This window comes from Mesorhizobium sp. L-2-11 (assembly GCF_016756595.1).
Classification (GTDB): domain Bacteria; phylum Pseudomonadota; class Alphaproteobacteria; order Rhizobiales; family Rhizobiaceae; genus Mesorhizobium.
In genome coordinates this window covers 3,966,448-4,023,105 of the sequence record NZ_AP023257.1, presented here as the reverse complement: position 1 = coordinate 4,023,105, position 56,658 = coordinate 3,966,448, and the positions used below count along the sequence as shown (strand labels likewise).

Sequence of the window (56,658 nt, the reverse complement as noted above, 5' to 3'; positions counted from 1 at the left end):
CGTCGCCGCGCTGCACCTTCTCGACCTTGTCCATGAAGCGCTGTTCGAGCGCCTTCTTGGAATCGTCGTACTGGCCACGCAGGGCTTCCAGCTCGCTCTGGAGCTTTTCGTTCTCCACCGCAAACTGCCACCACTGCGAACGCGGATACTCGTCGAGCGTATCCTTCGACAGCTTCGAGCCTTTCTTGAAACCCTTCGGCCCGGCAATCGCATCCTTGCCGACGAGAACGTCGGACAGGCGCGAATAGACGTTGCGGTCGAGGATCGCCTGCTCGTCGTCGCGGTCCTTGGCGAGGCGTTCGATCTCCTCGCGCTCGATCGCCATGGCGCGCTCGTCCTTCTCCACGCCGTGGCGGTTGAAGACGCGCACTTCGACGACGGTGCCAAAAGTTCCGGGCGGCATGCGCATCGAGGTGTCACGCACGTCCGATGCCTTTTCGCCGAAGATGGCGCGCAGAAGCTTTTCTTCCGGCGTCATCGGGCTTTCGCCCTTCGGCGTGATCTTGCCGACCAGGATGTCGCCAGGCTGCACTTCGGCACCGATATAGACGATGCCGGCCTCGTCGAGGTTCTTCAGCGCTTCTTCCGAGACGTTGGGAATGTCGCGGGTGATTTCCTCCGGCCCGAGCTTGGTGTCGCGCGCCATGACCTCGAACTCCTCGATGTGGATCGAGGTGAAGACGTCGTCGGCGACGATGCGCTCGGACAAGAGGATCGAGTCCTCGTAGTTGTAGCCGTTCCACGGCATGAACGCGACCAGCACGTTGCGGCCAAGCGCCAGATCGCCGAGCTCGGTCGACGGGCCGTCGGCGATGATGTCGCCCTTGTTGACCAGGTCGCCCATGCGCACCAGCGGACGCTGGTTGATGCAGGTGTTCTGGTTCGAACGCTGGAACTTCATCAGCCGGTAGATGTCGACGCCCGATTTGCCGGGATCGAGATCTTCGGTGGCGCGGATGACGATACGCGTCGCGTCGACCTGGTCGACGACGCCGCCGCGGCGGGCGCCGATGGCGGCGCCGGAGTCACGGGCGACGATCGGCTCCATGCCGGTGCCGACGAACGGCGCTTCGGCGCGCACCAGCGGCACGGCCTGACGCTGCATGTTCGAGCCCATCAGCGCGCGGTTGGCGTCGTCGTTCTCGAGGAACGGGATCAGCGCCGCGGCCACCGACACCATCTGCTTGGGCGACACGTCCATCAGATCGACGTTTTCGCGCGGCGCCATCATCACTTCGCCGGCGTTGCGGCAAATGACGAATTCGTCGACGAAACGACCATCCTTGTCGAGCTCGGCATTGGCCTGCGCGACGTGGTGCTTGGCCTCTTCCATCGCCGAGAGATAGACGACCTCATTGGTCAGCTTGCCGTTGACGATCTTGCGGTACGGGCTCTCGATGAAGCCATACTTGTTGACGCGCGCAAAGGTGGCCAGCGAGTTGATCAGACCGATGTTCGGGCCTTCCGGCGTCTCGATCGGGCAGATGCGGCCGTAATGCGTCGGGTGCACGTCGCGCACCTCGAAGCCGGCGCGCTCGCGGGTCAGACCACCGGGTCCAAGCGCCGAGAGACGGCGCTTGTGGGTGATCTCCGACAGCGGGTTGGTCTGGTCCATGAACTGCGACAGCTGCGAGGAACCGAAGAACTCGCGCACGGCGGCAGCCGCCGGCTTGGCGTTGATCAGGTCCTGCGGCATCACCGTATCGATCTCGATCGAGGACATGCGTTCCTTGATCGCGCGCTCCATGCGCAAGAGGCCGACGCGGTACTGGTTCTCCATCAGCTCGCCGACCGAGCGCACGCGGCGATTGCCGAGATTGTCGATGTCGTCGATCTCGCCCTTGCCGTCGCGCAGTTCGACCAGCGTCTTGACCACGGCCAGGATGTCGTCCTTGCGCAGCACGCGCACGGTGTCCTCGGCCTTGAGCTCGAGGCGCATGTTCATCTTGACGCGGCCGACGGCCGACAGATCATAGCGCTCGCTGTCGAAGAACAGCGAGTTGAACATGGCTTCGGCGGTTTCCAGCGTCGGCGGCTCGCCGGGGCGCATGACGCGGTAGATGTCGAACAGCGCGTCCTGGCGGCTTTCGTTCTTGTCGACGTTGAGCGTGTTGCGGATATAGGCGCCGACATTGACGTGGTCGATGTCGAGAACCTTGATCTCGTCGTCGCCGGCGGCGAGAAGTACTTTTAGCGTCTTTTCGTCGATCTCGTCGCCCGCCTCGAGGAAAATCTCGCCGGTCGCATAGTTGACGATGTCCTCGGCAAGGTAGTTGCCGAGCAGATCCTCGTCGGTCGCCTTGATCGCCTTGAGACCCTTTTCGCCGAGCTGACGGGCCTGGCGTGCGGTGATCTTCTTGCCGGCCTCGACGACGACCTCGTTGGTGTCCGCATCGATCAGGTCGCCGACGGCCTTGAGGCCGCGGAAACGCTCGACGTTGAACGGGATGCGCCAGTGGTCGCCGGCGCGCTTGTAGGTGATCTTGTTGTAGAAGGTCGACAGGATCTCCTCGGCGTCCATGCCGAGCGCCATCAGCAGCGACGTCACCGGAATCTTGCGGCGACGGTCGATGCGGGCGTGCACGACGTCCTTCGAGTCGAACTCGATGTCGAGCCACGAACCACGATAGGGGATGACGCGCGCGGCAAACAGCAGCTTGCCCGACGAGTGCGACTTGCCCTTGTCATGGTCGAAGAAGACGCCCGGCGAGCGGTGCATCTGCGAGACGATGACGCGCTCGGTGCCATTGACGATGAAGGTGCCGTTCAAGGTCATGAGCGGCATGTCGCCCATATAGACGTCCTGCTCCTTGATGTCCTTGATCGACTTGGCGCCGGTATCCTCGTCAATATCGAACACGATGAGGCGCAGCGTCACCTTGAGTGGCGCGGCATAGGTCAGGTCGCGCTGCCGGCATTCGTCAACGTCGAATTTCGGCGCTTCGAACTCGTACTTCACGAATTCCAGCATCGAGGAGCCGGAAAAGTCGGAGATCGGGAACACCGATTTGAAAACCGCCTGCAGTCCCTCGTCAGGACGCCCGCCCTTGGGCTCCTCGACCATCAGGAACTGGTCATAGGATGCCTTCTGAACCTCGATCAGGTTCGGCATCTCCGCAACTTCCGGAATCTTTCCGAAGAATTTGCGTACGCGTCTGCGGCCATTGAAAGTCTGTGTCTGGGCCATCGTCGCTCCTTAGCTCGATTCTCGGGGCGAGCCTCGCCGCGGCTCGCCTTGCATTCTCGGCCACCGTCGGCGGCGGCCCTTTATTTGTTCACCCGCCACCTGTCGGTGGCTGGCCAAAACGGGAGAAAACCCGTTTCCTGAAGGCCGCTTTACGGCCCTCAGGAAAGAGGTTTTCGTACTCTTCGCGTTACGCAGCCTCCCTTCGCGCCAAGGGAGTGGCGGACGGCGCGAAGCCGCCCGCCGATATCAAACGCTTACTTCAGTTCGACCTTGGCGCCGGCTGCTTCCAGCTGGGCCTTGAACTTGTCCGCGTCGGCCTTGGAAACAGCTTCCTTGACCGGCTTCGGAGCCGCCTCGACCAGGTCCTTGGCTTCCTTGAGGCCAAGACCGGTGATGGCGCGAACTTCCTTGATGACGTTGATCTTCTGAGCGCCCGCCTCGGTGAGGACGACGTCGAATTCCGTCTTTTCCTCGACCGGAGCAGCAGCAGCCGCAGCACCGCCTGCGGCAGCAACCGCCACCGGAGCAGCAGCGGAAACGCCCCACTTTTCTTCCAGAAGCTTCGACAGCTCGGCCGCCTCGAGGACGGTCAGCTTCGAAAGGTCGTCTACGATCTTTGCCAGATCAGCCATTGCAATATTCCTTCATAAGGTTCGAACGTGTGTTTGTGATAGCGAGGAACGGCCTCATGCCGCCTCGTCCTTCCGGGCGTAAGCGCCGATGACGCGCGCGACCGAAGCCGCAGGCGCATTGACGATCTGGGCGATCCGGGTTGCCGGTGTGGCGATCATGCCAACCAGCCTGCCGCGCAGCTCATCGAGCGACGGAAGTGTGGCGAGTGCCTTCACACCGTCGGCGTTGAGCGAGGTGGTGCCCATTGCGCCGCCGAGAATGACGAGCTTGTCATTTCCCTTGGCGAAATCGGACGCGACCTTCGGCGCCGCAATCGGATCCTCCGAATAGGCGATCAGCGTCTGTCCCTTGAACAGGTCGATGATCGATGCGGAGTCCGTGCCCTGAAGAGCGATTTTGGCGAGACGGTTCTTCGCGACTTTGACGGTGCCACCGGCGACACGCATTTTCGACCGAAGGTCGTTCATTTGTGCGACGGTAATACCGGCGTAGTGGGCCACGACGACTGAACCAGCGCCCGAAAACGCTTCATTCAGGCCCGTGACGAGTTCGCGTTTTTCCGCTCTGTCCACTGCCTATCTCCAGTTGACCCCAATCCTGTTAACGGGAACATTCCCATTACGAGGACAGGCGTCGGGTTGCCTTTTGCCGGCCGGGCCATCCAGTAACGGATCTCCCGAACGACGCTCGAGGATCCTGCCCCCTTTCGCCACACCAGCCGGCAAGCCGAATGGTGCGCAGACAAAAGGCAAACACGGTTCGAACCTTTCATTGGAGCAGTCGCTCCGTTGTCCGGTCTTCACCCGTCTCATGCAGGCCCACATGAATTAAGGCCCCCCTTGAACCAAGGCCTGGGGCCGCCCGCAATCTCGGACAGGATGTCCGGAAGCCTTTCGACTTCCGGTACCGGGCCGCCGAGATAAATCGGAGGCCCGGAATTCAGTTTGCGGATCAGCCCTTTAGCGGCAGATCAAAATGGTTCGTATCAGGACGCTGCCAGCGTCGAGACGTCGAGCTTGAGGCCCGGGCCCATCGTGGAGGTGACCGACACCTTCTTGACATAGTTGCCCTTGGCGCCAGCCGGCTTCGCCCTGTTCACCGCGTCGGCGAAGGCGCGAACGTTCTCTTCCAGCGCCTTGACGTCGAACGAGATCTTGCCGACGCCGCCATGCACGATGCCGGCCTTCTCGACGCGGAACTCGACCGCGCCGCCCTTCGACGCCTTGACGGCGGCGGTAACGTCAGTGGTAACGGTGCCGACCTTGGGGTTCGGCATCATGCCACGCGGGCCGAGCACCTTGCCCAGACGGCCGACCAGCGGCATCATGTCCGGCGTGGCGATGCAGCGATCGAAGTCGATCGTGCCCTTCTGGACGATGTCGACCAGATCCTCAGCGCCAACGATATCGGCGCCGGCCGCCTTGGCTTCCTCGGCCTTGTCGCCACGCGCGAAAACCGCGACGCGGACGGTACGGCCGGTGCCGTTCGGCAGGTTGACCACGCCACGGACCATCTGGTCGGCATGGCGCGGGTCGACACCCAGGTTCATCGCGATTTCAACGGTCTCGTCGAACTTCACCGACGACCGGTCCTTGAGCAGCTTCAGCGCATCACCCAAGGCATAGGCCCTGTTGGGATCGATGCCTTCGCGGCTCTTCGCTACGCGCTTTGCAATCTTTGCCATGATCTCAGCCCACCACTTCCAGGCCCATCGAGCGGGCGGAGCCCTCGACCATGCGCATGGCTCCCTCGATATCGGTTGCGTTCAGATCCTTCATCTTCTGCTCGGCGATGGCGCGCACCTTGTCGCGGCCGATCGTGCCGGCCTTGACCTTGCCCGGCTCCTTCGAGCCCGACTTCAGGTTTGCGGCCTTCTTCAGGAAGTAGCTCACCGGCGGCGTCTTCATGACGAAGGTGAACGACTTGTCCTGGTAATAGGTGATCACGACCGGAACCGGCGATCCCTTTTCCATTTCCTGGGTCTGCGCGTTGAACGCCTTGCAGAACTCCATGATGTTGATGCCGCGCTGACCAAGCGCCGGTCCGATCGGGGGCGACGGCGTCGCCGAGCCCGCGGAAACCTGGAGCTTGAGCTGGCCTGCAATTTTCTTAGCCATCTCTTTCCTGCCTTTGTCTCATGCCGGCCCCAAATCTGGGCAACACCGGCGGTTGCAGTCTGGTGGTGCGGATCCTGCGGCCGGCTAAAGCTGCATTTGCCTCCCACCCCGTTTTGGCGGCGACCTCCACGCCGCCTCCCTCACCGCCGAATTGGCGACAAGGATTTCGGATCAGCCCTTTTCGACCTGTCCGAATTCGAGATCGACCGGCACGGCGCGCCCGAAGATCGAAACTTCCACCTTGAGCCGCGCCCGCTCCTCGTCCACTTCCTGGACGAAACCGTTGAACGAGGCGAACGGACCGTCCGAGACGCGGATCGCCTCGCCGATCTCGAAAGTGACCGAGGGCTTTGGCCGCTCGACGCCTTCCTGCACCTGGTTCAGGATGCGCTGGGCCTCGGCCTCGGTGATCGGCACCGGCTTCGAATCGCCCAGAAAGCCGGTGACCTTCGGCGTGTTCTTCACCAGCGAGAACACCGCATCGGTCAGGTTGGCCTTCAGCAGCACGTAGCCCGGGAAGAACTTGCGCTCGGCATCGACCTTGCGGCCGCGGCGGATCTCGACGACCTTCTCGGTCGGCACCACGATCTGCTCGATGTCAGCGGACAGGCCTTTCTGCTTGGCCTTGTTCTCGATGTCCTCAGCGACCTTTTTTTCAAAGTTCGAATAGGCGTGGACGATGTACCACCGCGCAGTCATTTCAAGGCTTCTCCGTAATCGCCGGACTTAGCGTCCGATGCCCAGGATCTGCTCGACCGCGAGGCCCATGAGCTGATCGGCAGTAAAGAAAAAGATCATCGCGATCACAGCGAAAGCCAGAACCATCACCGTCGAGATCATCGTTTCGCGACGCGACGGCCAAGTCACCTTGGCGGTCTCCGCGCGAACCTGCTGGAGAAAGACGAAAGGATTTGTGGTTTTCGAAGCCATGTGCCGCTCTGTCTGCAAGACCCGTTGACCGGATCTCCTGGATGATCCCGCTGGCCGGGATGTGCCGCCTGAGCCTGTGTTCGCGCCGAATCAGCGCAATCATTTCGCCCATGCAAATCGGACGCGTAAAGCCGGCTTCCCAGCTCCACGCGTCGCGTGTCTGTTTCGTCTACATAAAACCGATTCTTGATCCACGCAAGTGGCAAGTGTCCGCTTTATGCCAAACGCCGCCTCGGAACCATCCAGTCGTCCCGTCCCGGCTATGGCGCTCTTATGCCTCAATAAAGCCTATATGGCAAGCCGCGCGATGTTCAAAAGGGACGATGCCTGGAAGACCAGACATTTTTTTGAATTGGCCATTTCGAAAAATGGCACGGGCAGCAGGGCTCGAACCTACGACCTGCGGTTTTGGAGACCGCCGCTCTACCAACTGAGCTATGCCCGTATCGCGCGCTGCTATTTCATAAAGCGGACAAGAACTCAAGTCGAGTTTTTAGGCGTGGCCGCGCGGGACTGCGTTGGTCGAATTCCGAGGGCCAGCGCCCAGGTACATATGAGAAGTTCGAGAGCAAAAGTCCAATGCAACAGGAAGCTCATGACCCAGTTGCGATATGTGGCCGGAACCGTGACGAGTTCGAGCGCACGCCGGTCGAACGGCATCAGCCACATGATAGGCGACGCCACACTGTCCAGGATCATGTGTATCATTGCGGCGGCAAAGAAGACGCCTACTGAGGCCAGATATCGCGGATCACGCCATCTCGCGACCGACAGTGCCACAAGGCCAACCGCTGCCCAGAAGAGCGGCCAGTGCGTGACGTAGGCGTGGTGATGGGTTCGTCCGCCATCGACAAAATGGAAGTAGACCATGTCGAGATCCGGGACGACGCTGCCAAGCAAAGCCGCCGCCATCGATCTGCCGGGCCAACGGTTTCGTGCGAAAGTACCGAGTATGTAGCCAGCCGGAAGATGAGCGATCAGCATCGCCAAACCTTTGTTCATTGCCGAGTCGGTTGAACGTCACGGCGGATTGTGGCGCATTCAGGAAGGACTACCCCGCTTCGCCCCCAAGCGAGCTAACAAGCGAGCTAAAAGACGGCTATCCCGCTCGGCTGGGGCGTGCGTTGTGCCTTACAGCTTGACCGGCGCCTCGGCCTGAACCTCGGACGTCGACACCACGCGGCAATTCCCCGGCATTGGCTGCGACTTGCAGATGGTCGGACCGGTAAATTCATCGACCGATTCAAGCCCGGTCGTCAGCCCGACTTTCAGCATCATCTCGGGTTCGAGCTGCCGATGGCGCGGGGCCGGCACCGACCGCATCGCCGCCAGCAGACCGGGTCCGACCGCCATGTCCCTAAGATAGGTTTTGACCCGCTGCTCCAATCCCATCGAATGAACGGTCAACTGCGCGCGGGGACCGACAAGGCGCCTGATACCGCCGGCAAGCATGATCGGGCAGGCCGCGCCACACGCACCGCTTGCATCGATCGTCAGCCCGACGTAGACGCCATCCCTGGCGGCGCAATCCGCGTTGCCCGGCTCGCATCCAATGAAGTCCGTCCGCGCAACCGCCACGTCGAGCTTGCGTTCTCGGATCAACCTTCCGGCGGCCAGAGCGCCGAGCACGTCGCCTCCCGGCGAGTTGATCACCACCGGCAGTCGCCGATCACCGATCGTGTCCAGCAGTTGGCGCAGCCGTTCCGGCGTTTGAGCGCTGATCGTCCCTTCCGCCGAGATCCATTCGGGACAGTTGGGATCGCAGAGAAAACTTCTGCCGCGAACCAGGACGAAGCGCATATCTCCAACATCGGTCCGCTGCGCGGTTTGGGGTTCGACCGGCGTGGCGGGAGCTGGCTTGGCGTACGCTACCACGTCGCCGGCCGGCGCCGGTATTTCCCTGCAGTTCGCGGCCACCGGATCGGTGTTGCATAGGGTTGGCGCGGTCAGCAGGTCGACGGCATCCAGGCTGGTCACCAGCTTCGCCTGCAGCATGTCGTAGGGAGCCAACTGCTGGATGCTGCTGGCCGGGGTGTTCTTCATCGTCTTGAGCACGGCCAGGCCGACGCCCATTTCGTTCAGATAGGCAGCCAGTCTTTTCTCCACCGACTTGCTCATCTCGTAGGTCTTGTAGCTGCCGGCGTTCTTGCGGCCGACGATCTTCTTGCTGAGGATCTTCTTCTTGCCTCCGACCACGCGATAGGTGGTCCGGTACTGCAACTTCGTCTTGATGTAGGTCGTGGTGATCTGATGCACGCCGAGAAAGGCCCATTGCCCGACGACGCGCCTGATGCCGCCGGCAAGCATCAGCGGACAGGCGGAATTGCAGATGGCGCCGCTGGCATAGGCATTGCCGAAATAGCGAGCCCCCTTGCCGTCGTTTTCCTTGCAGTCCTCGGCATCGGGCTGGCAACCGGTGAACCGGGTTTTGCCGACCGCGATATCGAGCTTGTTCTTGCGCAGCAGCCGGCCAAGCGCCAGCGCCGCTTCGACGTTGCCGCCGGGAGAATCCACGACAACAGGCAGTTTGCGGCCACCGAGCGCCTTGAGCGTGCGTTTGAACAGGGCCGGCGTGGCGGCCACTATCGAGCCTTCAGCCGATATCCATTCCGGGCAGGTCGGTTCGCAACCAGGCGCGCTGCTGCGGACGACGACAAACCGCATCGTCGGACCAAGATCCGGCGCGGATTTTTTGGTGTTCGCCGCGAAGGCAGCGTGTTCCATGACCAGGAACGACGCCAAGCAGATCAGCCCAAGCATCCACCATGCCTGGCCATTCAGACGGTGCCATAAAACCTTCGGGCAAGCCCCCGCAATGCGATCTATACTAGGCCAGCTTTGCCGGCTTGCAACAGCGTTTTGCGACGATGGCGCAAGCGCCGGCCATACCTAATAAGGCAAGTCGGGTGTACGCAAATAAGCAAAAAGGGCAGCCCGAGGACCGCCCTTCGCATCCAATCTCGACGACAAGCCGGCGGTCGATTACTCCAACCAAACACCGGCTACTAGAGCGGGATGAGATTTATGGGAGTCGTGGGATTCCCAAATCAGCGATGATCTGATTCAACCTTGCTGCTGGGCAGGAGGCCAGCATTGATGGTTGGATATTCAATGGACCTGCGCGAACGGGTTGTTGCGGCGGTCAAGGTTGAAGGGCTTTCGCGGCGCGCGGCGGCTGCTCGATTTGGCGTCAGCTACAGCGCGGCGATCGAGTGGCTGAAGCGGGTGGAACAGACGGGGAGCGTGGCGCCCCGCCAAGTGGGCGGCTACAAGCCGAAGAAGATATCGGGAGCGTGGCGCGACTGGCTTGTCGAGCGCTGCCGGGAGAAGGACTTCACCTTGCGCGGGCTTGTGGCCGAACTTGGCGAGCGTGGCCTGAAGGTTGACTACCGCTCGGTGTGGGAGTTCGTGCACGCCGAGAAGCTGTCTCACAAAAAAAGACGCTGATCGCCGCCGAGCAAGATCGTCCCGATGTTGCGCGCCGACGGAGGCAATGGGTTCTGTATCAGGACCGGATCGACCCCGCCCGCCTGGTGTTCATCGACGAGACCTGGACCAAGACCAACATGGCCCCGCTCAGGGGTTGGGCACCGGTCGGACAGCGGATCAAGGCCAAAGTTCCCAATGGCCACTGGAAGACAATGACCTTTCTGGCTGCGCTGCGTCATGATCGCGTCGAAGCGCCCTGGCTCATCGACGGGCCGATCAACGGCGAGAGGTTCCTCCTCTATGTCGAGAAGGTTCTCGTGCCCACTCTCCAGCCGGGCGACATCGTTGTGATGGACAATCTCGGCAGCCACAAAGGCAAGGCCGTGCGTCGCGCCATCCGAAAGGCCGGCGCGAGGCTCTTCTTCCTGCCGAAATACTCGCCTGACCTCAATCCGATCGAACAGCTCTTCGCCAAGCTCAAGCACTGGCTGCGAAAGGCCGCAAAGCGCACCGTTGAAACGGTCTGCAACGCCATCGGCCAGATTCTCAACCGCGTCACACCGCTCGAGTGCTCAAATTACTTCGCAAACTCAGGCTATGACCGCAGGTAATCTCATCCCGCTCTAATTGCCCTGTCGTCGAGGTAGGCTTTGGTATTTCAAGGCTACGGCTTTGGTGGGAATTGTGCGTCAACCTTGAGCGCCGATGCCGCCGGACAATTTTGCGGCCTCGGTTCGGTTTTACAAACAGTTGGCCCCACCAGACGGTTCGCCGATTCAGGTCCCATCGTCAACATTGTGCCGGGTTCGAGCCGGAGCCGGTTACGCTTATAATCGAAGCGGTTGAGTGGCATCGGCGGAAACATAGCGTTGAAACGACCGCGCAAAATTGTTCTGCCTGGAGCCGGTAACCTAAAAAGGGCGGCCCGAAGACCGCCCTTTTCCTGTCGATCCGGCGGATGCCGGCATCGATTACTCTTTGATGGTGACGACGATGCCGGCACCGACGGTGCGGCCGCCTTCACGGATGGCGAAGCGCAGCTTCTCTTCCATGGCGATCGGCACGATCAGCTCGACATCGACGGTGATGTTGTCGCCCGGCATCACCATCTCGGTGCCTTCCGGCAGCGACACGATGCCGGTCACGTCGGTGGTGCGGAAATAGAACTGCGGCCGGTAGTTGGTGAAGAACGGCGTGTGACGGCCGCCCTCGTCCTTGGTCAGGATGTAGGCTTCGGCGACGAACTTCTTGTGCGGCTTGACCGTGCCCGGCTTGGCCAGAACCTGGCCGCGCTCGACACCTTCACGGTCGACACCGCGCAGCAGCGCGCCGATGTTGTCGCCGGCCTGGCCCTGGTCGAGCAGCTTGCGGAACATCTCGACGCCGGTGCAGGTCGTCTTGGTGGTCGGACGGATGCCGACGATCTCGAGCTCCTCGCCGACCTTGACCACGCCGCGCTCGACGCGGCCGGTCACCACCGTGCCGCGGCCAGAGATCGAGAACACGTCCTCGATCGGCATCAGGAACGGCTTGTCGAGCGGACGAACCGGCGTCGGGATGTAGTCGTCGACCGCCGCCATCAGCTCGCGGATCGAATCCTCGCCGATCTTCTTGTCGGAATCTTCCAAAGCCGCAAGCGCCGAACCCTTGACGATCGGAATGTCGTCGCCGGGGAACTCGTTCTTGGTCAACAGCTCGCGCACCTCGAGCTCGACCAGCTCGAGCAGCTCGGCGTCGTCGACCTGGTCGACCTTGTTCAAAAACACCACGATCGACGGCACGCCGACCTGACGGGCCAGCAGGATGTGCTCGCGGGTCTGCGGCATCGGGCCGTCGGCGGCCGACACGACCAGGATCGCGCCGTCCATCTGCGCAGCACCGGTGATCATGTTCTTGACATAGTCGGCGTGGCCGGGGCAGTCGACATGGGCGTAGTGGCGGTTGGCCGTCTCATATTCGACATGCGCCGTCGAGATGGTGATGCCGCGCGCCTTCTCCTCGGGCGCCGCATCGATCTGGTCGTAGCGCTTGTATTCGCCAAAATACTTGGTGATCGCCGCCGTCAGCGACGTCTTGCCATGATCGACATGGCCAATCGTGCCGATGTTCACATGAGGCTTTGTACGCTCGAATTTACCTTTTGCCATAGTCTCTTTCCTTGGACGGCCGGGACCTTCAGTTCAGTCGAATGCGGGGGCGATTAGCGACTGCGGCCGAAAAACACAAGTGTCTTGTGGCCGGGCGCTTTTCTCACCCGTCTGAACCCATGATCCGATTTCGGGGGTGTGGCGCGGATATAGGAACGAACAAGAACAAATGGAATGGGCTAAGATAGGTTCCGCGGGCACCGGCAATCAACGGGTAGATAGCGCCGCTGCCGCCTGTCTGCCTTGCCGGATTTACAGCTGGATCTGGCCCATTGCCGGTGCGGCGCCGGTCTGATTTCCTGATCCGATGCATTTTATTCCGATCGCCATCCGCGGCCCGCTGTTCATGATCCTGTCGACCGGGTCCTATGTCGCCAACGACACGATGTTGAAGCTGGCGACCGTCGGGCTGCCGCCCTATGAAGTGCTGTTTTTGCGCGGGACGGCGGCAACCCTGTGGGGTATCCCGTTGCTGTTTGCGCTGGGCTACGCCAGGCAGATCCCGCTGATCCTCGACAGGAGAGTGCTGCAAAGAAATCTATTCGAGCTGGCGGCAATCCTTTGCTACGTGGTGGCGCTCGCCAATATGCAGATCGCCGATTCGACCGCCTTGGGACAGATCACGCCGCTGCTCATGTTGATTGGCTCCTCTGTCCTGTTCGGCGAGCGCATCGGCGGCTTGCGCATGGCGCTGATCGGGCTCGGCTTCATCGGCGCGGTGATGGTGGCGCAGCCGACGATGCAGGGAATCTCGGTCTACGCCCTGCTGGCGCTCGGCAACGCGGCGTTCGCCGCCGCGCGCGATCTCGCCGGGCGGCGGGTCGCCGCCGACGTGCCTGGCATGATCGTCGCAATTTCTGCGGTGGTGGTGGTGCTGGTCGGATCAGGCGTCGCGCATCTGATGTCGGAGCGTTGGGTGATGCCCGAGGCGCATCATTTGCTGCTGATGGCCGGGGCCGGATTGTTCCTGATCTTTGGCCATTTCTTCATCTTCATGGCCTATCGCGTCGGGCCAACCGGGGTGGTGGCGCCGTTCTACTACTGCTTCACCGTCTGGGCGGTCATTTCCGGCCTGGTGGTGTTCCAGCAACTCCCGAATGCGCTGGCGATCGGCGGCATCCTGCTGGTGGTGGCCAGCGGATTGACTATCGTGTCGCTCGACGAGCGCAGGCGCCGACTGACCGTCGTCGCATAATTTGGGCAGCGGTGACCAAACAACGGTTACACCACAGATTTCAACTTGGCCGCTGCCCGCAAAAAAATGGAGAAACCTGTGACAAGCCAGGAGAACGTCGGCAACCGCATGCTTGCCGGAAAATGCCTGTGCGGCGCCGTGCAATACGCGGTGGCCGACGAGTTCATCTACGCCGCCAACTGCCACTGCTCGAACTGCAGACGCACCACCGGTTCGGCCTTCAAGCCGTTTGCCGGTATCGAGCGTGAGAGACTGAGCCTGACCAAGGGCGAGGACAACCTCCTGATCTTTGGCGAGGAGACCGGCCACGACGTGCACTGCAAGTCCTGCGGCGCATTGCTCTATTCGGTCGTCCGCGACGGCGCCTTCGTCCACGTCGCCATGGGAACCCTCGTCGACGAGCCGGCCATCCGCGCGACGCAGCACATCTTTGTCGGCTCCAAGGCGAAGTGGTTCACGATCGCCGACGACCTGCCTCAGTATGAAGAGCATGTCGCCGGAGATGCCGACTGAAGACCTGGCGATGTGGACGACGGCATTGCCGGTCAGGCACTACAGAACCGGCACAGACAGTGACACGCCGTGACACGCGCATTTTCAAGGAAGCTATTTTCGATAATGGCTTCAACAGCATGCTTGGAGCGGGTAGCGGGAATCGAACCCGCATATTCAGCTTGGAAGGCTGCTGCTCTACCACTGAGCTATACCCGCGCCTTTCACCCGAAAACCGCGATACGCTTTCGGTCCGATGCTTTGCGTTTCAGGGCTTCCGGGCCGGCAGTGGTGGAGAGGGTTGGATTTGAACCAACGTAGGCATAGCCAACGGATTTACAGTCCGTCCCCTTTAACCACTCGGGCACCTCTCCAGTCTGCCGCCGGAGCCATGCAACGAGGCATCGACGCGTCGCGACCGCGTGAGCAGCCCGTCGCGAAGCGCCTTATGGCGGCAGCGCCCAAAACTGTCAACCGCAACGTCCCGGCAAAACGCGCTGAATTTGATACCTCGCCCGACAAGGAGGTTCTGCGGCTGTATCCATTGGCGGACGACACGGCTATAGAACCGGCCATGAGCAACGACAACAAGCCCAAAACCCCAAAAGACACCCACTACGCCAAGCTGCGCCGCGCGCATCGCGACGAGAAAAGCAGCAGCGCGCCGGCGTTCAGGCGGCGCCAGCCGGTGCCGCCAGGAGAAACAGCGGCGGACGGCCTAGTGCGGCTTTACGGCCTGCACACGGTGCGAGCGGCACTCGACAATCCGCGCCGGCGGATCAGGAAGATGCTGGTGACGCGCAACGCCGCCGAGCGGCTGGCGATCGCCGACCTCACCGCCCTGCCCTTTGAGACAGAGATGGTCGAGCCGAAAGTCCTCGACAAAGTGACCGGCTCCGACGCCGTGCATCAGGGCGTGCTGATCGAAGCCGAGCCGCTAAAACCGAAGCGGCTCGATGCGCTCGGCGATACAGCGCTGGTGCTGGTCCTCGACCAGGTTACCGATCCGCACAATGTCGGCGCGATCCTGCGCTCGGCGGTCGCCTTCGGCGCCGGCGCGCTGATCACCACGGCGCGCCACAGCCCGCATGAATCCGGCGTGCTGGCAAAATCGGCCTCCGGCGCGCTGGAGCATATCGACCAGATCGAGGTGAAGAACCTCGCCGACGCGCTCGGCCAGCTGCACGAGGCCGGCTTCCAGACCATCGGCCTCGATTCGGACGGGCCGGCGGAACTCGAAAAGAGTTTTTCGGGAGAAAAGATCGCATTGGTGCTGGGCGCCGAGGGCAAGGGCCTGCGCCAGAAGACGCGCGAAACGGTGACGACGCTGGCCCGGCTCGACATGCCCGGCGCCATCCGTTCGCTCAACGTGTCGAATGCCGCAGCGGTGAGCCTTTATGCGGCGAGGAAATTTCTAGCGAGTAGCGAATAGCGAATAGCGAAAGTCGGATCACTGCACCGGTGGGCTAGCAACCCTGCTCGCTATTCCCTACTCCCTGCTCGCTATTCCCTACTCGCTATTCGCTTCTACCCACCTCATGTCCCGCCATTCGCTCCAGCGCCCTGACCAGCGCCGAGTGATCCTCCTTGGCGCCGCCGTTGGCCGCGCAGGCGTTGAACAATTGCTGTGTCGTCGAGGTGTTGGGCAGCGCGACGCCGAGCGCTTTTGCCCCTTCCAGAGCGAGATTAAGATCCTTCTGGTGCAGCTCGATGCGAAAGCCCGGCGAAAAACTGCGCTTGATCATGCGCTCGCCATGCACTTCGAGAATGCGCGAGGCCGCCAGCCCGCCCATCAGCGCTTGTCGCACCTTGGCCGGATCAGCGCCGGCTTTCGAAGCAAAAACAAGCGCTTCCGCGACTGCTTCAATGGTCAGCGCGACGACGATCTGGTTGGCGACCTTGGTGGTCTGGCCGACGCCGTTCGGTCCGACCAGCGTGATGTTCTTGCCCATTTTCTCGAACACCGGCCTGGCGCGCTCGAAAACCTTTTCCTCGCCGCCGACCATGATGGTCAGCGACGCCGCCTTGGCGCCGACCTCGCCGCCCGACACCGGCGCATCGAGGTAGTCGCAGCCGAGGTCGTTGACCTTCTTGGCAAAAACCTTGGTCTCGATCGGCGAGATCGAGCTCATGTCGATGACCAGCTTGCCCGCGGTCAAACCTGAGGCGACGCCGTTGTCGCCGAACAGCACGTCGGCCACCTCAGGCGTGTCGGGAACCATGGTGATGATGATGTCGGCCGTCTTTGCCACGGCGTCATGGCCGGAGACGGTTTTTAGACCCCTGGCGACGAGATCGGTCGGCGGTTTCGAGCGGTGGTCGCTGGCGACGACCGTGTAGCCGGCGTCGAGAAGATGCCCCGCCATCGGCGCGCCCATAATGCCGAGACCGATGAAGCCGATGGTGTCCATTGATGTTCTCCCTGGTGTCTTCCTTGTTGAGGCCGAGTTCCGTGGCGCCCCCCCTCTGGCCTGCCGGCCATCTTCCCCACAGGTGGGGAGATCGGCAGTTCCGGCGCCGGCTTTACTTTTTCAACCTCGAAAATTGGCGAAAGCGCCGGTGACATCCAATCTCCCTCCTTGTGGGGAGATGGCCGGCAGGCCAGAGGGGGGCGCGAAGGAACTCGATTTCAATAATACTTCACACTACGCCGCCTGCCCGGCAAACTGCCGGAACCAGCCCAGCCCGGCTTCCGTCAAAACCTTCGGCTTGTACTCCGCCCCGATCCAACCGGCATAGCCGATGCGGTCGATGTGACTGTACAGGAAAGGAAAATTGATCTCGCCCGTTCCCGGCTCATGACGCCCGGGATTATCCGCCAACTGGATATGAGCAATGCGGTCGAGGTTTGCCTCGATGGTGCGGGCGAGATCGCCCTCCATGATCTGCATGTGATAAATATCGTATTGCAGGAACAGGTTTTTCGAGCCGACGCGGTCGATGAGCGCCAGGGCATGGTCCGAATAGTTGAGGAAGAAGCCGGGAATATCGCGGGTGTTGATCGGCTCGATCAGCAGCCTGATGCCGGCCTGCTCCAACTTCTGGGCCGCGAAAGCCAGGTTTTCGGCGAAGACATCTTCCAGCACTGAACGCTCGACGCCTTGCGGCGCGATGCCGGCGAGGCAGTTGACCTGTTCGCAACCCAGCGCCTGCGCATAGGTAATCGCCTTGGCCACGCCTTGCCGGAATTCGGGAACGCGGTCCGGCAGCACGGCGATGCCGCGCTCGCCCTTGGCCCAGTCGCCGGCCGGCAGGTTGAAAAGTACCTGGGTCAGGCCTTTCTTCTTCAACCTCGCCGCAACCACCTCAGGCGCATGGTCATAAGGGCTGATATATTCGACACCCCTGAAACCGGCGTGGGCGGCGGCATCGAAGCGGTCGAGGAAATCGTGTTCGCCAAAGAGCATCGAAAGATTGGCTGAAAACCGTGGCATTCTTTTTCTCCGTTCAGTCCAGCATGACGATTGCCGTCGGCGCGTCTTCGTGATGTTCGGCAAGCTCCTCGAATTCAGTAATCTTGTCGATCTCGGTGCCCATCGAAACATTGGTGACGCGCTCGAGGATGAATTCGAGCACGACTGGAACCTGGTGCTCCTTCATCAGGCGCTGCGCCTGCCTGAAGGCGCCGGCGAATTCCTCCGGCCCTCGCACCCGGACTGCCTTGCAGCCCATGGCCTCTGCGACAGCAATGTGGTCGACGCCATAGCCAGCCTCGGGATCGTCCTTCCGGTTGACGTTCTCGAACGCGAGGCTGACCTCGAAATCCATCGAAAAGCCGCGCTGCGCCTGGCGGATCAGGCCAAGATAGGCATTGTTCACGACGACATGGATATAGGGCAATTTGTGCTGCGCCCCGACCGCCAGTTCCTCGATCATGAACTGGAAATCATAGTCGCCGGACAGCGCGACGATGTTGCGCTGCGGATCGGCGGCGCGAACGCCAAGTGCTGCCGGCAGCGTCCAGCCGAGCGGGCCGGCCTGGCCGCAATTGATCCAGTTGCGCGGCTTGTAGACATGCAGGAACTGCGCACCGGCAATCTGCGAAAGGCCGATCGTGGTGACATAGGTGGTGTCGCGGCCAAACGCCTTGTTCATCTCCTCGTAAACGCGCTGCGGCTTCAGCGGCACCTGGTCGAAATGCGTCTTGCGCTTCATCGTCTTCTTGCGCTGCCGGCATTCGCCGGCCCAGCCCGACCAGTCGCGCAGTTTCCCCGCCGTCCTCCACTCGGTGGCGACGTCGAGCAGCATTTTGAGCGCTGCACCGGCGTCCGAGACGACACCGAGATCCGGCGCGAAGACACGGCCGATCTGCGTCGGCTCGATGTCGACATGGATGAACTTTTTGCCCCTGGTGTAGACCTCGACCGAGCCGGTGTGGCGGTTGGCCCAGCGGTTGCCGATGCCGAAGACGAAATCGGCCTCGAGCATCGTCGCGTTGCCGTAGCGATGCGATGTCTGCAGCCCGCACATCCCGGCCATCAGCCGGTGGTCGTCGGGAATCGCGCCCCAGCCCATCAGCGTCGGGATCACCGGCGCCCCGGTGATTTCGGCGAACTCGATCAGCAGATCCGAAGCATCGGCATTGATGATGCCGCCGCCGGCGACGATGACCGGCTTTTCCGCCGCGTTGAGCATTTTCAGCGCCTTCTCGGCCTGGCTGCGCGACATTGCCGGCTTGAACGGCACCAACGGCTCATAGGCATCGATGTCGAACTCGATCTCGGCCAGTTGCACGTCGACCGGCAGATCGATGAGAACCGGCCCCGGCCGCGACGAGCGCATCAGGTGGAACGCCTTCTGCAGCGCCATCGGCACCAGATAGGATTCCATGACGGTGACCGCCCATTTGGCGACCGGGGCGGCGATAGCGGCGATGTCGACGGCCTGGAAATCCTCCTTGTTGAGACGCGCCCGCGGCGCCTGGCCGGTGATGCAGAGGATCGGGATGGAATCGGCCGCTGCCGAATAGAGGCCGGTGATCATGTCGGTGCCGGCTGGACCGGAAGTGCCGATGCACAGGCCGATATTGCCTGATCTGGCACGGGTATAGCCTTCAGCCATGTGCGAGGCCGCCTCGACATGGCGCGCCAGGATGTGGCGGATGGTGCCCCTCGCCTTCAGCGCCGAATAGAACGGGTTTATCGCAGCACCCGGCACACCAAAGGCGCAGGAGATGCCTTCCTTTTCCAAAACGAGAACCGCTGCGTCGACTGCGCGCATCCTGGCCATGTCAGCCTCCGGAAATTGTTGATGGCCGAGAATGGCAGCGCGCCTATTATTTTTCAATTTTTTCAGAATATTTTTTCATTTATAAGAAATGGCTGCTATCTGCTGATTTCATTCGGTTTTCTGTTTTCCACGAAATTCGATTGGCAAATAAGTGAAAAACTTTTTCATTGCGCATTTGACGAAATCGGCGAGAATGCCACTATGGAAACCGCCGAAAAGCGCCAGCGCGGGCGGCCGCGCGCCTTCCACGCTCCGGCCGAGGCCGCTTCGGTGCAGTCGCTCGACCGGGCGCTGCGCATCCTGGCCATCGTCGCCGAAGGCAGCGGCCTGTCGCTGAGCGAGATCGCCGCGCAGAGCAGCCTTCCCGCCTCCACCGCCTACCGCATGCTGACGACGCTGGAAAACCACGGCATGGTCGAGTTCGACAGCAGCGACCAGCTGTGGTCGATCGGCGTCGAGACCTATCGCATGGGCGCGGCGTTCCTGCGCCGCCGCAAGCTGGTCGACCGCGCCCGCATCGTCATGCAGGAACTGATGGAGAAGACCGGCGAGACCGCCAATCTCGGCGTCGCCGAGGACGATTGCGTCGTCTTCGTCAGCCAGGTCGAGACGCATCAGGCGATCCGCGCCTTCTTCCGCCCGGGTACGCGCAGTTCCTTCCATGCCTCCGGTATCGGCAAGGCGGTGCTGGCGCATCTCGAGCCGCAGCGCGTCGGCGCCGTCCTGCGCCGGACCGGGCTGGAGCGCTTCACCGAAAAGACGCTTTCCGACATCTCGGCGCTGGCCCGTGATCTGGCGACGATCAAGCTGCGCGGCTGGTCGGTCGACGACGAGGAACGGCACCCCGGCATGCGCTGCGTTGCCGCCGCCATCTTTAACGAGTTCGGCGAGCCGATCGGCGGCGTGTCGGTTTCGGGACCGACAGTGCGGGTGACGCCGGAGCGGCTGGCCGAGATCGGCCCGCTGGTGCACGATGCAGCAGCGGCGGTGACGAAGATGATCGGCGGCAGGACACCCCAAGGCCTGACGCCGTAAGCGCGAGCGGGGCAACCCCTCCAGACAAAAAAAGGGGCCGTGGGGTTCCCCTTCTTCCGGTTGCCAGAAACGGTCCTCTCAAAGCCGGCAGCGGTGACGATAGCCGTCGTAGCCGACATAGGTGTCGGAGTACGGATCGTAGGTCCGATAACGATCGAGGCAGCGCCGGACGTGCCATGAACCGCCATTTTCCTCGATGTAGACGGTGCGCGGCTGGGCGAGCGCGGTGCCGAGCAGGAAGCCACCGACGCCGGCGGCGATGCCGATGCCAAGATGCTTGTTGTGATGGTGCTTGTGATGGGCGGCCGAAGGCTGGACGGAACCGGCTAGCACGGCGGCGGCGACAGTGGTGGCGACGAGGCCGGAAACGATGGTGCGCTTGAACATGACGATCTCCTTGCTGGAGAGGCGATCCATCCGCCTCTTGACCGTCTGTCGTGGCAGCAAGGAAAAAGGTTCGACGGTTTTTTTGGATTTTTTTTGAAAGCGCCAAAGCGCCCGGTCCGGACAGGGTATGCAGTCTGGCGCGCAATTACCAACCGCGAAATGCGCCGGCCGACAGTTCAGCGGCGGGAGGCCTCAGCCCATGCCGGTGATATGACGCAGCCAGAAGGCGAGCGCAATGAAGCCGATGATGGTGGCGATGCCGGTCCAGTCGATGTTGGCGCTCTTCACTTGCCTGATGAGCTTCACCAGGAGAAACCACGCCACGACGACGATCAGGGCAATGACGACAAGTCTGATCATGCGACACCCTCGCCCATGCGATTGCACCTTCGAACGATATAGGAAGCGAATTGGCCGTTTGCAGGATACCCGCGCCGGCAGCCCCGGCCGGCAAAACAGAGTTTTGTCTTTACTGGCGCAACAAATATGCTAACCGGAGCGCCGTGCCCTTGTAGCTCAGCTGGTAGAGCAGCGGTTTTGTAAACCGAAGGTCGGCGGTTCGATTCCGTCCGGGGGCACCAAAGCCTGTCTTCTTGAATGAGGCCGGCCTTCGGATTTTGCCGCGCAGCACGGGGGGACGAGGGCTAATCGAGACCTCTAGATCCCATACATCATGGCAATGAAGAATACCGGTGCAAAGATCAGGAAGATCGCCATTACTATAATCACGGCGAGGGCCAGGCGCTCTGTTCGCCTGACGATTGCAACGACGTCGTCGTCGCTCGACGAAACAAGATCAACCGCCGAGAAATCTGTTGGGTCAGGAGTTTGATTGTCATTGGCGGGTCGGCTTGCGACCTCATCGACATTCTGTCTGCTCTGGATAAGGGTCACAGTTCTTTCCACCGTTAGGGTGCCACTTCGGGTGCCTGCCGCTGCGTATACAGCGAGGCACCCGGAACCACCGATGAAGGGACTTTGCTCGGCGGCCAAATACCAATCCTTTGCCAAGATCTTGGTTGCCAGCCTCAGGCCTCTGTCTTTAACGCACGGACTTCAGTCTTACTGCCTCTTGGACCATAGCCCGGCGCCGGAACTAAGCGCCCGCCGGTCCCGTTGCCGACCAGTGATAAATGAGAAAAGGAGATAGTCATGGCTGACGGTCCCACCGTTGTTAACTCAGGCGGAAATGGCGCCGGCACCGCTGTCGCCATCCTTCTCGCAGTTATCGCAATCGTGATCCTGCTGTTGTTCACCGGCGTTATCAACATCAACGGCGGGGGCACCGGAAAGGACGTCGACGTAAAGGTTGAAGCGCCCAGGGTTGAAGCGCCTACGGGCGGAGCGCCCAACGTCGAAGCGCCAGCCGCACCTGCCCCAGCCGCGCCCGCTCCGGCAGAGCCGACCGCACCTGCCCCAGCCGCACCCGCTCCGGCAGCACCTGCTAACGGCGGCTGATTGTGACACGGATATCGGGCCCGGCGGATGCGCTTCCGGGCTTGATGAAAACGTTGACGGCCCTCCACATTCTGCAGCGGCCCACGCAACAGAAAGCCGTTCGACGGAGTTTCACAACATACTCGTCATGGCAGAATGCGGGAACGTGCGCTACTGCCGTTCCGCCGATCTGTAGGCCCGGGGCACCAGCAAGCAGCTTCTTGTGATAACCTGCCAGGGTCGGTCGAACTCTGCTCATCCCCGATTTCCACAGGCCGGGCCCGTAGCACATCAGGCTCAACGCATATATTCGCTAGCGGACCACAGGTGTTGCCCTTGTGGAACCACAGGTATTCCGTAGTGGAAACCAGAGGTATTCCGTAGTGGAAACCAGAGGAGTTGCCGTTGGAGCAGAAGCGCACAATCGCCCCTTTTATCGGTGGCATGTATGGCAGCCTTGCTGCCCTCGCGTTGGCGTGCGGTTTTCGCTTCCTGATGATTGGCGACCCCGATCCGACCTCGCAAGCGACGATAGCCTTTGCGGGAGTGGCCTTTTCGATCTGTTTCAGCCTGGCCTTCCTTCGCGAGCATCGACGCCAGATTGCTGCCGCCAGAGAATTTCTAAGCCGCCCAAGATCGTATCAGGACTAATCCCCCGCGTTTCGCAACGCAAAGCGCCCATACCTCCAGTCCGGGGCATCAGAACCAACGGATGCAACAGGGATGCGGACCGGCATCTCCCGCTCCGGCTATTTAATGCCATTCGATTAAAATACCCCTGTGTATATTAGCAATCGCTCAATTTAGCGCGCCGACAATGTCCGGGCGGTGGGCTGAACAACGGGTGGTGTCATGCGAAGCGACTTCGCTGCAGCGCGCGAGCTCTTGGAGTGCGCCCAAAACCGGCTCTGCGGCATGGACGAAACCAGCCAACGCGTCAGCGAGGCATTAGACTCGCTGATTGAAGAAATAGCCATCGCGGAATTCCGTAAGGCGCCACTGACCATCGTGCCGTTTCCGCGTGCGCGGCCACCCAGGCATCCCCGGTAGAACACCGATCATGCCGGCGTAATCGACAGCGGAAGCGCTCCACGCGCCACCAGCGGAATTGATTTGCGCGATTGCAGCTTGGCGGCTCCGGGCCGCCAGAAATCCCATCGGGAGATCGCCCTCATACTGCGATCGCCGCCACCAGAATCCGGTTCTGCCTTCGTATCGCGGCGCGCAATTCGGCAATTCTGGCCTCATCGCGCTTCACGAACTCGATGAACATCATGTTCATGTTGTTGAACACCAGTTCGCCGAGCGCCTGCCCGTCGATATCCCCGCGGACCAGGCCGATCGCCTGCAGCCGGGCAATCAGCGCGCGGATCTGTTCGGTCAGCGCCCGGTCGAGCGCGGTATAGGCCTGGCCGAACGGGCTGTCGGGCAGTTGCGTGGAGATCGCCATCGCCTGCCGCCACATCTCCTTGCTGAGATAATGCAGCGAATGCTCTATATAGATGCCAAGCAGCGTGTCGAGCGCATCGTCGACATTGGCCGGCGGATTGGCGACCACGCCGCGCCCGGCATTGAGCACCTCGTGGACCTCCATCGAGACGATGGCGCCGAGGATGTCGCCCTTGTTCTGGTAATAATTGTAGATCGTGCCGACCGAGACTTCCGCCTGCGCCGCGATCGTCTCGATCTTGGCGCCTTCATAGCCGGTGTCGCGAAAAAGTGCCGCCGCCGCTTCGATGATGCGGCGATGCCGATCCGCCTTTTGCCTTGCCCGCAATCCGCTCATGACAGCTATCTGCCATAAAAACGGAATTGACTCAATTTTAGAATTGGTTCAATTTTTGCCAGAAGCCAGAAAGGCAAGGGAGAACACTCGATGACCATCAATCCAAACACCCCGAATCCAACCACCAGGAAGCCGCTTTCCGTTCTGAAGAGGTATCTTCACGCCGCGTGTGCTGCGACAGCGCTGCTGCTGGCGACGGGCAGCCTCGCTCAGGCTGCGGATCTCAACGCTCTGATCTGGTGCGATCACGCCGATCCGGCGCTGCTGCAGCCCTTCGAGGAGGCCAATGGCGTCAAGGTCAATGTCAAGGAATTCGAAGGCACAGGCGCCGGCATGGCGATCGTCGAGCAGTCGCAGCCCGGCGACTGGGACGTGATGGTGATCGACAGCATCGACATACCGCGCGGCGTCGAAAAGGGCCTGTTCGAACCACTGCCGGAGGACAAGCTGCCGCTGGCCGACCTGTTTCCTCAGGTGAAGCTGGACAATTACACCGTGGTCGACGGCAAGCGCTACGGCATCACCGAAAAATTCGGCTACAACACGATCGGCTACAACAAGACCAAGGTCGATCCGGCCGACATGCAGTCGCTGGCCGCGCTGACCGGCGACAAATACAAGGGCAAGATCGCCATCTACGACTATTACCTGCCGGTCATCGGCATGGCAGCACTGGCGATCGGCAGGAAGACCACTGAGCTGACCGAAGCCGACCTTCCGGCCATCAAGCAAGAGCTGCTCAGGATGAAGGCCAATGCCAAGCTGGTCGGCGAGGTGACCGCCAGCCAGACCGCGCTGGCGACCGGCGAGGTCGACATTCTCGTCGGCGGCGGCGAATGGGTGACGGCCGGGCTGGCCAAGGAGAACCCTGCCCTCGATTTTTCGATCCCCAAAGAAGGTGCTGTGCTGTGGTCGCAGTCGCTGGCCATGTTCAAGGATTCCAAAAACAAGGACACGGCGCTGAAGTTCATCCAGTACATTATGAGCCCTGAAGGCCAGGCGCGGCTTGCTACCTCTGCCTGCTATTGGGGCATGCCGGCGAATACCAAGGCGACTCTGAGCGACGAACAGAAGAAGATCCTGCGCTTCGACGAACAGCCGGATTTCCTCGCCCGCGCCCAGCCCTACCCGGCGCCGGATGCCGATCTCGACAAGAAGATGCAGGACGTCTGGACCGAAATGCTACAGGCGCAGTGACCGGTCGCCGGTCGTGAACTCTGCCACGAATAGCGGGCGTGCCCTGCCCCGGGCGGGCCGCGCCCTGCCCTGGGCGCTGGTCACGCCGGCGCTCGGCTGGACACTGCTGTTCTTCGTGCTGCCGTTCGTCGCCATGGCGTTTTCCAGCCTGACGCCGCATGGCGGCGGCGGCTTTACGCTCGCCAACTACAGCCAGTTCTTCACCAATCCGGCCTATTGGCAGGCGATGGTGAACTCGCTCCAGGTCACCGCCATCGTCACAGCAGTTTCGGTGCTGCTCGCCTATCCCTTCGCCTGGATCCTGGCCGAACAGGTGCCGGAGCGCTGGCAGCGGCTGGCGCTGATGCTGGCGGTGCTGCCGTTCTGGACCTCCTATGTCGTGCGCTCCTATTCCTGGCTGCTGGTGCTGGCGCAGAACGGCGTGATCAACCGAGCGCTGACCGGTTCCGGCCTGTTCAACGAGCCGCTGCAGCTCGCCAATACGCGGCTGGCCACGATCATCGGCTTCGTGCATTTCTTCGTCATGCTTTTGACGCTGACGATCTTCGCCAATCTCAAGCAGCTCAGCCCGAGCTACCGCAAGGCAGCCGCCGATCTCGGCGCCGGCCCGGTTCGCACGTTCCTGCATGTCGTCCTGCCGCTGACCTTGCCGGGCATCATGGTCGGCGCCTTCCTCACCTTCGTGCTGTGCATCGGCGACTACATCACGCCGCAGATCCTCGGCGGCAACAACGAGCTTTTGATGCCGCAGCTGGTGATGATGCAGATCGGCCGGCGCGGCGATTTTCCGCTCGCCTCGGCGCTGTCGATCATCCTGATGGCGGTCGTCACCATTGCCTATCTCGCCTGCGCCCGCTGGCTCAAGATTGAGCGGGCCTGAGATGCGCGCGCTTGTCCGCATCCTCTCCTGGGTCTACGCCGTCGCCATCTTCGGCTTCATCTTCCTGCCGGTGGTCGTGCTGGTGCTGTTTTCGCTGCAGGCGACGTCGTTTCCGATCCCGCCGTTCACCGGGCCGTCGCTGCGCTGGTACGACGCGGTGCTCGCCGACACGCGGCTGACGTCGGCGTTGGTCAATTCACTTCTGGTCGCGGCCCTCTCCTCGGCTGCCGCCGTCACGCTGGGCTTCCTCTCCGCCTGGGGTTTTGCCCGTTTCGCCCTGCCCGGCTCGGCCCTGATGCGCGGGCTGATCACGCTGCCGCTGACCGTGAGCTATCTCATCATCGGCATGGGGCTGCTGGTGCTGTTCAACTGGGCCGGCGTGCCGAAATCGCTGCTTGCTGCCGGCATCGGCCATGTGGTGATCAACCTGCCGCTGTGCTTTGCCATCATCTACAGCCAGATGGGTGACCACCAGATCAACATCGAGCGTGCCGCCCGCGACCTCGGCGCGCCCGAATGGAAGGTGCTGCTGCTGATCACCGTGCCCGTCATGGCGCCGGCGATCTTTGCCGGTTTCTTCCTGTCGATGACCTTCTCCTGGGACGAATTCGTGATCTCGTTCCTACTGACGCGCTTCGACACGACGCTGCCAGTCGAGATCTGGAACCTGCTGCGCTCCGGCCTCAATCCCAAGACCAACGCCGTCGGCTCGCTGGTCTTCGCCGTCTCCATCGTGCTGGTGGTGTTTTTTGAGCTGATGTTGTTGCGGAGGAAGCCGGCATGACCGCGCCACTGGTCGATATAAGCTCTGTCTCGCACCGCTTCGGCCAGCACACCGTGCTGAGGAACGTGTCGCTGCAAATCGAGCCGGGCAGCTACACCATCCTGCTCGGCCCGTCGGGCTCCGGCAAGACGACGCTTTTGTCCATTCTCGGCGGCTTCGTCACGCCGAGCCAAGGCAAGGTGCTGATCCGCGGCGAGGACTGCACCGCCGTGCCGCCGGCGAAGCGGCCGACGACGACGGTGTTCCAGGACTATGCGCTGTTTCCGCATATGAGCGTCGGCAGCAATGTCGGCTTCGGCCTGCGCATGCAAGGCGTCGATGCCGCGACACGGACCGCGCGGGCGCGGGACGCGCTGGCGCTGGTCGGGCTCGCCACCGCCTTCGACAAGAAGCCGCACCAGCTTTCCGGCGGCCAGCGGCAGCGCGTCGCGCTGGCCCGCGCGCTTGTCATCGAACCTGCGGTGCTGCTGCTCGACGAACCGCTCGGCGCGCTCGACCTAAAACTGCGCCGGCAGATGCAGGACGAGTTGAAAGCGATCCAGAAACGCGTCGGCACCGCCTTCATCCATGTCACCCACGACCAGGAAGAAGCGATGGCGCTGGCCGACCATTGCGTGGTGATGAATGACGGGCGCATCGAGGACGAAGGTCCGCCGGAGCGCGTCTATGCGCGGCCGGCGACGCGCTTTTCTGCAACCTTCATGGGTGAGAGCACGCTGATATCGGGAACGGTGACGGCGGCGAAGCATGGAGCGATCACGGTTTCGACCCAGGTCGGAGCGCTTTCGCTACCCGGAACAGCGCCTGCTGGCGCTTCTGTCGCCCTCGCCGTCCGTCCGGAGCACCTTGTCCTCGGCGCGACCGGCGGCTCGGTAAGCCTCGGCACGGCCAAGGTGAGCGACGTGGTGTTTCAAGGCAGCTTCAAGCGCGTGCTGGCTGTCTCCGAGAAGGACCCGGCGCTGCACTTCATCGCCAGGGCTCCCGCAGCAGCGGCCGTCCAGCCGGGCGACATCTCTGCGGTTTCGTGCGAGGCTGGCGACATCATCCTTCTGGCGGGCTGAGCCATGGACACGCTTCCGATCATCGACGCTGCGAATTGGTATGAAGCCATCCGTATGGGCGATGGCGTGACGCTGATCCACGAGCCGTGGATCAAGCCGTTCTTCCGCTGCAACATCTGGCATGTGCGCGGCCGCGAACGCGATCTTCTGTTCGACACCGGCCTCGGCCATTTCAGCCTGCGGCGCCACGTGCCGCTGGTGACGGAGCGAAAACTGCTTTGCGTGGCCAGCCACACGCATTTCGATCATATCGGCTGCCATCACGAATTTCCGGACCGTTGCGTGCATGCGGCCGAAGCAGAAATCCTCGCCGACCCGCGCAATGAATGGACGGTCGCCGACCGCTACGCGACCGACGCAATGTTCGACGGAATGCCGCAGGGCTGGGATGCCACGCGCTACCGGATCCGACCGGCGCCGGCCGATCGTTTGCTTGGAGAAGGCGATTTCGTCGATCTCGGCGACCGTGCCTTCGAGGTGATCCACACGCCGGGCCATTCACCCGGTGGCATCGCGCTCTACGAGAGGAAGACCGGCATCCTGCTTTCCGGCGACATCGTCTATGACGGCCCGCTGATCGACGATATCTATCATTCCGCTGTCGACGATTATGTCGAGACGCTGCTGCGGATGCGCGAGTTCGATGTTGCGGTCGTGCATGGCGGACACTTCCCGAGCTTCGGCAAGGTGCGCTATCGCCAGCTTATCGATGAGTATCTCGCACAAAAGCGGCAGGCCGGCTGCCATCTGCTGCAGGCGCGCTGAGCGCGGTCCTTAGTATCGGCGGAAGTGCTTGGCGAATTCACAACGCCCGTTGCGGGCACGGCGTGCCGGCGGCATCGCCGCAGCGTGAAACCGTGGGTTGGGGTCTCAAACTCGTCTCTTCCGACTGGCGCACCAGTTGGGCAAAGGCAAGCGCAAAACTTCCCAGCATCAAGACGATGACGATCAGGCGTGTTACCGGCAATAAATCGGTCCGACTAGCTGGCCCCCACGCCGCCCATCCACTGCCGGCTAACATGGTCGATCCGGCTTTACGAGAGTTTAATCCCCGTCTTAACCATCACATTCGCTTGTCACGCGACACGATGCGCGAGCAGCAGACCGGTTCCTCCCGGCGCTGTGTCAAGCGGCGCCACTGGGGGCGCCACATGTCTCGCTTTGCAGATCTGCCCGCCCATGCTAACCCGGCGCTGGCGCGGCCCTAGCAACCGGTCGCCACCACCGGTCGCCATCAACCATCGCCATTGGGAGCCATGAACAAAGCCGCCAGCCGCTTCGCCTTCGTCTCGTCCGACACCGCCGACGCCAAGGCGGCGCTGGAGAGCCTTTCGGCGCGCTATGGCCAGGCCTCTATCGAGGATGCTGAGATCGTCGTCGCGCTGGGCGGCGACGGCTTCCTGTTGCAGACCTTGCGCGACACGATGAGCACGGGAAAAAAAATCTACGGCATGAACCGTGGCACCATCGGCTTCCTGATGAACGAATACCGTGCCAGCGGTTTGACCGGGCGCATCGCGGCGGCCGTTGCCGAAACGATCCGCCCGCTGGAGATGCAGGCGGTCACCGCACAGGGCGAAACGATCTCGGCGTTGGCGATCAACGAGGTTGCGCTGTGGCGCCAGTCCTACCAGACGGCCAAGATCCGCATCACCGTGGACGGGCAAGTGCGGCTGGAGGAATTGAACTGCGACGGTGTGATGGTCGCGACGCCGGCCGGCTCGACCGCCTACAACCTATCCGCGCATGGACCGATCCTGCCGCTCGACGCGCCGCTGCTGGCGCTGACCCCGGTCAGTCCGTTCCGCCCGCGCCGCTGGCGCGGCGCGCTGCTCTCCAACAAGGCGACCGTTCGTTTCGACATTCTGGAGCCGGAAAAGCGGCCGGTGAACGCCGCCGCCGACCACACCGAGGTGAAGGCCGTAACCTCGGTTACGGTGCAAGAATCGCCAACGGTGACAGCGACGCTGCTGTTCGATCCGAGCCATTCGTGGAACGAGCGCATTCTCGCCGAACAGTTCCGCTATTGAGCCGGCGCAGCGACAGACACCTGAATTAAGCATCGCGATTAAGGTTACGACTTCACAATCGTACCGTCCCCGCCTGTTTGTGTTGACAAATCGTGGGCTTGCGCCTACCTGCAATACCAATCTTGCAGGCGCGCGGCGCTTGCCGCGACCGCTTGCGTTGCGCCCCCGAACCAGCCAAAGACAGCCAAACTTGTCCTCAGACACCCAGATCACTCAAGAAGTGTTGACCTTCGCAGACCTCGGCCTGTCGCCGAAGGTCCTTTCCGCAGTTACCGACGCCGGTTACACCGAACCGACACCGATCCAGGCTGGCGCCATTCCGCACGCCTTGCTCGGCAAGGATATTTTGGGCATCGCCCAGACCGGCACCGGCAAGACAGCCTCGTTCGTGCTGCCGATGCTGACCCGCCTCGAAAAAGGCCGGGCACGCGCCCGCATGCCACGCACGCTGATCCTCGAGCCAACGCGCGAGCTTGCCGCGCAGGTCGAAGAGAACTTCATCAGATACGGCAAGAACCACAAGCTCAACATCGCACTGCTGATCGGCGGCGTGTCCTTCGACGAGCAGGACAAGAAGCTGGAGCGCGGCGCCGACGTGCTGATCGCGACGCCGGGCCGCCTGCTCGATCATCGCGAGCGCGGAAAGCTTCTGCTCAACGGCGTCGAGATCCTGGTCATCGATGAGGCCGACCGCATGCTCGACATGGGCTTCATTCCCGACATCGAGCGCATCTGCGAGATGATCCCGTTCACCAGGCAGACGCTGTTCTTCTCGGCGACGATGCCGCCTGAGATCACCAAGCTCACCGAGAAATTCCTGCACGCGCCGGTGCGCGTCGAGGTTTCGAAGGCCGCGTCCGCCGCGACCAACATCATCCAGCGGTTGGTGAAATCCGGCTCGAAACCCTGGGACAAGCGCGAGACGCTGCGCAATCTGATAAAGGCCGAGGATTCGGAGCTGAAGAACGCCATTATCTTCTGCAACCGCAAGATCGAGGTTTCGGAGCTTTTCCGCTCGCTGCTGAAACATGATTTCGACGCCGGTGCGCTGCATGGCGACATGGACCAGCGCGCGCGCATGCAGATGCTGGCCAATTTCCGTGACGGCAAGCTGCGCTATCTCGTTGCGTCGGACGTCGCGGCGCGCGGCCTCGACATCCCCGACGTCAGCCACGTCTTCAATTACGACGTGCCGATCCATGCCGAAGACTATGTCCACCGCATCGGCCGCACCGGCCGCGCCGGCCGCTCGGGCAAATCCTTCACCATCGCCACCAAGTCCGACACCAAATACATCGACGCGATCGAACGGCTGATCGGCAACAAGATCGAGTGGCATGACGGCGATCTGTCGACGGTCGTCGCCAGCGAGGGCGGAGAGGACGATGCTCCCCGCCGTGGCCGCGGCGCCCCGCGCCGCGCCGGCCGCAAGGACGATGGCAAGGAGAGGGGCGAACGCAGACCACGCGAACGCCACGCCAGGCAAAGCGAAGCTGCAGCATCGGATGTGGCGCGCGAGGAACAGCCAGTGGCGGCCGAGACCGCGGCCGCCGATGCCGGTGAGCGGAGGGCGCGCAAGGAAGCGATCCGCTCGGAAAACACCGAGCGCCAAGCTTCCCCCGAGCGCCAGGCTTCACCAGAGCGTAAGGCTTCGCCCGATCGCCATCGCAACGAACAGCGGGCGCCGGAACGTGGCGACACCAGGCCGCAGCGCGACGGCAATCGCCCGGCCCGCCATCGCCAGGAAGACAATGATGGGACCGTCGGATTCGGTGACGACATGCCGGCGTTCATGCGCATCGTCGCCAAGGGCTAACAGCAGAAATTCTCAAAGACCAGCAAAAACGGCCCCTTGCGGGGCCGTTTTCATGTGCAACGCCGTCTCCTGTCTGCCTTGCTCAGGTGAGCGGCGAGAGCTGGATCTCGACGCGGCGGTTCTGGGCGCGGCCGGCGGTCGTCGTATTGGCAGCGATCGGACGCGTTTCGCCGAAGCCGGTGACAGCGAAGCGGCGGGTATCGACGCCCTGCCCGGACAGATAGTTGGCGACCGCCAGCGCGCGGCGCTGCGACAGGTCGAAATTGTGTTCGTCGCCACCGCTCGAGTCGGTGTGGCCGAACACGTCGACCGTGGTCTGGCGGAACTTGTTCAGCACAAGTGCGACCGAATTCAGCACTGGATAGAAGCCGGGCTTCACCGCGTCCTGGTCGACGTTGAAGGTGATGTCGGACGGCATGTTGAGGATGATCTGGTCGCCGCTGCGGGTGACGCTGACGCCGGAACCCTGAAGCTGCCGGCGCAGTTCGGCCTCGTTCTGGTCCATCGTGGCGCCGATGGCGCCGCCAGCGAGCGCACCGACGCCAGCGCCGATCAGCGCATTACGGCGATCGTTGCCGCCGGCGAGCAGGCCGAGCCCCGCACCCGCCAGCGCGCCGATGCCGGCGCCGGCCGCAGTGTTGGAAACCTTCTGCTCTCCGGTATACGGATCGGTGGTGGTGCAGGCACTCACCAGCACAGCCGTCGCCACGGCGACGAGCACAGTTTTTTTCATTGGGTAGTCCCTCTCCAGTCCGCGGTCCCGCAGGTAGCGCGCCGCATCAGCCCTTCCAGCATCGGCCCGACGTCGAAGTCGATTTCGGAAAGCACGATGCCCAGATTCGAAGTAATAGAGCGACGTGCGTCCGCTGGGACGCACGTCGCACCAGTGACTTGTAACATGAATTGCGGCGAAAAATGGAAGGGGAAAAGCGGCTGGCTACGGCTTTTCCCGGTCAATTCAACGACCGTTACATAGCGTAATTCTGATCAGCTGGCAGAGACCTGTCGGGCTACCAGAGATTCTTGCCGTCGATGACGACGACCTCGACCTGATCGAGGTCGAAATCGTCGAACAGGCGCGAATTCACGCTGATTTTCGGATTGTCGAAGTTCGGCTTGCCGGTCGACCAGTCCGGCGTTTCGGTGAAGGTGCCGCAGCCGCAGGTGGCGCAGAAACCATGTTTTACCGTTTTCGAGCCCCACTGATAGAAAGAGACATTCTTGAGCGGGCTGGTGAGCTTGAATTGCGACGGGACGTAATAGGCCCACAACGAGCCGCGTTTCGAGCAGAAGGAGCAGGTGCATTGCGTCACGGTTAGCGGCGCTTCCGAAACCTCGAACGTTGTCGCCCTGCAGTGGCAGCTTGCCTTTATGGTCATGACGCCTCCCTTGCGATTGCTTCCCGCCAGCGCGGTAGGGCAACATAAAGAGGCGCTGTTGACAACCGTCTGTCAGCAGACTCGCTTGCCTGCATCGGACGCGTGGCGCGCTTCAATCTTTTTGATGCATGTCGTTATCCCAAAACCGCCGCGCACCTTCGAGTCAGGCCATGGCCCTCGGAGCAAAGCCTTTTGGGCGACATGCATCAAAACGACGACGGTGGCACGAACAGGCAGATGGTCTTTCCGTCATTGGCGCCAGCGACCGAACACCAGTGATATTCGCCGTCGGGCGAATTCTTGATCCGTGCATCGCTGTAGGCCACGACCTCGCCTGTTCCCTTGATGACATAGCCCTCCGGACGCTCGCTGATCGACGTCTGCGAGACCGCGCGGCAATCATAGCCGGAACAACAGGAGAATGGGTAACTCCAGCCTTGCGGGGCATCGTGCGCCAAAGTGGGCGCTGCAAATACAATGGTGGCGGCCGTCAGAACCACCACCGCAATGATCGAATTCAGGAGGCGGCGCGCCGTCTTGACGGCTGAGGCCAGTCGGGTTGTGCAAGCAGGCATGGGCGCAATTCCTATCACCGAGTTATCAAGCGTTTCGCTTGCCCGTTCTTGGAACGTATCTTCCCAGTGGCCGGCTCGTCAGGTCGCAGATACGCCGCGTCCGGCCATAAATGCTTTTTCCCCCAGCGTTCGGATGCTGAGCTGATTCCTTTGCTGGCGCAAGAAATTGCTGTGCAACCTAGCGCCGACATCTGCAGCCGGAACCAGCCTGCCGGGGTTGACGAGAGTGACTTCATCAACCCCGGCAGTGGGATCGCGCGGATAACGAGAATCAGCTCGCGGTGGTTCCGGGCCAGGCCCCGGCAGGCCTGCAACAAAGAACCCGAAGGTGGAAGTCGTTGCGGAAAATTCGATGAAAAAACAAAGCCATCAAGCGACTGCTCAATTAGCGTGAGAGCCTGTTACTCAAGCGTGATGTTTGCTGCCGCTTTAGTGGTAGGAGCTTCAGTCGATATCGGCCACCACTTCGCCGGCGCCGCCCTCGATGCGCTGCGACAGCGAGGCCTCCATGAAATCGTCGAGGTCGCCGTCGAGCACGCTCGACGGGCTTGTGCTCTCGACGCCCGTGCGCAGATCCTTCACCAGCTGATAGGGCTGCAGAACATAGGAGCGGATCTGATGGCCCCAGCCGATATCGCTCTTCGACGCTTCGGTGGCGTTGGCCACCGCCTCGCGCTTCTTCAGTTCCTCCTCGTAGAGCCGCGAACGCAGCATCTCCCAGGCCTTCGCCTTGTTCTTGTGCTGGGAGCGTTCGGCCTGGCAGGCGACCGCGATGCCGGTGGCGAGATGGGTGATGCGGACCGCTGAATCGGTGGTGTTGACGTGCTGGCCGCCCGATCCGGACGAGCGATAGGTGTCGATGCGGACATCCGACTCGGAAACGTCGATGTCGATCGTATCGTCGATCACGGGATAGACCCAGACGCTGGCGAAAGAGGTGTGGCGGCGCGCATTGCTGTCATAGGGCGAAATACGCACGAGACGGTGAACGCCGGATTCCGTCTTCAGCCAACCATAGGCATTGTGCCCCTTGATCAGCAGCGTGGCGGACTTGATGCCGGCCTCTTCGCCGTCATGCACTTCCAGCACCTCGACCTTGAAGCGGCGCCGTTCGGCCCAACGCGTGTACATGCGCAGGAGCATCGAGGCCCAGTCCTGGCTTTCGGTGCCGCCGGCGCCGGCATGGATTTCGAGATAGCTGTCGTTGGCGTCCGCCTCGCCCGAAAGCAGCGTCTCGATCTGGCGGGCCTTTGCTTCGCCGCGCATCGAGCGGATCGCCGCTTCCGCCTCGGCGACGACGCTCTCATCGCCCTCTTCCTCACCAAGCTCGATCAAGCCGATATTGTCTTCCAGCGCCTGGGTGAGGCCTTTGACCGCGGCGATGCCTTCCTCGAGGCCCTGGCGCTCACGCATCAGCTTCTGCGCCTCCAGCGGCTCGTTCCAGAGGCTCGAATCCTCGGCACGCACATTCAGGTATTCGAGCCGCTTTATGGCTTGATCCCAGTCAAAGATGCCTCCTCAGCAGGGTTATCGCCTGCCTAATTTCATCGACAATATTCTGCGTTTCCGCGCGCATGGCTGGCCGTTCTGTCCTGTGCTGAAATGGTGCCCTGTTGCTTAAGCAGAGCTTGGGTCGGCGCGATACATAGGGACGGCACCGCCGCCTGTAAAGCGAAATGGGCCGGCTCGAAAGCCGGCCAAAACACCCTAATCCTATTTCAGTAGAGCCCGCCGCCGCCGGACTGGATGGCTTGGTTGGCCTGTGGCGACAGCGCGCCGCCGGAGGCGTTGGAGCCGTCCTCACCCATGCCGATCACCCAGTAGCTGTCGGCGGGGCCGGTGCCCGGCTTGAAGGCCTCGATAAAGGCGCCGGCGTCGTCAGGGTTGGCCCGCATGCCGGTTTTGCGATTGATGGCGATCAGCTTCATGCCTTCGGGAACCTGGAAATCGACATTGGGCGTGCCGTCCAGCGCCACACGCATGAAGTCCTTGAAGATCGGCGCGGCGAGGCCGCCGCCGGTCGCGCCCTTGCCAAGACCTTTCGGCTGATCATAGCCCATGTAAAGGCCGACAACGAGGTTGGGCGTATAGCCGATGAACCAGGTATCCTTCTCGTCGTTCGTCGTTCCGGTCTTGCCGGCGATGTGGCGGCCGAGTTCGGCGACGGTAGCGCCGGTACCGCGCTCGACGACGCCCTCCATCATCGAAGTGATCTGATAGGCGGTCATCGGATCGAGCACCTGCTCGGAATTGTCGACCAGTTCCGGCTCAGGCTGGTTCTGCCATTCGGCGGCATTGCAATTTTCGCAGCCGCGTTCGTCCTGCCTGTAGACCGTCTTGCCGTAGCGATCCTGGATCCGGTCGATCAGCGTCGGCTTGATCGACTTGCCGCCGTTGGCCATGATCGAATAAGCCGAAACCATGCGCATCACGGTCGTCTCGCCCGACCCCAGCGCCATCGGCAGATACGGTGCCAGTCGATCATAGACGCCGAAGCGCTCGGCATATTCGGCGACCAGCTTCATGCCCATGTCGTTGGCCAGGCGCACAGTCATCAGATTGCGCGACCTCTCGATGCCGGACCGCAAGGTCGCCGGGCCCGCAGTCCTTCCATCGTAGTTTTTCGGCGTCCAGGTCGTATTGCCGCTCTTGATGGTGATCGGGCCATCCATAATCACCGAAGCCGGCGTATAGCCATTGTCGAGAGCGGCCGCATAGACGATCGGCTTGAACGACGAACCCGGCTGCCGCATGGCCTGCGTGGTGCGGTTGAATTCGGATAGCGAATAGGAGAACCCGCCGACCATGGCCAGAACGCGCCCGGTATGCGGATCCATGGCGATCAGACCACCCTCCACTTCGGGGGCCTGGCGCAAGATATAGGCCCCATCCGTACCTTCTTTCTTCTGCACGAAGATGACGTCGCCAGGCTTCAGCACGTCGGCCGGCGATTTGGCCTTGACGGTCTTGCCGCCGACCACATGCCGCATGGCGAAGCTCATGTCCTCGCGGCTGACGGTGCCTTCGATGCGATCCTTGACGAGATCGCCCGAGATCTGCCGGGTCGGCCGAAGGCCGATCGACAGGCCGCTCTCCGAGCTGTCGAGCACGACGGCGAGCGACCATTCGGGCACGTCGTCCAGTCCCTTGACTTCGCTCAAAGGCACGCCCCAGTCGCCGGATATGTCGATGGTCTTCACCGGCCCGCGATAGCCGCGCAGCGTATCGAACTTCATCAGGCCGTTCTGCATGGCTTTGCGGGCGATGAGCTGCATCTTGGGATCGAGCGTAGTGCGGACGGACAGGCCGCCCTCGTAGAGCGCATTCTCGCCGTAGCGCGCGCTGATCTGGCGGCGCACCTCCTCGGTGAAATATTCGCCGGCGAACAGATAGGTGCCGGAGCGGCGTGGCTTGACGCCGAGCGGCTCGGCCTTGGCCTTGGCGCCTTCCTCATGCGTGACGTAGCCGTTGCCGACCATCTGGTCGATCACCCAGTTGCGGCGCTCGATGGCGCGGTCGGCATATTTGAAGGGGTGATAGTTGGAGGGACCCTTCGGCAAAGCCGCCAGATAGGCCGCCTCGGCCACGGTGAGTTCATTCACCGCCTTGTCGAAATAGGTGAGCGCTGCGCCGGCGACGCCATAGGCGCCGAGCCCGAAGAAAATCTCGTTGAGGTAGAGCTCGAGGATGCGGTCCTTCGAATAGGCCTGCTCGATGCGGAAGGCGAGGATCATCTCCTTGATCTTGCGCTCGTAGGTCTGGTCCGAGGACAACAGGAAGTTTTTCGCCACCTGCTGGGTGATCGTCGAGGCGCCGACCTGGCGCTTGCCCGAGCCAAAATTCTGCAGATTGACCATGACTGCGCGGCCAAGGCCGGTCATATCGATGCCGGGGTGATTGTAGAAGTTTTTGTCCTCGGCAGACAGGAAGGCCGCCTTGACACGATCCGGCACCGCCTGGATCGGCAAATACAGGCGCCGCTCGCGCGCATATTCGGCCATCAGCGCTCCGTCGGACGCATGGATGCGGGTCGTCACCGGCGGTTCATACTTGGCCAGCACCTCGTAGTCGGGCAAATCCTTCGACAAATGGCTGATATAGATCGCCACGCCGGCCGCGACCAAAAGGGCCAGCGCGGTGCCGATGCCGAAGAAATAGCCAAAAAGACGAATCATGCCCGCTCCAGTCCTTGGTTCGGGAATTGCCTAAACGAAGCCGCCTTTCGCGCAAGCTTTCGAGACGATCCCGACCGGTAATCGAAAATCCATGTCGCCACCATGTGGGGAAAATGCGGCAGCATGGAATTTCGGCTTCGAATGGCGGAAATATAAGTGCAAAGTGTTGTCGTCGTGCAACGCTGCCTGTGGTTGTGGGCGGCGCGAGCGCCTCAGCCTCCGGTTCCGGCTCCGGCCTTGGCTGAAGCGAACAGGGCGATCGCATTGGTTATGCTCTGGGCCGCCTTGCTGCGCCAATCGGCGCTGAGCAGTTGTGCCTCGTCCTTGGCATTCGACAGATAGCCGAGTTCGACCAGCACGGAGGGAACATCCGGCGCCTTCAACACCTTGAAGCTGGCCGAACGCTGCGGATTGTTGATGAGGCCGACACTGGTGGAAAGCTGGCCGACCAGCGTTTGGGCAAAGCTCATCGAGAAACTGTGCGTCTCGCGGCGAATCAGGTCGATCAGGATGTCGGTTACTTCCTTGTTGTCGTCCTTGATTTCCATGCCGGCGAATTGGTCGGAAAGGTTTTCACGGTCGGCGAGCGCCTGCGCTTCGGGATCGGAAGCCTTGTCAGAGACGGTGTAGACGGTTGCGCCGCGAAGGCCCTTGACCCTGATCGTATCGGCGTGGATCGAAATGAGCAGATCGGCCTCGTGCTGGCGGGCAATGCGCACGCGGTCGTCCAGCCGCAGGAATTGGTCCGTCTCGCGCGTCATGAACACGTCGTATTTGCCGACTGCAGCGAGTTTGTCCCGCAATTCTTTGGCGAAAGCGAGCGTGACGTTCTTCTCGACGGTGCCGTTCATTCCCTCGGCGCCGCCGTCGATGCCGCCATGGCCTGGATCGATGACGACGGTGAAACGATGGCCTGGATTGGAGACCGGCCCGGTGCCGACCCTGCCACCCTTGTCGGAGGAGACCGTCGAGCCGGTGGTCAACGCCTGATTGGCAAGAGCTGCGTCGAACTCCCGCACAGACGCCGCCGACATGTCGATGGCGATGCGGTAGCCGTTGCCGTCATCGTTCTTGAGCACGTCGAACCTGTCGACGGCGAACGGGCCCTTGCCGGTGAGAATCAGCCGCGACACCGCCTCACCGAGATCGCCGTAGCGTACGCTCCTGACCAGGCCGCGCGCCTTCACATCCTTGGCATTGATGGCGAACCTCGTGTTTGGCAGGTCGATGACCAGACGGTGGGGGCCGCGCAGCAGGAACCATTTGACGTCGGGTTCGCGATCGAAATTCATGACGATGCGAATCTTGGTGGCGTCACCGGCCATTTTGTAGCTCGTCACTGCCAGCGGCGCATCGGCTGCAAAGGAAATCGACGAAAAAACCAGGCAAGCGACAACCAGCAACAGCGTACAAGCTGCGCGGAAATGGGCAGCACGGACGTAGGCGGCGTAGAAAAAACTGCCTCCGGCGCGACCACTCCTGTGCGTGAAGACTGCCAGTGCCATTTCTTCCAGTCGCTCCGATTTGGCGCCAGGCGCCCAATCCTGTTATCGGACAATCTTGTTTGTCGGAGTGTCGTCGTCTTGTCGAAACGCCGGTCAGGCCGCGAACTCGATTAACGGTTGGTATCCAGAGAAGGTTAACCAAGTCTTTTCATGCAACGCTCAAAGCCGTGCTTCCGTTGCGGAACTGCATTTTGCCGGCATCGGAAATCGGGGTTGCCTTCCAACCCGCCAAATCATAAAAGCGATGGTGGATCACTGCAATCCTGGAACCGTCCTTCTCCGCAGCTTCCTGCTACAGGTGAGATGAACGACGGCTCCTTTCGCGTCAGGCGAAAAAGGCAACAGGTGATCGCGACGAATTTCGCAGGTGTGAGCCCGTGGCGGGGGAAGCGCCTGCGTGAGGAAAACGGCCGGGATTGTCCCGCGCCGGCTCTGTACGAGCAAACAAGCTGGTCCGGTTTTCCCGGGCTTTGGTTCAAAAAGGGTCTGCTGGTTACGATGGCTTCAAGCGCAATCATGGAAAGGTCCGCAGCAAACCGCGCCATTATGGCTGCGGGCGGCACCGCCATGGCGCTCAGGCTGCGGCCGGCGGACATTCAATTGCCCGGCACCCATGTTCATCCACAGCGGCGGGCCTTGCCCCGCAAGCTGCGGCCGATGACGGCTGCCGGGGGGAAACGAAATAATGCCCAACAAAATGCTGATAGACGCCTCCCACCCGGAGGAAACACGCGTTGTCGTCGTTCGCGGTAACCGTATTGAAGAATTCGACTTTGAATCCCAGGACAAGAAGCAGCTCAAAGGAAACATCTACCTCGCCCGCGTAACCCGCGTCGAACCCTCGCTCCAGGCAGCCTTTGTCGAATATGGCGGCAACCGTCACGGTTTTCTCGCCTTCAGTGAAATCCATCCCGATTACTACCAGATTCCGGTCGCCGACCGTCAGGCGCTGCTGCGCGCGGAAGCGCAGGAGGCTGAAGACGAGGACGATGAGGACGGCGATGGCGACGATCGCCAGAACCGTGATCGCGGCCGGCGCGGACGCCGCCGCGGCGGCAAGAGCCGCGACCGAGGCGAGCACAAGCGTGATGCAGGTGCGGCCGATTCGGACGATTCTGTCGATTCCAATGACAGCGGGTCCAGCGACAGCGGGTCCAATGATAGCAGCTCCAATGAGGGCGGCGAACACGGCAAGGATGCGGTCGCGCAGAACGTCGATGCCTCAGAAAAAGTCGACACGCCGTCAGCACCTTCGCAACATGGCGAGGATGTCGCCAGTCATAACGAGGCGAGTCATGACGAGACGAGCCGCGACGAGACTGGCCAGGCCGAGACTGGCCACGCCGAGACTGGCCACGCCGAAACTGGCTATGGCGAAACTGGGCCTTCCGAAAGCGGTCCGAATTCCATCGCCGCCAGCATCGAATCGGATGTGATTTCCGAAGCCGTGCCGCAGGCTGATGCCGCCGGCGAAGCCACATCCACCGACAATGATCGCGGCATGCTGGAAGAGGTGCAGTCATCGCATCCGGACGACCATGAGGTCGAATCGGTCGGCGCCGAGGATGCGCTGGAAGAAGCGCGCAACCGCCGCAAGCCGGTGCGCCGCCAGTACAAGATCCAGGAAGTGATCAAGCGCCGGCAGATCCTTCTGGTGCAGGTCGTCAAGGAAGAGCGCGGCAACAAGGGCGCGGCACTCACCACCTACCTGTCGCTTGCCGGCCGCTATTCGGTGCTGATGCCGAACACGGCGCGCGGCGGCGGCATTTCGCGCAAGATCACCAACGCGCAGGACCGCAAGCGGCTGAAGGAGGTCGTCGCCGATCTCGAAGTGCCGCAGGGCATGGGCGTCATCCTGCGCACGGCCGGCGAAAGCCGCACCAAGGCCGAGATCAAGCGCGACTACGAATATCTGATGCGGCTTTGGGAAAACGTCCGCAACCTGACGCTGCAGTCGACGGCCCCTGCCCTCGTCTACGAGGAAGGCAGCCTGATCAAGCGCTCGGTACGCGACCTCTACAACAAGGACATCGACGAGATCCTGGTCTCCGGCGAAGAGGGCTATCGCGAGGCCAAGGACTTCATGCGCATGCTGATGCCGAGCCACGCCAAGGTCGTGCAGCCGTTCCGCGACACCACGCCGATCTTCGTGCGCAACGGTATCGAGGCGCAACTCGACCGCATGCTGCAGCCGCAGGTGACGCTGAAGAGCGGCGGCTACATCATCATCAACCAGACCGAAGCGCTGGTCGCCATCGACGTCAATTCGGGCCGCTCCACCAAGGAGCACTCGATCGAGGACACAGCGCTTCACACCAATCTGGAAGCGGCCGAGGAGGTCGCACGGCAGCTGAGGCTGCGCGATCTCGCCGGCCTGATCGTCATCGACTTCATCGACATGGAGGAGAACCGCAACAACCGCTCTGTCGAGAAGCGGCTGAAGGATCACCTCAAGAACGATCGCGCCCGCATCCAGGTCGGCCGCATCTCGCATTTCGGCCTGATGGAAATGTCGCGCCAGCGCATCCGCGCCAGCGTGCTGGAATCGACGATGAAGCCTTGCCCGCATTGCGGCGGAACCGGCCATGTGCGGTCCGATTCGTCTGTCGCGCTGATGGTGGTGCGGGCGATCGAGGAATTCCTGCTCAAGGATTCGCGCAGCCACATCACGGTGCGGACGCCGGCGGCGACCGCGCTCTATGTGCTCAACCACAAGCGCGGCACGCTGGTGGAGCTCGAAAACCGCTTCGGCCTGACCATCACCGTCGAGGCCGACGACACGGTCGGTGCCCAGCACTATGCGATCTTCCGCGGCGCGCTGGCCGAAAAGCCTGAAGGCTTCGTCGAGGTGCGGACCTTGCCCGCCTATGTCGAGCCGGAAGAGCCCACCGACGAAATCGTCATCGAGGAGGAGGACGACGAGGTCGTTGCACCGGCGGAGCAACCGCGCCAGGCGCAGCAGCCGCAGCAACCAAGGCCCAGCGAGGACGGCGAAGGCCGCGACCGCAAGCGCCGCAAGCGCCGCAGACGGCGCGGTGGCAAGGATCGCGACCGCGAGCACGGCGCCCCCCTGGAAGGTGCATCCCTCTCCACCGCTGCCGATGGCATCTCCGAAGCCGCAAGCAATGAAGGGGCCGAAGCAGATCGCGAGGGCCAGGTCGGCGTCGCCGAGGCGGTGGTAGCGTCCGATGACGGCCAAGGGCTTGATGAAGGTCGGGCGCCTGATGAAGGTCGGGCGCCTGATGAAGGTCGGGAGCAGGACGAAGGTCAGGGCAAGAAGCGCCGGCGCGGCAAGCGCGGCGGCAAGCGCAATCGCCGTGAAGACGGCGAAGGCGAGTTCGATGCAGGCACTGCCGAATCGGCTGACCGTCCCGAAGTCTTGGAGGGCGTAGCCGTCTCCGGCGAACCGGCAGCAGCAACGCCGGTCGAAGCAACGCCGGTCGAAGAGCCTGTGGACCTTGCTCCGGCCAATGACGACATGCCAAGCGCCGAAAAGCCGAAGAAGCCGCGCCGCGCCGCCAAGCCGAAGAAAGCTGCGGCGGATGTCATTGCCGAGACTCCGGTAGCCGAGCCGGAAATTTCTGCCGAGGCTCCCGCACCTGTTTCGGAGGGAACAGCCGCCGTCGACGAACAACCGAAGGTCCGCCCATCGCGACGCAAGCCCGTACCGGTCGATGCTCCGGTTGAGCCGATCGTGTCCTCGACTGTTGCCGAAGAGGAAAAGGCCGAAGAGAAGCCGAAGCGTGCCGGCTGGTGGCAGCGGAAAGGCTTTTTCTAAGCTTTTCGTTAGTTTAGGCTGGTCTTTTGAGCAAAAGAATCCCGCGCTGTCCTGTCGACAGCGCGGGATTTTTTGGGCTGAAGCGACCCAGTCTCTATGGCGATGGCGCCGCCAAATCTTTATGGCGCGAAAACCGACCAGTTCATCATCTTCGCCAGTCTTTCCAGCGCAATCGACCCTAGCCTGGAATTGCCGTTGGCGTTGAGGCCGGGCGACCAGACGGCGAGCGAAGCCACGCCCGGCACGATCGCCAAAATGCCGCCGCCGACGCCGCTCTTGCCCGGGATGCCGACGCGAAAGGCGAAATCGCCTGAGCCGTCATAGTGGCCGCAGGTCAGCATCATCGCGCCGATGCGGCGGGCGCGCTCGGCCGACACCACGGAATGGCCAGTCGCCGGGTTCTTGCCGCCATTGGCGAGGAAGCGGCCGGCCAGAGCAAGCTGCCGGCAGCTCATCGCAATGGCGCAATGGTGAAAATAGACGCCCAGCGCCAGGTCCGGCGCGTGGTTGAGATTGCCAAAGGATTTCATGTAGTTGGCGAGCGCCAAGTTGCGAAAACCGGTGGCTCGTTCCGATGCGGCGACCTCGCGGTCGACGATGATGGTCTCGTCGTCGGCCAGAAACTGGAAGAAGCGCAGGATCTCGCCGATCGCTTCGCGTGGCTGGTGGCCGGCGAGCAGGATGTCGGAAATGACGATGGCGCCGGCATTGATGAACGGATTGCGCGGTATGCCGTTCTCGTGCTCGAGCTGGACGATCGAATTGAACGGGTTGCCCGAAGGCTCGCGCCCGACACGCTGCCACAGCGCGTCGCCGACATTGCCGAGCGCCAATGTCAGCGTGAACACCTTCGAAATGCTCTGGATCGAAAACGGCTCATCGGCGTCGCCCGCCATCAGCACGCGACCGTCATTGGTCACCGCGGCAATGCCGAACTTTTTCGGATCGACCTTGCCGAGCTGCGGAATGTAGGTCGCGACGTCGCCGCGATCCGTGCGCTCGGCCATTTCGGCGGCAATCTCGGTCAAAGCCTGCTCGAGGTCCGGCATCGCGCTACCTCAGCCAGTTTTCGATGCGCATCATCGCCTCGACCATCTCGTCGTGGCTGCCGGCGTAGGAAAAACGCATGGCTCGATGGCCTTGAAGCGGATCGAAATCGCGGCCGGGCGTCGCCGCCACATGCGCCTCGGCCAGCATCTTGCGCGCGAAGGCCATGCTGTCGTTAGTATGCCTGGTGACATCGCAGAAGGCGTAGAACGCCCCGTCCATCGGTGCCGCCAGGGTAAAGCCGAGTTCGGGCAGGCGTTTCATCAAAAGCTGGCGATTGCCCGCGTAGCGCGCCTTCACCGCCTCCAATTCCGCGGTTGCCTTGAATGCCTCGATCGCGGCGATCTGGGACAGTTCCGGCGGTGAGATGTAGAGACTCTGGGCGATGCGCTCGACCGGCCGCACCAATGGTTCCGGCAGCACCATCCAGCCGATGCGCCAACCGGTCATGCAGTAGTATTTCGAGAAGGAATTGATCACCGTCACGTCAGGGCCACAGGCAAGTGCTGTGGTGTCCGGCGCAGCGTAGGCCAGCCGGTGGTAGATCTCGTCGGAGATCACGGAGATGCCGAGCTCTTGTGCCGTCGTCACCAGCGCCGACAGCTCGTCGGCGGGGATAATCGCCCCGGTCGGATTGGCGGGGCTGGCAAACAACACGCCCTTCAGCTCTTTTTCGCGATGCGCAGCCTTCAGATGTTCGGCATGGAGATAAGCATCACCGTCGAGCTCGATCTCGACGATCTCGATGCCGAGCGCGGCCATGATGTTGCGATAGGCAGGATAACCGGGTGCGGCGATGGCGACACGGTCGCCTGGATCGAACATCGCCAGAAATGCCAGGTTGAAGGCGGCCGACGATCCGGTGGTGACGGCGATCCGGCCGGGCGAAACCGCCAGCCCGTAGTGGTCGGCATAGTGCTGGGCGATTGCCTCGCGCAGGCCCGCAAGACCCAATGCGTCGGTGTAGCCGATGCGCCCCATCTTCAATGCGTGCATCGCCGCTTGCCTGACTCCGGCCGGCGCCGGATCGGACGGCTGGCCAACGGCCATGGAAACGACCGGCACGCCCCTGGCCTTCAGCCGATTCGCTTCCGCCAGAACGTCCATGGCGTGGAACGGCTCGACGTCGCCGCGACGCGAAAGCGATACAACCATTTGACCTCATTTCCTTGTTCGCCCTTTGGGTCAGGCCTTTGGATCGGCCCTTTGGGTCGGCCCATTGAGATCGCCCTTAGGCCATCGCTTGCCGGCTGCCGGCGCCGAGCTTTGGCGTCCCGCGCCGCACAAATGCCCGATTGATGTGAGGATCACAAGTTCAGTAAAGTTTCAGTGCCGACTTTTCATCCTTCACCTGCTCGTCTACCAGTGGACCTGCCATGTTGAGCCGACCCAGATCGACGATAGCCAGGGCAGCGCGCGCCTTCGCGACGCTTTCGCTTGCCGCGACGGTCGCTGTGACCAGCACGGTCAGCGCTTTTGCGCAAAATGTGCCGGTGGTGCGCGATGCCGAGATCGAGGCGCTGGTGCGCGCCTATGCGCGGCCGATCTTCAGGGCCGCGGGCCTGCCGGAAGACGGCGTCGACATCGTGCTGGTCAACGACCAGAGTTTCAACGCCTTCGTTGCCGGGTCTCGCCTGTTCATCAACACCGGCGCCCTGATGTCGGCGGAGACGCCCAACGAGATCATCGGCGTCATCGCCCATGAAGCCGGTCACATCGCCGGCGGCCACCAGCAAAAATTGCGCAACCAACTCGAACGCGCCAAGACGATGGCCATCATCGCGACGCTGCTTGGCGCCGGTGCCATGGTTGCCGGCGCCACCAGCAAAAGCCGAGGCCTGGCCGGCGCCGGCATGGGGGTTGCAGCTGGCGGCGGCGAGATGGCGCAGCGCAGTATCCTCGCTTATCAGCGCACCGAAGAGATGACCGCCGACCGCTCGGCGATAACCTATCTCAATGCCACCGGCCAGTCCGGCCTGGGCATGCTGAAGACCTTCGGCCGCTTTCAGAGCGCGCTCTCGCTGTCGGGGGCGCAGGTCGACCCCTATCGGATCAGCCACCCGCTGCCGCGCGAACGCATCGCCAACCTCGAAGTCCTGGTCAAAAAAAGCCCCTATGTCGACAAGGTCGACCCGCCGGCGCTGCAGCAGCGGCACGACATGATGCGCGTCAAAATCGCCGCCTATATGGGAGGTCAGGCCGCAGCATCGCGGCTGATGCGCAAGATGCCGGGCAGCCTCGCCTCGCAATATGGCGCCGCGCAGACGAGCTATCTCTTCGGCGATCTGGCCGGGGCGCTCGCCAAGACCAACGCGCTGATCAAGGTACAGCCGAAGAACCCCTATTTCCAGGAGTTGCGCGGCGATATCCTGATGAAGGCGAACAAACCGAAGGCTGCCGCTGAAGCCTATGCCAAGGCGGTCAGCCTCGACCCGGCGCGATCCGGGCTGCTGCCGGTTTCCTACGGCCAGGCGCTGATGGCCGTCGGCACGCCCGATTTCCTGGAGAAAGCGGTGGTGCAGATCAACAAGGGTCTCGCGCGCGACCGAGAAAACGCCGTCGGTTACCGCCATCTTGCGCAGGCCTATGGCGAGCTTGGCAACATTCCGGCCGCCGACCTTGCGACCGCCGAAGGCCATTTCTATTCCGGCGCCTACAAGGAAGCCAAGATCTTCGCAATGCGCGCGCAGATGAAAATGAAGCGCGGGGAGCCGGGCTGGATCCGCGCGCAGGACATCATAAACTACGCACCATCGGGCAAGAAAAAGTGAACCTTCCGGCCGTGCGCGGCGACAAGTAGTCGGACCAATCGGGTGGTCGGACCAATCGGGTCGGACAACCGGACCGGAAACCAGGCAAGAGGATCAGGGATGATGAACAAGGCAATTCTGCTGGGCACCGCGGGCGTGGCGGTCGCTCTCGCCATGCTGGGCTTCGGGTTCGTGACCGGAAGTCCGCAGACGGCAAAGGCCGATGCCGCGCAGATCGCCCAGGCAGCCTCCGCCGACACCAGGATCGACCGGGCTGAAGTCGAAGGCATCATCCGCGACTATCTCCTGAAGAACCCGGAAGTGCTGCTGGAAGCTCAGGAAGCGCTCGAGGCCAAGCAGAAGGAGGCGCAGCGCGTCGCCAGTCTCGGCGTCATCAAAGATGCCAAGGACCAGATCTTCAACTCGGCCTTCGACGGCGTCGTCGGCAATCCGAACGGCAAGGTCACCATCGTCGAGTTCTACGACTACAATTGCGGCTACTGCAAACGCGCCATGGAGGACATGCAGACGCTGACATCAGCCGATCCGGAGCTGCGCTTCGTGCTCAAGGAGTTCCCGATCCTCGGCCCGGATTCGCAGAAGGCGAGCGTCGTCTCGATGGCCTTCCACCTGATGATGCCGGAGAAATACGGCGAGTTCCACAACGCGCTGCTCGGCGCGCAGGGACGCGCCACCGAAGCAGCGGCCATCAAGGTAGCGCTTTCGCTCGGCGCCAACGAAGCGACGCTGCGCGAGAAAATGAAGGATCCGTCGATAGCCGAGGCCCTCTCCAAGACCTATGATCTTGCCAACAAGCTGGCCATCACCGGAACGCCCTCCTATGTGGTCGGCAATGAGGTGGTGTTCGGTGCGCTCGGTCAGGGAGTGCTGGCGGAGAAGATCGAGGCGGCCAAGGCGGCACTCTGATCGGCTTCGACGAAAGCCATTTTCCGCCTGTTGTGGACAGCGAAAGAACCCACTTGCGCTCTTTTCGCAGGCGTTTAAGCCCATTATAGAGGTCCGGCGCGCCGACTGATGCCGGCGTGGGAAAAGGTCGGCATTTTGAAAACGGTTTTCGTCCTGAACGGTCCCAACCTCAACGCGCTCGGCAAGCGCGAGCCGGGCATCTATGGCGGCAAGACGCTGGCCGCGATCGCCGACGATTGCAAGCAGGCAGGTGCGGCACTTGGGCTCGAGATCGATTTCCGTCAGTCGAACCATGAGGGCGACCTCGTCGACTGGATACAGGAAGCCGCCGACAAGGCTGTCGGCATCGTCATCAATCCGGGCGCCTACAGCCACACCTCTATCGCCCTCCACGACGCCATCCGCTCCGTCGCGCCATTGCCCGTCGCCGAAGTTCATCTTTCCAATATCCATGCGCGGGAAGCATTCCGCCACGTCTCCATGGTCTCGCCGGTCGCCGTCGGCGTGATCTGCGGGTTCGGGCCGCTCGGCTACACACTGGCGCTGCAGGCGCTGGCCGCACGCCTATGACCGGCCAACAAACAGAAGGCTCGAAAATGTCGATAAAGAAGAATGGTGTTGACCAGCAGCTTATCCGCGATCTGGCGGGCATACTGAACGACACCAACCTCACCGAGATCGAGGTCGAGCTGGGCGACTTGAAGGTGCGCGTGTCGCGACAGGCGCCAGCCGTCCATGCGGTCGCCGCACCGCAGCCCGCCTATACACCGCCGGCAGCGCAGCCGGCTGGGGCAGCCGCGCCGGCAGCGGCCGACGTGTCCAAGAACGCAGTGGCCTCGCCCATGGTCGGCACGGCCTACCTGGCGCCATCGCCCGACGCCAAGGCGTTCATCGAAGTCGGCCAACAGGTCAAGGAAGGCCAGACGCTGCTGATCATCGAGGCGATGAAGACGATGAACCAGATCCCCTCGCCGCGTGCCGGAACGGTGACGGCGATCCTGTTCGAGGATGCGCAGCCGGTCGAATATGGCATGCCGCTCGTCGTGATCGAGTAGAGCCGGGAACAGCCGAAAAATGTTCCAAAAGATCCTCATCGCCAATCGCGGCGAAATCGCTCTAAGAGTGCTGCGCGCCTGCAAGGAGCTCGGCATCCAGACGGTGGTGGTGCATTCCACCGCCGACGCCGACGCCATGCATGTGCGGCTCGCCGACGAGAGCGTCTGCATCGGCCCGCCGCCGTCGCGCGACAGCTATCTCAACATCCACCAGATCGTCGCGGCGTGCGAGATCACCGGCGCCGACGCAGTGCATCCGGGCTACGGATTCCTGTCGGAGAATGCCAAATTCGCCGATATCCTCGCCGCTCACAACATCACGTTCATCGGCCCGTCCGGCGATCACATCCGCGTCATGGGCGACAAGATCGAGGCCAAGCGCACCGCAAAGCGCCTTGGCATTCCTGTGGTGCCCGGCTCCGACGGAGCGGTCACCGAGGAAAAGGAAGCCAGACGCATCGCCGCCGAGATCGGCTATCCCGTGATCATCAAGGCGTCGGCCGGCGGCGGCGGACGCGGCATGAAGGTGGCGCGCAGCGAAGCCGATCTTGTGGTCGCACTGCAGACGGCGCGCTCGGAAGCCGGTGCCGCCTTCGGCGACGACGCCGTCTACATCGAAAAATATCTCGAAAAGCCGCGCCACATCGAGGTCCAGGTGTTCGGCGACGGTGCCGGCCGCGGCGTGCATTTCGGCGAACGCGACTGCTCGCTGCAGCGCCGCCACCAGAAAGTCTGGGAAGAGGCGCCCTCGCCGGCGCTCAATGCCGAGGAACGCGCGCATATCGGCGGCGTCTGTGCCAGGGCGATCGCCGATCTCGGCTACTCCGGCGCCGGCACCATCGAATTCCTCTATGAGAACGGCGAGTTCTATTTCATCGAGATGAACACCCGCCTGCAGGTCGAGCATCCGGTGACGGAGGCGATCACCGGCATCGACCTCGTGCACGAGCAGATCCGCGTCGCCTCGGGCGGCGGGCTTTCCGTGCGCCAGGAAGAGATCCGCTTTCAGGGTCACGCCATCGAATGCCGCATCAATGCCGAGGATCCGCGCACCTTCACCCCCTCGCCCGGCACGATCACCCACTTCCACACGCCGGGCGGCCTCGGCATCCGCGTCGATTCCGGCGTCTATTCCGGCTACAAGATCCCGCCTTACTACGACAGTTTGATCGGCAAGCTGATCGTGCACGGCCGCAATCGCGTCGAATGCATGATGCGGCTGCGCCGGGCGCTCGACGAATTCGTCGTCGACGGCATCAAGACGACGCTGCCGCTGTTTCGCGATCTCGTTGGCAATGCCGATATCGCCAATGGCGAGTATGACATCCACTGGCTGGAAAAATATCTGGCCGATGAGGATTAGGACGTGAACTTATAGAATATAATGGTGCGATGACCCGTCCCTACGCGCCAGGCTATCGCATCCCGACCGACCTGTTGCTCAAGGCCTACGCCTCGGGGGTCTTTCCGATGGCCGAAAGCGCCACCGATCCCGAAGTGTTCTGGGTGCGGCCGGAGACGCGCGGCATCATCCCGCTGGATGGTTTTCACACGCCCAAAAGCCTGAGGAAGGCGATCCGGAAAAACCGGTTCGATATCCGTTTTGATTTTGATTTCGAGGCGACCATCGACGGCTGCGCCGAGAGGCGCGAGGAACGCCGGTCGACCTGGATCAATGCGCCAATCCGCGAGGCCTATGTCGAACTCCATCGGATGGGCCATTGCCATTCGGTCGAAGCCTGGCGCGAGGGTCGGCTGGTTGGCGGCCTCTACGGCGTGTCTCTCGGCCGGGTGTTCTTCGGCGAAAGCATGTTCGCCAGGGAAACGGACGCGTCGAAGGTCTGCCTGGTGCATCTGGTCGAACGCCTGAAGCAACGACACTTCGCCTTGCTCGACACGCAGTTCACCACCGAGCACCTCAAACGCTTCGGCGCGGTCGACGTGCCAAGGGGCAAATACGAAAAGATGCTGGCCGACGCGCTGAAGGGCGAGGCGGTCTTCTTCCCATGATCTGCGTCAAAGGTCGGTTTTTGGTCAGCTTTTTGCGGCAGGCTCAAGAGGCGTCTGCGCGTGGAACATCATCTTCCAGCCATTGACGCGATGGACATAGCCGGTGCTGACCAGCGCCGCATAAGGCTCGCCATTCTCGCGCGTGGCATGGGCCTCATAGGTCAGCATGACAATGTCGCTGCCCGGCTCGATGATGCCCTTGAGGTCGATGTCGAGATCGCGCCAGCGATTCGGGTCCGTCGCGGTTTCGGCCAGATCGGCGTTGCTCATCGTTTGCGCCATGTTTGGGAAAGCCACGAGGCATTCGGTGTCGGCGTTGGCTTTGAAATAGGCAGCATCGCCGGTCCAGAACCCTTTTTCGAGTTCGAGAAGCTCGCTTTTATTAGCCATCATAGCCATCATGGGACATCCTCCGTACCGCCAGCCATGCCAACGCACGGACGACTGTGCGGTTCCGGAAGGCTCAGTACGTGATTCCGAACAGGCGATCCCGCACGCCAGGCAGAGTAGTGAATAGTCAGTAGTGAGTAGTGAGTAGTGAGTAGTGAGTAGTGAGTAGTAGCATGCAGAGAAGTTTCGGCCCGTAAAACTCCTTCTTGCTATTCACTATTCACTATTCACTAGTTGGTTTTGGCCGCGTCCGGTGCCGGCACTTCCGACTTCTGCTTGCAGCCCTTCAGCCAGACGTCGTAGACCGCGTGCTCGACGGCGTTGAGGCCGGGGCTTTCGGCAAACATCCAGCCGGTGAAGATGCGGCGGATCTTGCGATCCAGCGTGATCTCGTCGACCTCGACAAAAGAATCGGTCTTTGGCTCTTCGGTTTGCGGCCGCGAATAGCAGATGCGCGGCGTCACCTGCAAAGCGCCGAACTGCACCGTCTCGTCGATATAGACATCGAAGGTGATGATGCGGCCGGTGATCTTGTCGATGCCGGCGAATTCGGCGACGGGATTGGTGATGCGCTGCGGCGCGGCCGGCGCCGCCGGCGCCACAGTTGTATCCGGTTCCACTGCCGCATCCGGTTCCACTGGCGCCTCAAATTCCGTCGGCGCCCCCGGGTCCGCTGGCGCCTCAAATTCCGATGGCGCGCCCGGGTCCACTGGCGCCTCCAACGTCTGTGCGGCGGCGATGCTAAAAGCCGCAAAAGCGGTGGCGGCCAGCGTCAGTCCGCCTATCGAGATTCGGCTGAAAATGCTCATGCAGGGATCCGGTGGTTTGCGCCCGGGGTGATTCTATCGCGCCCAAGGCTAGTCGCTGCTGTCAGATCGACAAGCAACTAAACGCCAATTGTGGCGATAAAGGATCGATCCGGCCCTGACTCGCCAGAGCGAATTTCGAAACAGTCTCTTACGACCCCGGCGTCCAGGCGTCGTAATCGCCGGTCACCTGCGGGCGGTGCTGATTGCTGAGCAGGGAGCCCTTGGGGCGATAGGCCGCGGCACTTCCGGTGAGGTTCGGCTGATGCGGCTTCTGCCAGTCGCGTGGCTTGTAGGTGTCGCTCGTCGGCGGGACATCGACGCGGTGATGCATCCAGCCATGCCAGCCGGGCGGAATCATCGAGGCTTCCGAATAGTCGTGATAGATGACCCAGCGGCGGGTGCGGCCTTCCGAATCGACACCACCCTCGTAGTAGACGTTGCCAGCCTCGTCCTGCCCGACTTTCTTGCCATGCCGCCAGGTGTGGAAGCGCGTGCCCAGCGTCTGGCTGTTCCACCAGGTGAAAAACTGCAGAAGGAAAGTCTTCATCCAAATCCTCGTGGCAAATCCCCGTGGCCCAAACCCTCGTGGCCCAAATCCTCGCGGCGGCAGCGGCGGCGCCTGTTTCCTGCTTATGGCGTCAGGCCGTCGCCAAGGCAAGGGTTTTGCCGAATGAGCCGTGCAAATGGGCGTCGGAAAACCGACGCACCGTGGCAAGCCTTTCGCGTCCTGTCGAGGCATGCCTTGCCAAGGCTGCGCGGTCTTTCTAAAGCTCAGCGCGCCGCATTCAGGTACCCAGCCTGATTGACGGTTGAGGGAGGTAAAGATGGCCCCAGACGCATCCGGCGCGGATCCGCGGATCAGTGCCGGCTCCATTCGCCTGCGCAAGGGCGGCGAGCCGATCGTCTGCCTCACCGCTTATACCTATCCCATCGCCCGCCTGCTCGACGATCATGTCGACCTGCTTCTGGTCGGCGACAGCGTCGCCATGGTTCTCCATGGCCACAAGACCACCCTGGGCGCTTCGCTGGAGATGATGATCGCCCACGGACAAGCGGTGATGCGAGGGTCAGCCAAGGCCTGTGTGGTGGTCGACATGCCGGCCGGAAGCTATGAGGCAACGCCGCGCCAAGCCGTCGCCTCGGCGCGGCGGCTTGTCGATGAAACCGGATGCCAGGCCGTCAAGCTGGAGGGCGGCGTCACGGTGGCCCGACAGATTGCGGCGATTGTCGCTGCCGGCATTCCGGTCATGGGACATATCGGCTTGCAGCCGCAATCGGTGGAAGAAGACGGCGGCTACAGGATCAAGGGCCGGACCAACGAGAATGTGGCTGCCCTTTATCGCGACGCCGAAGCGGTCGAAAAGGCCGGCGCGTTTTCGGTGGTCATCGAAGGCACCGTCGAGACCGTCGCCGCCGACCTCACCCGGCACATTTCCATTCCAACCATCGGCATCGGCGCCAGCGGCGACTGCGACGGCCAGATCCTGGTCATCGACGACATGGTCGGCCTGACCGTCGACCGGGTGCCGAAGTTCGTCAAGCAATATGCCGACCTGCGCAGCATCGTATCGCAGGCGGCAGCCAGCTATGCGGCGGAGGTGCGCAGCCGGACTTTTCCGAGCCCGGACCACGTCTTTTCCGCCACAGTCGACAAGGACAAAGAATGAGCCCGCCCCGCGTCGTCGACAGCGTCGCCGCGCTTCGCGCGCAAATCCGCGACTGGCGTCGCGATGGCCTAAGCGTTGCCATGGTGCCGACCATGGGTGCGCTGCATGACGGCCATATCTCGCTGATCAGGATCGCGCTGGAGAAGGCCGATCGCTGCGTCGTCTCGATCTTCGTCAATCCGACCCAGTTCGCGCCGAGCGAAGACCTCGACAAATATCCACGCCAGCTCGGCCGCGACCTCGATCGGCTGGCCGAGGCCGGCGCACAACTTGCCTTCACCCCCGGTGTGGCGCAGATGTACCCGGCCGGCTTCGCCACAAGGATTTCGGTCGGCGGGCCAGCCGCGGGGCTGGAATCGGATTTCCGGCCGACCTTCTTCGACGGCGTCGCAACGGTCGTGGCAAAGCTCTTCCTGCAGGCATCGCCCGACTGCGCGGTCTTTGGCGAAAAGGATTATCAGCAGCTTTGCGTCGTCAGGCAGCTCTGCCGCGATCTTGATCTGCCGGTGGACATCATCGGCGCGCCAACAATCCGCGACGCGCATGGGCTCGCCATGTCGTCACGCAACGCCTATCTCGGCGATGCCGAGCTTGCGGTGGCGCGCCAGTTCAACGCCATTTTGCGCCGAACGGCGGCAGCACTCACGGCAGGCGCGGATGAAGGCAGCGCGACCGCCGAGGCCAGCCGCGCGCTGGTCGAGGCCGGCTTCGACAAAGTCGACTATGTCGCGGCGCGCGAGAGCCTGACGCTCGCCCGGTGGCGGCCAAACCGCGATGGCCGCCTGCTCGCAGCGGCCTGGCTGGGCAAGACCCGGCTGATCGACAACGTGGAGGTTCCTTCCGCCTAAAGCGCGTGCCGTTTGGATGGATTCATGCAACGCGCTTCAAGTTCTTGGCGCTTCAAGTTCTTGTTTTTATGCATGTCGCTATCGCAAAACCGCTTTGCGCCCCCGGTTCAAGCCCGAGGGCGTGCTTTTGCGCGACCGTCCATTAGGCCAATCAGGCGACCTTGAGATCCTTCATCGCCTTCTCGTAGACCTCCTTGATCGGCTTGGATACGTCTTCTGCGGCTTTCGTCGCCGCCACCTGAAGCTCCTTGCCCTGCTCGACCGACTTTTCCACCTGCTGGCGCAAGAAGGCCGTCTGCAGTTCGATGAACTCGGATGGCGATTTCACGGCAACCAGGGCTTCGAGGTGAGAAAAGCTGGCCTCAACGTTTGCGCGCACGGCGGCGATCGTCTTCAGCGACAGCTCATTGCTAGCGGTCCTGGCTGTTTCAATCGACGATTTGAGAGCCTTCTGGGTCGCCTCGGCGCCGGTCGCCAATTTCGACAAGGCTTCTTTCGACTGCTCGACGCCCTTTTCGGCGACGGCGCGGAACTGTTCGGTTACCTCGGTCGGGACTTCTGCGTTCTCGATGATTTCAGCAGTTTTATCAGCGGTCTTGGTCATGGTTTCCATCCTTTGCGGCGGGCGACCTTTGTAGAAAAGCCGTCTCGTTCATCCAGGACCCTGACGTTACGGTATCTGCAGTGCATTGCAATATTTTTGTGCGTCGCACCATGTTTTTTTGCCTCAGCATTAGCCGCTGGTGAACTTCTGCCTGCGGTCGTGTTTTTTCTGATCGCGATTCCGCAATTCAGCCCGCACGGCGCAGCCCATAAAACGCAACTGACTGCGACCTGACAGGCCAGGCAAATCTATCCGATCGCCTTTTCCAAAATCAGCACCGGCAGCTCTGAGCCACCGCCGCAGTCGGCAGTGGCGGGCAAAAACCCTTTCGAGCGATAGAAGGCGACGGCCGGAGCATTTGCCTCTTCCACTTCGACGCGCAGCTTCCGCGCCTCGGGAAAACTGGCCTCGACCTCTTCCAGCAGCGCCTGGCCGATCCCTTGCCGCTGGCAGGCCGGATGCACATAGAGCTGGTTCAGCATGACGATCTTCGCATCCGTGGTGGCTGCGGCGAAAGCCATTCCGCCGATGCGCTTGCCGTCGTCTGCGACCAGGAACTCGGAATTCGGCCGTGTCAGCCGCGCCTTGAGCGAGGCGATCGAATGCCATTCATCAGTGATCTCGGTGACTTTGGCAGCGCCATAGATGGCGTCGTAGGTGGCGTGCCACGTTTCGACCAGCAGCGCCCGGACCGCGGCAAGATCGCGCTCGCCAGCGGTGCGAACGAACATCATCCTAATCGATCCCGAGCTTGGCCTTGACGAGGTCGTTGACGGCCTGCGGGTTGGCCTTGCCGCCTGTCGCCTTCATCACCTGGCCGACGAACCAGCCGGCCATGCTCGGCTTGGCGCGCGCCTGCTCGACCTTGTCGGGATTGGCCGAAATCACCTCGTCGACCGCTTTTTCGATGGCGCCGGTGTCGGTGACCTGTTTCATGCCGCGGCTTTCGACCAGCTGGCGCGGATCGCCGCCTTCGTTCCAGACGATCTCGAACAGATCCTTGGCGATCTTGCCGGAGATGGTGCCCTCTTTGATCAGGTCGATGACCGCGCCGAGCTGATCGGGCGAAACCGGAGCATTTTCAATACCCTTTCCGGCTCTGTTCAACGCACCCAGCAGATCGTTGATGACCCAGTTGGCGGCAAGCTTGCCGTCGCGACCAGCGGCCACCTTCTCGAAATAGTCGGCGACCGCCTTTTCCGATACCAGGATCGAGGCGTCGTAGGTCGACAGGCCGAGCGAGGAGATCAGCCGCGCCTTCTTGGCGTCGGGCAATTCAGGCAGCTCCTTTGCCAACGCATCGACATAGGCCTGGTCGAATTCCAAAGGCAGAAGGTCGGGATCCGGGAAATAGCGGTAATCGTGCG

At 62.2% G+C, this 56,658-nt stretch carries 54 protein-coding genes and 4 tRNA genes (2 of these 58 cut by a window edge); 24 read left to right on the top strand and 34 right to left on the bottom strand.

Annotated features, from left to right (window positions below; all coding sequences use genetic code 11):
- The 10 genes from rpoB to JG739_RS19180 form a co-directional block, all read right to left on the bottom strand.
- On the bottom strand, positions 1-3,187 hold the 5' portion of the coding sequence (gene rpoB / locus JG739_RS19225) for a DNA-directed RNA polymerase subunit beta (protein WP_077381038.1). 950 nt of this gene lie to the left of the window's left edge; 3,187 of the gene's 4,137 nt are visible here — the first part of the coding sequence; it begins with the start codon at positions 3,185-3,187; its stop codon lies off the left edge, out of view.
- 254 nt (positions 3,188-3,441) lie between these two features.
- Positions 3,442-3,819: a 50S ribosomal protein L7/L12 gene (gene rplL / locus JG739_RS19220; RefSeq protein WP_023680442.1), complete on the bottom strand. Its 378-nt coding sequence runs from the start codon at positions 3,817-3,819 to the stop codon at positions 3,442-3,444.
- A 54-nt stretch (positions 3,820-3,873) separates the two neighbouring features.
- Positions 3,874-4,392: a 50S ribosomal protein L10 gene (gene rplJ / locus JG739_RS19215; RefSeq protein ID WP_065011395.1), complete on the bottom strand. Its 519-nt coding sequence runs from the start codon at positions 4,390-4,392 to the stop codon at positions 3,874-3,876.
- A 413-nt stretch (positions 4,393-4,805) separates the two neighbouring features.
- Positions 4,806-5,504 carry a 50S ribosomal protein L1 gene (gene rplA / locus JG739_RS19210; protein ID WP_202362949.1) on the bottom strand — a complete coding sequence of 233 codons (699 nt, stop codon included), beginning with the start codon at positions 5,502-5,504 and terminating at the stop codon, positions 4,806-4,808.
- A gap of 4 nt (positions 5,505-5,508) precedes the next feature.
- Entirely contained in the window at positions 5,509-5,937 is a 429-nt protein-coding gene (gene rplK, locus JG739_RS19205) for a 50S ribosomal protein L11 (RefSeq protein WP_023798121.1), read from the bottom strand.
- A gap of 171 nt (positions 5,938-6,108) precedes the next feature.
- Entirely contained in the window at positions 6,109-6,636 is a 528-nt protein-coding gene (nusG, locus tag JG739_RS19200) for a transcription termination/antitermination protein NusG (RefSeq protein ID WP_006333333.1), read from the bottom strand.
- Between the two features lie 27 nt (positions 6,637-6,663).
- A complete protein-coding gene (secE, locus tag JG739_RS19195) occupies positions 6,664-6,867 on the bottom strand; it encodes a preprotein translocase subunit SecE (RefSeq protein ID WP_013531408.1) in 204 nt (67 codons plus the stop codon).
- 369 nt (positions 6,868-7,236) lie between these two features.
- A tRNA-Trp gene (locus JG739_RS19190) sits at positions 7,237-7,312 on the bottom strand.
- A 35-nt stretch (positions 7,313-7,347) separates the two neighbouring features.
- Positions 7,348-7,869, bottom strand: a complete 522-nt coding sequence (locus tag JG739_RS19185; RefSeq protein WP_370464305.1) for a metal-dependent hydrolase — start codon at positions 7,867-7,869, stop codon at positions 7,348-7,350.
- 129 nt (positions 7,870-7,998) lie between these two features.
- Complete coding sequence (locus tag JG739_RS19180) at positions 7,999-9,627, bottom strand: COG3904 family protein (RefSeq protein WP_202362948.1); 1,629 nt, start codon at positions 9,625-9,627, stop codon at positions 7,999-8,001.
- Positions 9,628-9,963: 336 nt separating this feature from the next.
- Between JG739_RS19180 and JG739_RS19175 the strand changes: the two genes are divergently transcribed.
- A protein-coding gene (locus tag JG739_RS19175; RefSeq protein WP_446720497.1) for an IS630 family transposase occupies positions 9,964-10,907 on the top strand; the annotation gives its coding sequence in 2 pieces (ribosomal slippage) (positions 9,964-10,300 and positions 10,300-10,907; 945 coding nt in all).
- Between the two features lie 360 nt (positions 10,908-11,267).
- Here JG739_RS19175 and tuf read toward each other — a convergent pair.
- Positions 11,268-12,443, bottom strand: a complete 1,176-nt coding sequence (gene tuf, locus JG739_RS19170; protein ID WP_091591201.1) for an elongation factor Tu — start codon at positions 12,441-12,443, stop codon at positions 11,268-11,270.
- 307 nt (positions 12,444-12,750) lie between these two features.
- On the opposite strand from tuf, the gene JG739_RS19165 reads away from it, so the two are divergent.
- Both JG739_RS19165 and JG739_RS19160 read left to right on the top strand, forming a co-directional pair.
- Positions 12,751-13,638 carry a DMT family transporter gene (locus JG739_RS19165; RefSeq protein ID WP_202362947.1) on the top strand — a complete coding sequence of 296 codons (888 nt, stop codon included), beginning with the start codon at positions 12,751-12,753 and terminating at the stop codon, positions 13,636-13,638.
- Positions 13,639-13,746: 108 nt separating this feature from the next.
- Positions 13,747-14,151 carry a GFA family protein gene (locus tag JG739_RS19160; RefSeq protein ID WP_244749960.1) on the top strand — a complete coding sequence of 135 codons (405 nt, stop codon included), beginning with the start codon at positions 13,747-13,749 and terminating at the stop codon, positions 14,149-14,151.
- A gap of 124 nt (positions 14,152-14,275) precedes the next feature.
- Here the strand turns inward: JG739_RS19160 and JG739_RS19155 are convergent.
- Both JG739_RS19155 and JG739_RS19150 read right to left on the bottom strand, forming a co-directional pair.
- Positions 14,276-14,349: transfer RNA gene (locus tag JG739_RS19155), tRNA-Gly, on the bottom strand.
- 70 nt (positions 14,350-14,419) lie between these two features.
- Positions 14,420-14,504, bottom strand: a tRNA-Tyr gene (locus JG739_RS19150).
- Positions 14,505-14,704: 200 nt separating this feature from the next.
- On the opposite strand from JG739_RS19150, the gene JG739_RS19145 reads away from it, so the two are divergent.
- Positions 14,705-15,562, top strand: a complete 858-nt coding sequence (locus JG739_RS19145; RefSeq protein ID WP_202362945.1) for a TrmH family RNA methyltransferase — start codon at positions 14,705-14,707, stop codon at positions 15,560-15,562.
- 85 nt (positions 15,563-15,647) lie between these two features.
- Here JG739_RS19145 and JG739_RS19140 read toward each other — a convergent pair whose 3' ends face one another.
- The 3 genes from JG739_RS19140 to gcl all read right to left on the bottom strand — a co-directional run bounded on the left by JG739_RS19140 (position 15,648) and on the right by gcl (position 19,359).
- Positions 15,648-16,541 (bottom strand): 2-hydroxy-3-oxopropionate reductase, encoded by an 894-nt coding sequence (locus JG739_RS19140; protein ID WP_202362944.1) that lies wholly within the window; start codon positions 16,539-16,541, stop codon positions 15,648-15,650.
- A gap of 234 nt (positions 16,542-16,775) precedes the next feature.
- Positions 16,776-17,564 (bottom strand): hydroxypyruvate isomerase, encoded by a 789-nt coding sequence (gene hyi, locus JG739_RS19135; RefSeq protein ID WP_202362943.1) that lies wholly within the window; start codon positions 17,562-17,564, stop codon positions 16,776-16,778.
- Positions 17,565-17,577: 13 nt separating this feature from the next.
- The gene (gene gcl, locus JG739_RS19130) at positions 17,578-19,359 is read right to left on the bottom strand and encodes a glyoxylate carboligase (protein WP_202362942.1); all 1,782 of its coding nucleotides are present in this window, start codon (positions 19,357-19,359) and stop codon (positions 17,578-17,580) included.
- Between the two features lie 201 nt (positions 19,360-19,560).
- Here gcl and bhcR point away from each other — a divergent pair, with 201 nt between their 5' ends.
- Positions 19,561-20,394: an HTH-type transcriptional regulator BhcR gene (gene bhcR, locus JG739_RS19125; RefSeq protein WP_202362941.1), complete on the top strand. Its 834-nt coding sequence runs from the start codon at positions 19,561-19,563 to the stop codon at positions 20,392-20,394.
- 78 nt (positions 20,395-20,472) lie between these two features.
- Here bhcR and JG739_RS19120 read toward each other — a convergent pair whose 3' ends face one another.
- Positions 20,473-20,781, bottom strand: coding sequence for a BA14K family protein (locus JG739_RS19120; RefSeq protein WP_202362940.1), 309 nt, complete (start codon positions 20,779-20,781; stop codon positions 20,473-20,475).
- Between the two features lie 192 nt (positions 20,782-20,973).
- Positions 20,974-21,141: a hypothetical protein gene (locus JG739_RS19115; protein ID WP_202362939.1), complete on the bottom strand. Its 168-nt coding sequence runs from the start codon at positions 21,139-21,141 to the stop codon at positions 20,974-20,976.
- A 145-nt stretch (positions 21,142-21,286) separates the two neighbouring features.
- Between JG739_RS19115 and JG739_RS19110 the strand changes: the two genes are divergently transcribed.
- Positions 21,287-21,362, top strand: a tRNA-Thr gene (locus JG739_RS19110).
- Between the two features lie 76 nt (positions 21,363-21,438).
- Here JG739_RS19110 and JG739_RS19105 read toward each other — a convergent pair.
- The gene (locus JG739_RS19105) at positions 21,439-21,675 is read right to left on the bottom strand and encodes a hypothetical protein (RefSeq protein WP_202362938.1); all 237 of its coding nucleotides are present in this window, start codon (positions 21,673-21,675) and stop codon (positions 21,439-21,441) included.
- Positions 21,676-21,933: 258 nt separating this feature from the next.
- On the opposite strand from JG739_RS19105, the gene JG739_RS19100 reads away from it, so the two are divergent.
- Together JG739_RS19100 and JG739_RS19095 are read left to right on the top strand one after the other, a co-directional pair.
- Entirely contained in the window at positions 21,934-22,239 is a 306-nt protein-coding gene (locus tag JG739_RS19100; RefSeq protein WP_202362937.1) for a hypothetical protein, read from the top strand.
- 384 nt (positions 22,240-22,623) lie between these two features.
- Positions 22,624-22,869, top strand: a complete 246-nt coding sequence (locus JG739_RS19095; RefSeq protein ID WP_202362936.1) for a hypothetical protein — start codon at positions 22,624-22,626, stop codon at positions 22,867-22,869.
- A gap of 520 nt (positions 22,870-23,389) precedes the next feature.
- On the opposite strand, the gene JG739_RS19090 is transcribed toward JG739_RS19095, so the two are convergent.
- Positions 23,390-24,004 (bottom strand): TetR/AcrR family transcriptional regulator, encoded by a 615-nt coding sequence (locus JG739_RS19090; RefSeq protein ID WP_202362935.1) that lies wholly within the window; start codon positions 24,002-24,004, stop codon positions 23,390-23,392.
- A 90-nt stretch (positions 24,005-24,094) separates the two neighbouring features.
- Between JG739_RS19090 and JG739_RS19085 the strand changes: the two genes are divergently transcribed.
- The 7 genes from JG739_RS19085 to JG739_RS19055 all read left to right on the top strand — a co-directional run bounded on the left by JG739_RS19085 (position 24,095) and on the right by JG739_RS19055 (position 31,772).
- Entirely contained in the window at positions 24,095-25,201 is a 1,107-nt protein-coding gene (locus JG739_RS19085) for a polyamine ABC transporter substrate-binding protein (protein ID WP_202362934.1), read from the top strand.
- Between the two features lie 13 nt (positions 25,202-25,214).
- Entirely contained in the window at positions 25,215-26,081 is an 867-nt protein-coding gene (locus JG739_RS19080) for an ABC transporter permease (RefSeq protein ID WP_202362933.1), read from the top strand.
- A gap of 1 nt (position 26,082) precedes the next feature.
- Positions 26,083-26,865, top strand: a complete 783-nt coding sequence (locus JG739_RS19075) for an ABC transporter permease (protein WP_202362932.1) — start codon at positions 26,083-26,085, stop codon at positions 26,863-26,865.
- Positions 26,862-27,926 (top strand): ABC transporter ATP-binding protein, encoded by a 1,065-nt coding sequence (locus JG739_RS19070; RefSeq protein ID WP_202362931.1) that lies wholly within the window; start codon positions 26,862-26,864, stop codon positions 27,924-27,926. Before JG739_RS19075 ends, JG739_RS19070 begins: the two co-directional genes overlap by 4 nt.
- A 3-nt stretch (positions 27,927-27,929) precedes the next feature.
- Entirely contained in the window at positions 27,930-28,691 is a 762-nt protein-coding gene (locus tag JG739_RS19065; RefSeq protein ID WP_202362930.1) for an MBL fold metallo-hydrolase, read from the top strand.
- A gap of 491 nt (positions 28,692-29,182) precedes the next feature.
- Entirely contained in the window at positions 29,183-29,956 is a 774-nt protein-coding gene (locus JG739_RS19060; RefSeq protein ID WP_202362929.1) for an NAD kinase, read from the top strand.
- Between the two features lie 190 nt (positions 29,957-30,146).
- The gene (locus tag JG739_RS19055) at positions 30,147-31,772 is read left to right on the top strand and encodes a DEAD/DEAH box helicase (protein WP_202362928.1); all 1,626 of its coding nucleotides are present in this window, start codon (positions 30,147-30,149) and stop codon (positions 31,770-31,772) included.
- Between the two features lie 82 nt (positions 31,773-31,854).
- Here JG739_RS19055 and JG739_RS19050 read toward each other — a convergent pair whose 3' ends face one another.
- The 6 genes from JG739_RS19050 to JG739_RS19025 form a co-directional block, all read right to left on the bottom strand.
- Complete coding sequence (locus tag JG739_RS19050; RefSeq protein WP_202362927.1) at positions 31,855-32,505, bottom strand: OmpA family protein; 651 nt, start codon at positions 32,503-32,505, stop codon at positions 31,855-31,857.
- Positions 32,506-32,782: 277 nt separating this feature from the next.
- Positions 32,783-33,151, bottom strand: coding sequence for a GFA family protein (locus JG739_RS19045; RefSeq protein WP_202362926.1), 369 nt, complete (start codon positions 33,149-33,151; stop codon positions 32,783-32,785).
- 206 nt (positions 33,152-33,357) lie between these two features.
- On the bottom strand, positions 33,358-33,726 hold the full coding sequence (locus JG739_RS19040; RefSeq protein WP_202362925.1) for a hypothetical protein: 369 nt from the start codon (positions 33,724-33,726) through the stop codon (positions 33,358-33,360).
- Between the two features lie 444 nt (positions 33,727-34,170).
- A protein-coding gene (gene prfB / locus JG739_RS19035; protein WP_128246558.1) for a peptide chain release factor 2 occupies positions 34,171-35,302 on the bottom strand; the annotation gives its coding sequence in 2 pieces (ribosomal slippage) (positions 34,171-35,235 and positions 35,237-35,302; 1,131 coding nt in all).
- 142 nt (positions 35,303-35,444) lie between these two features.
- On the bottom strand, positions 35,445-37,901 hold the full coding sequence (locus JG739_RS19030; protein WP_202362924.1) for a penicillin-binding protein 1A: 2,457 nt from the start codon (positions 37,899-37,901) through the stop codon (positions 35,445-35,447).
- A gap of 212 nt (positions 37,902-38,113) precedes the next feature.
- Entirely contained in the window at positions 38,114-39,406 is a 1,293-nt protein-coding gene (locus tag JG739_RS19025) for an N-acetylmuramoyl-L-alanine amidase (RefSeq protein ID WP_202362923.1), read from the bottom strand.
- 685 nt (positions 39,407-40,091) lie between these two features.
- Between JG739_RS19025 and JG739_RS19020 the strand changes: the two genes are divergently transcribed.
- Positions 40,092-43,184 (top strand): ribonuclease E/G, encoded by a 3,093-nt coding sequence (locus tag JG739_RS19020; protein ID WP_202362922.1) that lies wholly within the window; start codon positions 40,092-40,094, stop codon positions 43,182-43,184.
- Between the two features lie 119 nt (positions 43,185-43,303).
- Here JG739_RS19020 and JG739_RS19015 read toward each other — a convergent pair whose 3' ends face one another.
- Together JG739_RS19015 and JG739_RS19010 are read right to left on the bottom strand one after the other, a co-directional pair.
- Complete coding sequence (locus tag JG739_RS19015; protein ID WP_202362921.1) at positions 43,304-44,233, bottom strand: glutaminase; 930 nt, start codon at positions 44,231-44,233, stop codon at positions 43,304-43,306.
- Positions 44,234-44,237: 4 nt separating this feature from the next.
- Entirely contained in the window at positions 44,238-45,386 is a 1,149-nt protein-coding gene (locus JG739_RS19010) for a pyridoxal phosphate-dependent aminotransferase (RefSeq protein WP_202362920.1), read from the bottom strand.
- A gap of 221 nt (positions 45,387-45,607) precedes the next feature.
- Between JG739_RS19010 and JG739_RS19005 the strand changes: the two genes are divergently transcribed.
- From JG739_RS19005 to aat, 6 genes are all read left to right on the top strand, one after another.
- Complete coding sequence (locus JG739_RS19005) at positions 45,608-47,002, top strand: M48 family metalloprotease (RefSeq protein ID WP_202362919.1); 1,395 nt, start codon at positions 45,608-45,610, stop codon at positions 47,000-47,002.
- A 102-nt stretch (positions 47,003-47,104) separates the two neighbouring features.
- Positions 47,105-47,908 (top strand): DsbA family protein, encoded by an 804-nt coding sequence (locus JG739_RS19000; protein ID WP_202367527.1) that lies wholly within the window; start codon positions 47,105-47,107, stop codon positions 47,906-47,908.
- Positions 47,909-48,043: 135 nt separating this feature from the next.
- Positions 48,044-48,478 carry a type II 3-dehydroquinate dehydratase gene (gene aroQ, locus JG739_RS18995; RefSeq protein WP_202367526.1) on the top strand — a complete coding sequence of 145 codons (435 nt, stop codon included), beginning with the start codon at positions 48,044-48,046 and terminating at the stop codon, positions 48,476-48,478.
- Between the two features lie 26 nt (positions 48,479-48,504).
- A complete protein-coding gene (gene accB, locus JG739_RS18990) occupies positions 48,505-48,963 on the top strand; it encodes an acetyl-CoA carboxylase biotin carboxyl carrier protein (protein WP_202362918.1) in 459 nt (152 codons plus the stop codon).
- Between the two features lie 19 nt (positions 48,964-48,982).
- On the top strand, positions 48,983-50,326 hold the full coding sequence (gene accC / locus JG739_RS18985) for an acetyl-CoA carboxylase biotin carboxylase subunit (RefSeq protein ID WP_202362917.1): 1,344 nt from the start codon (positions 48,983-48,985) through the stop codon (positions 50,324-50,326).
- A 29-nt stretch (positions 50,327-50,355) separates the two neighbouring features.
- The gene (aat, locus tag JG739_RS18980) at positions 50,356-50,973 is read left to right on the top strand and encodes a leucyl/phenylalanyl-tRNA--protein transferase (RefSeq protein WP_202362916.1); all 618 of its coding nucleotides are present in this window, start codon (positions 50,356-50,358) and stop codon (positions 50,971-50,973) included.
- Positions 50,974-50,997: 24 nt separating this feature from the next.
- On the opposite strand, the gene JG739_RS18975 is transcribed toward aat, so the two are convergent.
- The 3 genes from JG739_RS18975 to JG739_RS18965 all read right to left on the bottom strand — a co-directional run bounded on the left by JG739_RS18975 (position 50,998) and on the right by JG739_RS18965 (position 52,719).
- Positions 50,998-51,375, bottom strand: coding sequence for a hypothetical protein (locus JG739_RS18975; protein ID WP_244749481.1), 378 nt, complete (start codon positions 51,373-51,375; stop codon positions 50,998-51,000).
- Positions 51,376-51,593: 218 nt separating this feature from the next.
- Entirely contained in the window at positions 51,594-52,172 is a 579-nt protein-coding gene (locus JG739_RS18970; protein WP_202362915.1) for a DUF2155 domain-containing protein, read from the bottom strand.
- A gap of 148 nt (positions 52,173-52,320) precedes the next feature.
- A complete protein-coding gene (locus JG739_RS18965; RefSeq protein WP_202362914.1) occupies positions 52,321-52,719 on the bottom strand; it encodes an NADH:ubiquinone oxidoreductase subunit NDUFA12 in 399 nt (132 codons plus the stop codon).
- A gap of 277 nt (positions 52,720-52,996) precedes the next feature.
- On the opposite strand from JG739_RS18965, the gene panB reads away from it, so the two are divergent.
- Together panB and panC are read left to right on the top strand one after the other, a co-directional pair.
- Positions 52,997-53,839, top strand: a complete 843-nt coding sequence (panB, locus tag JG739_RS18960; RefSeq protein WP_202362913.1) for a 3-methyl-2-oxobutanoate hydroxymethyltransferase — start codon at positions 52,997-52,999, stop codon at positions 53,837-53,839.
- Complete coding sequence (gene panC, locus JG739_RS18955; protein ID WP_202362912.1) at positions 53,836-54,687, top strand: pantoate--beta-alanine ligase; 852 nt, start codon at positions 53,836-53,838, stop codon at positions 54,685-54,687. Before panB ends, panC begins: the two co-directional genes overlap by 4 nt.
- Before the next feature lie 151 nt (positions 54,688-54,838).
- Here panC and JG739_RS18950 read toward each other — a convergent pair whose 3' ends face one another.
- The 3 genes from JG739_RS18950 to gatB all read right to left on the bottom strand — a co-directional run.
- Entirely contained in the window at positions 54,839-55,291 is a 453-nt protein-coding gene (locus tag JG739_RS18950; protein WP_202362911.1) for a phasin, read from the bottom strand.
- Positions 55,292-55,539: 248 nt separating this feature from the next.
- The gene (locus JG739_RS18945; protein ID WP_202367524.1) at positions 55,540-56,022 is read right to left on the bottom strand and encodes a GNAT family N-acetyltransferase; all 483 of its coding nucleotides are present in this window, start codon (positions 56,020-56,022) and stop codon (positions 55,540-55,542) included.
- Between the two features lie 4 nt (positions 56,023-56,026).
- Positions 56,027-56,658, bottom strand: the end of a protein-coding gene (gatB, locus tag JG739_RS18940; protein WP_202362910.1) for an Asp-tRNA(Asn)/Glu-tRNA(Gln) amidotransferase subunit GatB. It continues 868 nt past the right edge of the window; the window shows 632 of its 1,500 coding nt (coding positions 869-1,500); the start codon falls outside the window, past its right edge; its stop codon occupies positions 56,027-56,029.

Coding starts and splice junctions, on each gene's coding strand:
- JG739_RS19145 (WP_202362945.1), top strand. CDS start 14,705: ATGAGCAACGACAACAAGCCCAAAACCCCAAAAGACACCCACTACGCC.
- hyi (WP_202362943.1), bottom strand. CDS start 17,564: ATGCCACGGTTTTCAGCCAATCTTTCGATGCTCTTTGGCGAACACGAT.
- JG739_RS19120 (WP_202362940.1), bottom strand. CDS start 20,781: ATGTTCAAGCGCACCATCGTTTCCGGCCTCGTCGCCACCACTGTCGCC.
- JG739_RS18950 (WP_202362911.1), bottom strand. CDS start 55,291: ATGACCAAGACCGCTGATAAAACTGCTGAAATCATCGAGAACGCAGAA.
- JG739_RS19020 (WP_202362922.1), top strand. CDS start 40,092: ATGCCCAACAAAATGCTGATAGACGCCTCCCACCCGGAGGAAACACGC.
- JG739_RS19045 (WP_202362926.1), bottom strand. CDS start 33,151: ATGACCATAAAGGCAAGCTGCCACTGCAGGGCGACAACGTTCGAGGTT.
- JG739_RS19065 (WP_202362930.1), top strand. CDS start 27,930: ATGGACACGCTTCCGATCATCGACGCTGCGAATTGGTATGAAGCCATC.
- JG739_RS18965 (WP_202362914.1), bottom strand. CDS start 52,719: ATGAAGACTTTCCTTCTGCAGTTTTTCACCTGGTGGAACAGCCAGACG.
- rplK (WP_023798121.1), bottom strand. CDS start 5,937: ATGGCTAAGAAAATTGCAGGCCAGCTCAAGCTCCAGGTTTCCGCGGGC.
- JG739_RS18975 (WP_244749481.1), bottom strand. CDS start 51,375: ATGATGGCTATGATGGCTAATAAAAGCGAGCTTCTCGAACTCGAAAAA.
- JG739_RS19010 (WP_202362920.1), bottom strand. CDS start 45,386: ATGGTTGTATCGCTTTCGCGTCGCGGCGACGTCGAGCCGTTCCACGCC.
- accC (WP_202362917.1), top strand. CDS start 48,983: ATGTTCCAAAAGATCCTCATCGCCAATCGCGGCGAAATCGCTCTAAGA.
- JG739_RS19140 (WP_202362944.1), bottom strand. CDS start 16,541: ATGGACACCATCGGCTTCATCGGTCTCGGCATTATGGGCGCGCCGATG.
- JG739_RS19165 (WP_202362947.1), top strand. CDS start 12,751: ATGCATTTTATTCCGATCGCCATCCGCGGCCCGCTGTTCATGATCCTG.
- gcl (WP_202362942.1), bottom strand. CDS start 19,359: ATGGCCAGGATGCGCGCAGTCGACGCAGCGGTTCTCGTTTTGGAAAAG.
- JG739_RS19030 (WP_202362924.1), bottom strand. CDS start 37,901: ATGATTCGTCTTTTTGGCTATTTCTTCGGCATCGGCACCGCGCTGGCC.
- JG739_RS19000 (WP_202367527.1), top strand. CDS start 47,105: ATGAACAAGGCAATTCTGCTGGGCACCGCGGGCGTGGCGGTCGCTCTC.
- JG739_RS19185 (WP_370464305.1), bottom strand. CDS start 7,869: ATGAACAAAGGTTTGGCGATGCTGATCGCTCATCTTCCGGCTGGCTAC.
- JG739_RS19050 (WP_202362927.1), bottom strand. CDS start 32,505: ATGAAAAAAACTGTGCTCGTCGCCGTGGCGACGGCTGTGCTGGTGAGT.
- JG739_RS19085 (WP_202362934.1), top strand. CDS start 24,095: ATGACCATCAATCCAAACACCCCGAATCCAACCACCAGGAAGCCGCTT.
- secE (WP_013531408.1), bottom strand. CDS start 6,867: ATGGCTTCGAAAACCACAAATCCTTTCGTCTTTCTCCAGCAGGTTCGC.
- JG739_RS19005 (WP_202362919.1), top strand. CDS start 45,608: ATGTTGAGCCGACCCAGATCGACGATAGCCAGGGCAGCGCGCGCCTTC.
- JG739_RS19025 (WP_202362923.1), bottom strand. CDS start 39,406: ATGGCACTGGCAGTCTTCACGCACAGGAGTGGTCGCGCCGGAGGCAGT.
- JG739_RS19040 (WP_202362925.1), bottom strand. CDS start 33,726: ATGCCTGCTTGCACAACCCGACTGGCCTCAGCCGTCAAGACGGCGCGC.
- panC (WP_202362912.1), top strand. CDS start 53,836: ATGAGCCCGCCCCGCGTCGTCGACAGCGTCGCCGCGCTTCGCGCGCAA.
- JG739_RS18945 (WP_202367524.1), bottom strand. CDS start 56,022: ATGTTCGTTCGCACCGCTGGCGAGCGCGATCTTGCCGCGGTCCGGGCG.
- panB (WP_202362913.1), top strand. CDS start 52,997: ATGGCCCCAGACGCATCCGGCGCGGATCCGCGGATCAGTGCCGGCTCC.
- rplL (WP_023680442.1), bottom strand. CDS start 3,819: ATGGCTGATCTGGCAAAGATCGTAGACGACCTTTCGAAGCTGACCGTC.
- tuf (WP_091591201.1), bottom strand. CDS start 12,443: ATGGCAAAAGGTAAATTCGAGCGTACAAAGCCTCATGTGAACATCGGC.
- JG739_RS19160 (WP_244749960.1), top strand. CDS start 13,747: ATGCTTGCCGGAAAATGCCTGTGCGGCGCCGTGCAATACGCGGTGGCC.
- JG739_RS19070 (WP_202362931.1), top strand. CDS start 26,862: ATGACCGCGCCACTGGTCGATATAAGCTCTGTCTCGCACCGCTTCGGC.
- JG739_RS19060 (WP_202362929.1), top strand. CDS start 29,183: ATGAACAAAGCCGCCAGCCGCTTCGCCTTCGTCTCGTCCGACACCGCC.
- JG739_RS19115 (WP_202362939.1), bottom strand. CDS start 21,141: ATGATCAGACTTGTCGTCATTGCCCTGATCGTCGTCGTGGCGTGGTTT.
- JG739_RS19075 (WP_202362932.1), top strand. CDS start 26,083: ATGCGCGCGCTTGTCCGCATCCTCTCCTGGGTCTACGCCGTCGCCATC.
- bhcR (WP_202362941.1), top strand. CDS start 19,561: ATGGAAACCGCCGAAAAGCGCCAGCGCGGGCGGCCGCGCGCCTTCCAC.
- aat (WP_202362916.1), top strand. CDS start 50,356: ATGACCCGTCCCTACGCGCCAGGCTATCGCATCCCGACCGACCTGTTG.
- JG739_RS19015 (WP_202362921.1), bottom strand. CDS start 44,233: ATGCCGGACCTCGAGCAGGCTTTGACCGAGATTGCCGCCGAAATGGCC.
- rplA (WP_202362949.1), bottom strand. CDS start 5,504: ATGGCAAAGATTGCAAAGCGCGTAGCGAAGAGCCGCGAAGGCATCGAT.
- nusG (WP_006333333.1), bottom strand. CDS start 6,636: ATGACTGCGCGGTGGTACATCGTCCACGCCTATTCGAACTTTGAAAAA.
- JG739_RS19100 (WP_202362937.1), top strand. CDS start 21,934: ATGGCTGACGGTCCCACCGTTGTTAACTCAGGCGGAAATGGCGCCGGC.
- JG739_RS19180 (WP_202362948.1), bottom strand. CDS start 9,627: ATGCTTGGGCTGATCTGCTTGGCGTCGTTCCTGGTCATGGAACACGCT.
- JG739_RS19090 (WP_202362935.1), bottom strand. CDS start 24,004: ATGAGCGGATTGCGGGCAAGGCAAAAGGCGGATCGGCATCGCCGCATC.
- accB (WP_202362918.1), top strand. CDS start 48,505: ATGTCGATAAAGAAGAATGGTGTTGACCAGCAGCTTATCCGCGATCTG.
- JG739_RS18970 (WP_202362915.1), bottom strand. CDS start 52,172: ATGAGCATTTTCAGCCGAATCTCGATAGGCGGACTGACGCTGGCCGCC.